The sequence below is a fragment of the Leptolyngbya sp. Cla-17 genome, from assembly GCF_016807185.1.
GTDB lineage: Bacteria > Cyanobacteriota > Cyanobacteriia > Leptolyngbyales > Leptolyngbyaceae > ULC077BIN1.
Genome location: NZ_JAEVYN010000002.1, coordinates 1,945,732 through 2,003,402, shown reverse-complemented (window position 1 = coordinate 2,003,402; position 57,671 = coordinate 1,945,732). Strand labels below are relative to the sequence as shown.

The following is a 57,671-nucleotide window of genomic DNA, read 5'->3' as shown; positions in this document are numbered from 1 at the left end:
GGCGGCTGCCGCGATCGCCGCATCTGGAATCTCCGCCACCATTTCAGTCTGTCCTGTTCGCAGAACTTTAGGGACTCCTTCCGCATCATCTAAGTGTGTAGGATATTTTTGATGGAGTTCCCAGGCTAATGCCACCTTCTCTGGGTTCCAGTGAGCGACTGCGACCCGCTCAATCACTTGATTTTGCAGTAGGTCGATCGCGCACCAATCCGCAAAATATGGCACAACTAAATTGGCAACTCGTGCCAAGGTTTGCTCGTAGTCTAATGACGATGCCAGCGTTGTACTGATTTCTACTAAAAAGGCTGATCGCCGCTGATCGGCTTCAGCTTCTAAACGGGCAGTCTGTTCTTGAATCTGTTGTTGTACGAGCTGCGTGCGCTCTTCCGCGAGGCGTAGGCGAATTGATTCTGCTTGTTTGCGCTCTGTAATGTCATGCATGACAATGACTGCGCCCTGTTTGTTGCCTTGGGCATCGGTGAGTAGTTGCCCGCTAGCCAGCAGCGATCGCGCCCCACCCCGCTTCGGCGCAATCACCATCTCAACATTGTTCACGATCTCTCCCTGCAAGGCTCGGAAAAGAGGGATTTCCTCTCTCGTCATTTGGGTGCCATCCGACCGATATAAATCATAATGTTTTGCCCACTGTTCCGGCGGCAGCGGTTGCTCTGGCAAGCCATGAAAGTTGCGTGCTGCTCGATTAAACAACGTCAAAACGCCCTCAACATTGCACGCAACAATGCCTGCTTGCACATTATCTAACAGCACCTTCAGCACTTCCTGTTCCTGTTGCAGGGCCGCTTCGGCTTGCTGGCGGTCTATCACTTCCAACGACAGTAGTTGGTTTGTCTTAGATAGCGCTGCGGTTCGCTGGATAACCTGATATTCTAAATTTCGCTGGGCTTGTTGCCGCGCGACTTCCCCATGCTGGCGCTCTAGTTCGGTCGCCACTCGGAGGGCAAAAATCGTCAATAGGGATTCTGCAAGCTGCACATTTTCTAGCGGCTTGCCATGCATGATGCTTAAGACTCCCATCGGGCAACCTGCCGAATCAAAAAACGGAATTGCGGCATAGCTCTCTATGCCGAGGGGTTTCAGCAAGGGAGCATGAGGAAATAAGGTTGAGACGCTATGGGGATAGCAACATAATTTTCGCTCCTGGATCACCGCTGCACAGGGGGTATGGCGCACCAAATATTCAAAGTTGTCGATGATTTGCCCTTTGGCACAGGTGGCGATCGCGCGAATGCTTTCTGGGTCATCTTCTTTAATTAAACCAATGTAGGCGTAATCGACTCCCAGCACTTTCGTGAAGCCTTGCACCAAAGCATCAAAAAATGCTTCACCCGTCACCGCTGCAACGCTTTTGGTTATCTCCACCAACGCCGCGTCAATCTGAGAAATTTTGTGAGTCGCTAAGCGTAGCTCTAGTTCATCCATGACGATTGCAGCGAGATCGGCTAAGGTCGTCTGCTGCTCGGTGGTCAAGGTTGGGCGCGGTTTTGTATCCAACAAGCAAAGAGTGCCCAGGTTAAAACCATCCGAGGTCAGGAGTGGCGCACCCGCATAAAAGCGTAGACCAGGTTCGTTTTGCACAAATGGATTGCAGATTAGGCGTTCATCCTGTCGCGTATCGGGAATGACTAAAACCTCATCGGACAGGAGCGCAAAGCTGCAAATGGTGGCGTTTCGTTGCACTTCCCGCAGGTCAAAGCCGTAGCCAGACTTGAACCAGCCTCTGGATGCATCGATCAAAGAAACCAAGGCGATCGGCACATCAAATAAACGCGCTGCCAACGCAGTAATGCGATCGAATGCAGCTTCAGGTGGCGTATCCAGAATGTGGAATCGCTTGAGTGCTTCTAACCGGGCTGCTTCGTTGGTGGGGAGAGGAACGATAGGCACCCCTGCGGGAATCGCTTCTAATTTTTCTGGGGAAGTTTCATCTATCGAATTTGATGCATCCATCACAGTTGGTTTTGGCAGTGCTTCAGTCATGCAATTGGTAAGATAGGATGCCTTCTATAGAAGTTCCTTAGAAGAAAAGATCATTTAATTATGCAGCATTTAGCTGAACCCGTAAACACGGCTCAACCAGCACTCCGCCCATTAGATCTTCTATCTAATATCCGATGTTGCTATCTATCGCTAGAGGGATAGAGTCTTTTCAGTCAATGACCTTCATCCCTTCTTCAAATAGGGAACGGGCATGATCAGTCCAAGTGCCTTGTCCCCAATAGCGGAAACAACTGGGGCAATCGTTCCTGTCTACTTTTCCGGCGTAGATGTTCCTGTCTACTTTTCCGGCGTAGATTGGGAACTATTACCCCTACCGTAATTGTAAAAGAGAAAACCCCTTGGGACAGTTAGCCTCTAGCCCATTTTCGCCTACCTGAAAGGTTGGTGCTGGAGGGATCTGCGCTGTCGGCTGATTGGATTCACAGAGAATAGTGGCAGTTGTGCCTTCGTTCGTTTTAGTGATATTTGTCACCCAAACAACTCCTGCATAGCTCTTCAAGTTTGGCTTCTTTGGCAGTGCGATCGACCAAACCGCCTTTTTAAATTCAGGTCTGTTTGCACGCGGGTTGTGCAGTAGAAAAATACGATAGCGGTAATTCTCAGTTTCAGGCTTAATACCGAACCCTAAGGCATTTAAGCTTGTTGTGAAGCGATCGGTTTCCAGAAAAAAAGCCTGCTCTGACCGATTCATGGAACCGATATATTGCTTTGCTTCTGATTGTTTCGCCTGAATGGACTGTTGAATAAATCGCTCAGCCAAGCTGGTAACTTTAGCATTAGGCGGCAGCGTCGCCTTTGGTGAGAGCTTCTGAACAACTCGACCAATTTCAATCGCCTTCATCTCTCCCTGAGCCGTTTTATTAAGGATATAAACCTGACCTGTTGGAGTAATGACGATCATGCCCGTCTGATCACCCAACTCCACCTGCCAAGTACCTACGAATTGTTCACCCATCTGCATAGCAGGAGGCAAATCCGTCCATCCCGGAGACGTATATTGGAAAGCCAACAAAACGAGACCAGCGTAAGCCGTAAACCAAGCCAATTTGGGAAGTTTCATAGTCAGTACTCCTTTTCTAATGACTTATCCAATGGTTTCCATGCCTTTTTCAAACAGGGAACGGGCGTGATCAGTCCAGGTTCCTTGTCCCCAATAGCGGAAACAACTGGTTTGCAGCAAGAGATTATAGAGCAGGGCTTGGCGGTATTCAGCAGTGCGGGTAACGGATGTTTGATCAGGATGATTCGGTTGATTAGTAAACAGTGGATCAAACTTTTCGTGAAAACGGGCACTGAGTTGATTCATTGGGGTGAGGACGTTTTCATAGCCCTGCACCCAACTCATGTGGCTAGTCCAAGAGGAGCCTTCCATATGAAAGTTGGAGTTTGCTTGTTTGGCATCGGCGATCGCGGCTTCTACTGTGGCGGGTGTGGCGCTCTCTGGTGAAACGCGCTGCCAAATCTGATGCTGACCAACTGGCTGACAGGCAGGATAATCTTCAGGATTGACTCCAGTTGCTTCAATCAGTTCCAGATACTCAGTCCCAGTCATACCCACAACGCTTGGATCGTGCCCCATTTCGTACCACACCTTTTTAAAGGCAGGGGGAAACTCATTCATCATTACGCCACCATTTTCGCCATCGCTGATCTGAGTGACCAAGGGCGGCACAGAAATACCGCTAATGCTGCGCTGGCTAGACTGAGATTTTGCTTCGTAGTAGGGCTGCATTTGGGCAACCAGTTTGGTATCCGATCCTTGGGTTTTGATTAGCACCGTCAAGCTGGTGGTTTCGCCTTGGGAGTTGCGAGCCATCAAGCGATGGGGCAGATGCTTATCGCCCAACGGCTCCCCTGTGAGAGTTTCAACGGAATGTTCTTGCACAATCATCCAGCGATAGCCACACTCTTTGAGCGCTTTGATAAATTCGTAGAGGGTATCGGGGTGATTTGGCAGGTGCATTTCTGGGGGCGAAAAGCCTTTGACACGGGCGATCGCATCCCAGCCAAAAATCGCGGCAAAGTGATGCTGCCACGCCTGAATGTGCAATTTAATATCGGGAATTGGTGTGGACGGTACAACCGCATGTCCCCACATTGTGCCGAGCCATTCAACATAGGGCTGATAGGTCAGATCGCAAGTAATGCGTTTCAGGTGGTCGAGAATATCGCCGCGCCCCATTTGCCGCAAACCCCAGAGCAAGTTGCCAGAGTAGTCGAGCATGACGCGGGGGTTGTGGCCTTGTGCCACGAGTTCGGGAATGAAGTCAGCCATGCGGGAGTAACACCAGGCAAATACTTCAGCATTGTGGTTGTCGCCATCGTTGGGATGCTCAAACATTTGCTGCAAGTTGTTGATCAGTGCGCCATTCCATCCGGCGGGAATGGTGGGCTGGTGCATGTGCAGGGCGATCGCAAAGGCCGATTTCACGGCCCCAATTTTCAGGTTTGTGGCTGGCAAAAATACGGGAGTTTGCTGATTGGTGACGCTTTCAAGCGCATCTTCCCAACCGGAAATATTTGGCAACCCATCTATCAACTCATCCAGAACAGGCAGGTGGATTGGGGCAGCAGTGGGAGTCATAAAATTACACTTTAATAAGGAAATTTAACAGTAGAGGGCAGGTCAAGCGACGGGATAAATGGCGATCGCTCTAGCCTAAATGAACTATTCAAGCGTATCACTGCCAGATTAAGGCAAGTATTTTGGGCGCTGGCGTAGCCTTCCTACACAGCGATCGCTCAAAACAAAAACAAACTCTTGATTTTAGGCAGACAGGAGGGGGGCAATGCCTTTAAATTGAATCAGTGAGCTAACTTGATGCCTGGTTTGATAAACCTCCGGCTGAGGGCTAGATTCGCTGCCTAATGTTGTGAGGAGGATTTTTCCATGACGGCGACTTTACCCACCATCGAACCGTCGCCTTTCCCAGATTTGGCAATCGCGCCCGGTCTACGCTGCCACAGAACCCCTTACATCCCCAAAAACAAGCGACGGATTCTCTGCATTTTTCCAAAATATGCGCGATCGTTTGGCACGTTTCACCATGCTTACCCGCTGATGAAAGGCGTGAAAGCGTTTATGCCGCCTCAGGGATTGCTGTTGGTATCTGCCTATCTACCCGAAACGTGGGAGGTACGCTTTGTAGACGAGAATATTCAGCCTGCCAAGAAAAAAGATTATCGGTGGGCAGATGTGGTGATCACCAGCGGAATGCACATTCAAAAGCCGCAAATTAACCAGATCAATCAACTGGCGCATCAATACGGCAAGCTAACGGCGGTAGGCGGTCCATCGGTGTCGGGCTGCCCAGAATATTACCCCGATTTTGATATTTTGCATCTAGGTGAACTGGGCGATGCCACTGACCAGATGATCGAATATTTTGACACCTTTGCAGAACGTCCGATTGAGCAAGTTCGGTTTCAAACCGTTGAGCGTCTGCCGCTGGATGAATTTCCGCTGCCAGCTTATCATCTGACCAATTTGAATCAGTACTTTATTGCCAATGTGCAGTTTTCTAGCGGTTGCCCCTATCACTGCGAATTTTGCGATATTCCTGAACTATATGGCAACAATCCCCGCCTGAAAACGCCACAGCAATTGCTTGCAGAACTGGATGCCATGCTGGAATCGGGCAATCCTGGCGCGGTGTATTTTGTGGATGATAACTTTGTCGGCAATCGGCGCGCAGTGACACAACTGTTGCCCCATCTAATTGATTGGCAAAAGGTGAATGGTTATCCGGTGCAGTTTGCTTGCGAAGCCACGCTAAACATTGCCCAAAGTCCAAAACTGCTGGAGATGATGCGAGAAGCCTATTTTGGCACTGTGTTTTGCGGTATCGAAACGCCAGAGCCGGAAGCGCTGAAATCCATGGCAAAAGACCAAAACCTTAGCATTCCAATTTTGGAAGCGATCGCCACGATGAACTCCTACGGAATTGAAGTGGTATCGGGCATCATTTTAGGATTGGATACAGATACAGCGGATACCTGCGATCGCATTTTAGAGTTCATTCGTCTGTCTAACATTCCGATTCTCACCATCAACCTGCTGTATGCGCTGCCCAAAACTCCTCTCTGGCGAAGACTTGAAGAGGCAGGACGGCTCAACTTTGAGGAAGGGCGCGAGTCTAATGTGGAATTTCTGATGCCTTACGAAGAGGTGCTGGAAATGTGGCGACGTTGCATTACCACCGCCTACGAGCCAGAATTTCTCTATCAACGGTTTGCCTACCAATCTGAGCACACCTACCCGAACCGGATCAAGCCACCCCGCAGCCCTGCACGGGTGAACAAAGAAAATGTGCGACGGGGCTTAGTGATGATGGCAAATCTGTTCTTTAGGGTTGGGGTGCTGAGCAGCTACCGCGATACCTTCTGGAAAATGGCAAAGCCTGCCTTGGAAAAAGGCAAAGTGGAACGGGTGATTAGCATTGCGCTGCAAGCCCACCATTTGATTGAGTTTACAAAGGAATGCTCAAAAGGGATTGAATCAGCCTCGTTCTATTCTCAGCGGGCAAGGAAGCAGTAGGAGCAGTAAGTGAGAAAACAGGAGGCTTAATCGAAAGTAGAATAGGATGAGAGAAAGATAAAGCAAGTTGAACAGAGGGTGATGTTCTATACTCGCTCCAGTAAGCTTGACTTGCTCTGGAGGTACGGAATAGTTGCTTCACATTTGCTACGGATTCAGGTTGTTCCTGGTGCTTGAATGAGGTGGCTTTCGTTGGTAGGGGCGGAAGACTCACCTTACTGGCATATTTCCGGTGGCTGAAGAGCGTAAAGGTGGGTTCTTCGGTCACTGGCTTAACTTGAGCAGCAAGCTGAATATCTATCCCGGAAATCAGAATGGATAAAAGTTTGAGTTTCAGTTTTTAGATTGCGATCACTCATATCTATAACGGCTCTCTCTGGATGCTAACTCCTTTGCCAGAGTCGCCTTAAAGTTTGGCATAGCATACGTCGATTTAACACTGGTACTCTGATAAAGATGGCACGATGTAAGGGCAAACGTGAAATGACCTTTGATCGACTAGGCAGATAACACTAATGCCTTCAGAATCATTGGCATTAGCTTGCTACAAGCCTCTGCAAGCTTTGCAGTGTCCGGCAAGCCCTTCAAAATAGTCCCAAACATATTCTGTGCCTTCTGAACTAAGCCTGCTTTCTTCTCCAGGTCAGGTGTTTGCTGTGCCTCTACTAAGGCTTTAAGTTGCTCCAGAAGAACGGTTTTTTCTCCAGCAGATAACTCTCCCGTCTTAGCTGCCTCTTCAATTGCTTGGTGGAGTTGAGTCAGCAGTTCCTTGATTCCTGGCTTGTTAGGCTCAATTGAATTGGGTAATTGGCTGATTGTATTCGTGACAGTACCACTGATTTCACTACCAGCTACACCTGTCATGTTTTGCCCTGTCACGCCGCTGTTATTGCCATCAACGATACCACCAATGCTACTGCCCGTTAATCCACTGATATTAATTCCCTCCGGCATATAGTCTCCTTTAATAATATTGACTGTTCGCTGTTTGAGTGTTGTCTCAATCATATTCGTCAGACTACGAATCCAGCCTCCTTGAGTGGCTGCCAACATTACTAACTCAGTAGTGGGCAGAACTTTAAGCTGGTTGTAATCTTCAAAATATTCGGCACTAAGCTCTGATTTGTCAGCTGTTGGTACTGTTTTGAATTTAAGGTTCAGTCCATTTTGTCCACGCTTTTCCATTGCTGCAAATTCCAGTTGAGCTTCTGGGTAGTTTGTTGCTAGATTTTTGATTGCAATCGAAATAGCACGAGGATCAACATTCTGACTATGATACAAATCGAGAGTATCAACGTACGGCTTGATGAAATCAGCAAACTCTCCTTCTGCAAAGGTTTCACGTAGATTGTCTGGCTTCCGCAATGGATTAGGATTCTCTTTCGTTGGCACCCGCATGTAAATATATTCACACTGAACTTTATCTAGCTTTGTCGTAATCGTAATTCCCCAGTCTTCTATATAAGCTCCGGTAAGGATTGCTCCTGTCAAATTTGCTCCCTCTAATTGTGCTTGTTTTATCTTTGCCCTAGATAAATCTGCATCTTGTAGGCTGGCATAGTTGAGATTTACTCCAATAAAACTTGCATCTTGCAGATTTGCCCCTTGTAAGTTTACTCCTTCTAAATTCAAAGTATCAAAAGTTTGATTTTGTCCCTTACCTGTAATAGAAAGTTCTTGAACTCTTATTTGTTGAAGGTAACTATCTCCAACACGAGCTTGGTTTATCAAACTCGCACCAATCCAAGCTGTTTGAAACAGATTTGCACCTATAAAATTTGTAGCTTTAAGAGTTGCCATTCTAAATGTAGCGTTCGCAAGGTTTGATTTTTGAAAACTAGTCCCTCCCATTGATGTTAGGTTCAAAGTCAATTCTCGAACCATAGTAAGATTTTTATCACCACTGAATGCTTTCCAACCGACACAGTTACCTACCAAAGTTATACTTATGGCTAAGATTGCAGCTATAGTCCTAGCCGTTGTACTATCCACAGACAAAATGATAGTACCTGGTCCAATGGCAAAGCCTGCAAAACCCAGGGCAATGCTTGGTGCTACAATAGTTGCAATAGCTCCAGTCAAAATTCTGTAAGCAGAACCAACAACTGCCACAGAGCCCATTGTAATTAAAGAGATTGCCCCAGCCGCTCCTGCTGCCATGATCATTCCAGTGATGCCTGCAATAATCTCAAATATAGATTGAGGATTAGTACTCTTTATAAGAGCGTAAGTTGTTGATCCCAATATCAACGGGGATGATGCGATGAGCCCAAGAATCAAAATTCTTAGCGCTGAAAGATAGCCTTCTTTAAAGGTGAAATTAAAAAAGATAATTAAAAGAAGAAGTACAGATATTCCTGGTACTAAAGTGTATTGCTCTAAGGCTTTCGGATCGAAAAGTATTCCTAGTAGTAAACCAGCGATACCAGATAAATACCCTGCTATGGCTGACAAAAAAAGTAAGACAAGTGAAAGTAAAACTTCATAATGGTATTGCAAACCGCATTTAGTGTAATTGAAATTTGTTCCGATTAAGATGGCTTTACTGAAGTTAGTTCCTCGAATATCTGTGTAGCTTAAGTCTGCTTCTGAAAAATCGGCTCCAGACAAGTTTTTCCCTTTAAGAGACTCTGTTCGCAAATCAACTTTGCGGAAGTTGCGTTCACCGACAGCGTAGCGGTTTAATACTTCTTGAGCTTTCATTAGTGCGGGAAGGATTTTCTGAAACAACTATTGTTTAGAATTCCCAAAATAGAAACTTAGAAACATCAGCTATTCACTAGACTTAGTTGAAAACAGAATAGTATGAGAAAAAGATAACGTAAGTTGAACGGAGTCAGTGATGTTGAGCTATAACAAAGTTCAAGGCAAGTCCTTCTGTACAAGATTTAGCCGTACAATTTCTTGCTCGAAGTAGCCTTCCTTAAAAAGCGAAGGTTGACACGATTTACATTGCCGCCGCTACCACCCACGGCATGGGTTATCTGCTAACCTGTAATTGAAAACATATCGCCAATGCTCGTATCCAAGGGAAGTTGGCGGAGATTAGTCTCGATTTCGGCTATGTGTTACCTACCCTTTGTATACTCAACGATCTAATGGGCTATAAATGGGCTATATAGGTTATGTGGACAGATGAGATTGTCGAAGAGATCCATCGAATCCGTGAAAAGTATGCGGAGTTCTTCAACTACGATTTGGACGCAATCTTTGCGAGCCTACGTAAGAATGAAGGAGCAGAAAAGTCGTGAACTTGTCCCGAAAGCTCGGTCTAACAACACGTTGGAGTGGAGGGGCGAGAAATCTTGGTGAAGATGCAAAAGATACTAGCCGCTGCTCAACTTAGCCGTTATGCTTCAACCGATCGCGTCTTACCCTAGTTTCTCGATCATTTTGGAAACGGAAAATTTGGCAAATGCCGACCTGAATGGGTTGGTGGATTCGTTGGCATCGCTGGTAAATCAAACAGTGTCGCCGACGGAGGCAAACGAGGTGCTGGTGATTGATAGTGGGGATGCGCCACCGGAATTATTGCAGCAGTTGTGCGATCGCTACTCATGGATCACTGTGCATCCGGCTCCGCCCTCAACAGGCTATTACAAAGCCAAAATGCTGGGCGCACAACTGGCAACGGGGGAAGTGGTGGTCTATGCCGATTCTGACTGCGTATATGAACCGCACTGGCTGGAAACCATCTTGACGACGTTCGCCCAAAATCAGCACATCCAAACTGTGGCGGGAGAAACAACCACTCGCGGCACAGGTCCTTATGGGACTGCAATGGCGCTGGTGTATATCTTTCCGCAATACTCTGGCAAAACAGAGCTAACCCAGACGCACCAGTATTTTCTAAATAACGTGGCGTTTCGCCGCCCATTTTTATTAGCGCATCCGATTCCGGTGGAGTTGCCGCTTTATCGCGGTAACTGCGTGGTGCATGGCGAAAATTTGCGGCGCGAGGGACAGGTTATTTGGCTGAATCCAACTGCCCGTGCCACCCATGCACCACCTGATGGATTGGCTCATTTCTTCTGGCGGTTTCTACTAATTGGGCATGATTACTACTGGCAGCAGCAGTTAGTTGGGCAGAGAAAGAAAAGCGATCGCGATGCCACCGCCACCGGATTTGGAGAGAAACTGAGGATTTTCCGCGATCGCCTGAGCCGCCTATTTCACAATAATCCGCTACATGCACTCTACTTGCCGTTCGCGATTCCCATTGTGCTGGTTGCAGCGCTGCTAATCTATATCGGCTACTGGACTACCCGCATCAGACCCGATTATCTGCTCAAAACCTACGACCAGATCCTTGAGCAAAGCTAATCCTAAAACATTAAGGAGGCTAGGGGATGGATGTGATTTTGCTGCATTAGCGATTACCATAGCTGGTTATCTGTCCATTACCAGTTTTTGGGTATGAATCGCGATCGCTTAATGGTCAAACCCGGCTCCAAAATTTCCCTTAAAAAGGATTTCGATCCGGCTGACACCGAGGATTATAAAGATGAGGAAGCCGCCCTAACAAAGTTGCAGAAGGGGAGAGAGCGTTTAGCAAAGTATCAAGATATTCTCTACGCCCACAACTGTTATTCTCTGTTAGTGATCTTTCAGGCAATGGATGCCGCCGGCAAAGACGGCACGATTAAGCATGTCATGTCGGGGGTTAACCCTCAGGGCTGCCAAGTTTACAGTTTTAAGGCACCTTCCACCGAAGAACTCGATCACGATTATCTGTGGCGCTGCTCGAAAGCCCTTCCCGAACGGGGAAGAATTGGCATCTTTAACCGTTCTTACTATGAAGAAGTGCTGGTCGCACGAGTGCACCCTGAAATTCTGGCCAATCAAAATTTGCCGCCCGATCTTAAAAAGAAAGACATTTGGAAGCGGCGATTTGAAGAAATCAATGCCTTTGAGAAATATCTTGTGAGCAATGGCACGGTGGTGGTGAAGTTTTTTCTAAATGTTTCTAAAGATGAGCAAAAGCGGCGATTTTTGGACCGCATCAACCAGCCTGAAAAAAACTGGAAGTTTGCCGCAGGTGATGTGAAAGAGCGAGGCTTTTGGAATGACTATATGAATGCTTATGAAGATGTTTTTAACCATACCAGCACTAACTCTGCACCCTGGTACATTATTCCTGCGGACAATAAATGGTTTACACGCCTTGCAGTATCTGACATTATTTGCAATACATTAAAGGATTTAAAGTTGGCATACCCGACTGTGAGCGAGACTCATCAGCAAGAACTCTTAAAGGCTAAGGAACTGCTTGAAAATGAGGATAAACCAGCATGACGATTAGCATCGTTTCCACCACTCCCTTTTCCGACCAGAAACCTGGCACATCGGGGCTGCGGAAGGGGGTGACCGTTTTTCAAACGGCTCATTATCTAGAAAACTTCATTCAATCAATTTTTGATGCATTTGACACATATGCTGGCAAAACCCTTGCTTTAGGCGGAGATGGACGTTTTTATAACCGTCACGCCATTCAAGTGATTCTCAAAATGGCAGCGGCGAATGGGTTTGCCAGCATCAAGGTGGGGCACCGTGGCATTCTATCGACTCCGGCAACCTCCTGCGTTATTCGCAAATATCATACCGATGGCGGCATTATTTTATCTGCTAGTCACAACCCTGGTGGTCCGGACGGTGATTTTGGCGTGAAGTTTAACACGGCAAACGGTGGCCCCGCTCCAGAAAAAGTTACTGAGGCGATGTTTGCGCGCAGCAAGGAAGTTGATACTTACAAAATTCTGGATGCGCCCGATGTGGATATTGACACGTTGGGTGAATCGAAGCTGGGCGACATGACCGTGGAAGTGATTGATTCTGTAGCGGACTATCAAGCGCTGATGGAGTCGCTGTTTGATTTCGATCGCATCCATTATCTGCTGACCGCTGGCAACTTTCGCCTTTGCATCGATTCTATGCACGCCGTCACGGGTCCCTATGCTCACGCCATTTTTGAGCAGCGTCTCGGTGCCAGCGCGGGCACGGTGATTGGTGGCACGCCGTTAGAAGATTTTGGTGGCGGACACCCCGATCCCAACTTGGTATATGCTCACGATTTAGTCGAAATTTTGTTCAAAGAGGATGGTCCTGATTTTGGGGCAGCCTCCGATGGCGATGGCGATCGCAACATGATTTTGGGCCGCAACTTTTTCGTTACTCCCAGCGACAGTCTTGCCATTCTGACCGCGAATGCGGCGCTGGTTCCGGGCTACAAAGACGGCATTGCGGGCGTTGCCCGCTCCATGCCTACCAGCCAAGCCTGCGATCGCGTTGCCGCCAAACTCGGCATTGATTGCTACGAAACGCCTACAGGCTGGAAGTTTTTCGGCAATTTGATGGATGCAGATAAAGTGACCCTCTGCGGCGAAGAAAGCTTTGGTACAGGCTCTAACCACATTCGCGAAAAAGACGGCTTGTGGGCAGTGTTGTTCTGGCTCAACATTGTTGCTGTTCGCAAGCAGTCGGTGGAAGAGATTGTGCGTGACCACTGGCAAACCTATGGACGCAACTACTATTCCCGTCATGACTATGAAGGCGTAGACAGCGATCGCGCCCATGCCATGGTTGATCGCCTTCGCACCCTCGTTCCGACGCTGAAGGGTACGAAGTATGGCTCCTATGAAGTGGACTATGGCGATGACTTTGCCTATACCGATCCTGTTGATGGCAGCGTCAGCCAGAACCAAGGCATTCGGCTCGGCTTCACGGATGGCTCCCGCATCGTTCTGCGGCTCTCCGGCACAGGCACCCAAGGAGCAACTCTACGCGCCTATTTTGAGAGCTATGAAGCGAATCCTGAGCAGCAAAATCAAGATACTCAAAAAGCTTTGGGCGAACTAATCGCGATCGCGGAAGACATTGCCCAAATCCGTAGCACGACCCAAATGGAGCAGCCCACCGTCATTACTTAACTGATTTCCAAAAAAGATTTCATCGTCTAAAATTTGCCTTGACATCGGGTCAGTTGGTTGGCTGGAAGCTACCTTCAATAGAGTTTTGAGTTTTCCCATCGTCCCTACCCCTCGCCATGGATAAGGAAATATTTTTATGACCATCAAAGTTGGGATTAATGGATTTGGTCGCATCGGACGACTCGTAACTCGGATTGCCACCGACCATCCCGAAGTGGAAATCGTGGGTATCAATGACCTCGTTCCCGCCGATAATCTCGCTTATCTGTTCAAATATGACTCTACCCACGGCACCTTCAAAGGCACTGTTGAAGCCAAAGAAGATGGCATCATCATCAATGGACGCATGATTCCCTGTATGGCAGAGCGCGATCCGAGCGTGTTGCCTTGGGGCAAACTGGGTGCGGATTATGTGGTCGAGTCTACGGGACGCTTTACCGATTTTGCAGGAGCCGAAAACCATCTCAAAGCGGGAGCAAAGCGCGTGGTTATTTCTGCGCCGACCAAAGACCCTGATCGCGTAAAAACCTTAGTGTTAGGGGTGAATGATGACGAGTACGATCCCGCAACCGATGTGGTGGTTTCCAACGCAAGCTGCACCACCAACTGTCTTGCCCCGATCGCCAAAGTGTTACATCAAAACTTTGGTATCACCGAAGGCTTAATGACCACGGTTCACGCCATGACTGCCACCCAGCCGACCGTCGATGGTCCCAGTCAAAAAGACTGGCGCGGCGGACGCGGTGCTTCTCAAAATATCATTCCATCTTCCACAGGTGCCGCCAAAGCCGTTGCCCTGGTCTTACCCGATCTCAAAGGCAAACTCACCGGAATGGCGTTTCGAGTTGGCACCCCGGATGTTTCCGTCGTTGACCTTACTTTCAAAACCGCCAAAGCTACCAGCTACAAAGAAATTTGTGAAGCGATGAAAGCCGCTGCCGATGGCGAACTGAAAGGAATTTTAGGCTACACCGATGAGGAAGTCGTTTCTATGGACTTTCGCACCGATCCCCGCTCCAGCATTTTTGATGCTAAAGCCAGCATGGAACTCAATTCCAACTTTTTCAAAGTAGTTGCCTGGTATGACAATGAGTGGGGTTATTCCTGTCGGGTCGTTGACCTGCTGGTAGACATGGCGGAAAAAGAAGGGCTTGTGTAGGATGCCCACCCTGATTTGAACCCGTCACCCGGTAATTCGTTATGCTCGATTATCATGAAGTTAGAGAGTCTCACGCCTGCATAGGTGCCGAGAGTTGAGTTGAAACCAGCGGTGCCGCTGGTTTATAAAATTGATTCGATGGTCAAGTCATTAGCAAGAAAATTCTAAAGTAACGCGATGTGCCGATAATTTGCCCTCATTCCAACTTTTCTTCCTAAGGAGGACTTTCAAATAGTTTCAGTTCCTTCTACTCTTGGGGAGCTTAGGGCTTCCGTCAGCGTCAGTCGAATGTTGAAAGCGTGGCTTTCAACTGACGCAGGATCGTTGGGATATGCCACTTTTGTTCACTATTCTTTGAAGGAGTACTCACATGGCGAAGACCTTACTAGAACAACTGCGAGATATTACAGTTGTCGTCGCTGACACAGGCGATATTCAAGCGATCGAGAAATTCAAGCCGCGCGATGCGACGACCAATCCCTCATTGATTACGGCGGCGGCGCAAATGCCTGAGTATCAGAGCATTGTGGATGAAACATTGCTGAAAGCCAGAAAGGATGCTGGTTCGGATGTCAGCGCTGCTGATGTGGTTTTGCTGGCGTTCGATCGCCTCGCGGTAGAATTTGGCAAAAAGATTCTGGAAATCGTGCCCAAGCGCGTTTCCACAGAGGTGGATGCGCGTCTGTCCTATGATACGGAAGCAACCATCGCTAAAGGTCGCTACCTGATTGCAGAATACGAAGCGGCAGGCGTTGCCCGCGATCGCATTTTGATCAAAATTGCTTCCACTTGGGAAGGGATTAAAGCCGCAGAAGTGTTGGAAAAAGAAGGGATTCACTGTAACCTGACGCTGCTGTTTGGTTTACATCAGGCGATCGCCTGTGCTGAAGCTGGAGCCACACTCATTTCGCCCTTTGTGGGTCGCATTCTCGATTGGCACGTCAAGGAAACGGGCAAAGAGTACTCCCCCACGGAAGATCCTGGTGTGCAATCCGTTACTCAAATCTATAACTACTACAAGAAGTTTGGCTATGACACCGAAGTCATGGGCGCTAGCTTCCGCAATATTGGTGAAATCATTGAACTAGCAGGCTGCGATCTGCTGACCATTTCTCCCAAACTTCTGGCAGAACTAGATTCTACCGAAGCAGAATTGACCCGTCGCTTAGACCCCGCCAAAGCTGCCACCCTGGATATCGAGAAAATCGCGATCGATAAAGTCACCTTCGACAAGATGCACGCCGAAGATCGCATGGCAACCGACAAACTAGATGAAGGCATCAAAGGTTTTACCAAAGCTCTAGAAGCGTTGGAACAACTGCTAGAATCCCGTCTATCTCAACTGGAAGCAGGCGACGGGGGGCACCAAGTCGCAGACGATATCTTCCATGCCTACGATTTAGACGGCGATGGCTTCATCACCCGCGAAGAATGGCTGGGCACTGATGCGGTGTTTGATGCGTTGGATGAAGACCACGACGGCAAAATCTCCCCCAAGGAAATGGGCGCAGGTCTAGGCACTGCGGTCTTGCAACTCGCACAGGCGTAAGGATTAAGTTTCCGGTGCCTAGGTTTCAGGATGGGTAGGGGCGGGTTTTAGCTAGCGATCGCGGTTGAATCGTATTGCTGGCGAAACCCACCCGTTTTCGGGGATTCCTTGAACGACTTATTTTTTTGCTGAACTACTCCACTGAAACAACTTCTTGGGGGTGCTTAAATTTTCACCTGAGAGAAACTGCGTCAGTTAGCGGTTTTTGCTTATTGACCTGCTTGATTTCCCTTTACGGCTTAAACAAATTTGGATCGAAGCTGACTACATCATTTGTGCTAGCGACGGGGTTGCTATCTTCAGGAACGCTGGAAGTCGTGAAATTGGTTTGTAGACCCGGCGCTTCGTAGATAGATGCAGATTCATTGGATGAAGCAGTTGTTTGAATGTCTGTAGGCATATCAGAAAGAGCGATCGGTGGCTCTTCGGTTGGTTGCGGCGATGATGGTAAGACTGATTGAGTTTGAGCTATGTCGCTGGAATTTTGCCCAGGCTCGTCCGGTTTTACGGCAACGTAAGCTTCTACGGCTTTGATCTGTGCGGTTGGGTCAATGGGTTCAAAGCTATCACCGACTTTCTTCAATAGCTCAAAGTGAAGATGGGCACCCGTTACCCCACCTGTGGCTCCTACCTTGCCGATGACTTGGCGGGCTTGCACGGCTTCGCCTTCCTGAACAGAAATTTCGGATAGGTGGGCATATAAGGTTTGATATTTGCCGTCGGCATATTCGACGATGATCATGTTGCCGTAACCATCGCCCCAATCGGCATAACGGACGTAGCCTGAGTGGGCAGACAAAACAGGCAGTCCTTCAGGTGCGCCTAGATCTTCACCGGAATGAAGGCGGCGATCGCCATAAATAGGATGAGTTCGCCAACCAAAAGGACTGGTCACTTCCACCACTTCTGGCAAGGGATAGTAAAACTTGGTGTCGTTGGGATCTGGTTTGTAGTTGGCAATTTTAGGAGCCAGTTGCCACATCCAATTTTGAGGTTTGCTACTGACGCTCCAGTGCGACCCAATGAGAATCATCAACAGAGCACCGATGCTCAAAAACAGATACTTGAACTTCATAGGTTCAGCTTTGTAAGCATTACATTCACGCCGATCGCGCACTTAAAAAAAGCCGTAACCAAACGCTCTGCAAGTATAGTACAAATGAACCAAAAACAAAACAAGTGGTTTAAGTAGAAGGAGTTGCCATCGGCAATGGGGTGACGGGAACTTCTTGAATTCGCGTTGGAGTTGTCATCGTTTGCCATTTTGCCTGAAGCTGCATCAGTTCTGGCACGGTGACAAATTTATAGCCTTGTTTTTGCAGACTAGAAATAATTTGAGGTAGGGCTTCTACAGTTTGACTGCGATCGCCGCCACCATCATGCATCAACACAATGCCGCCCGGTTTCGCATTCGCCAGCACATTATCGATAATCAGCGGTGTAGAGAGGTAGTAATCGCTGGAATCGGCTGACCACATATTAATTGAATAGCCTTTTTTCTGAGAATAGGGCACCAGTGAGCCAGTGAGATTACCCCCCGGTGGACGCATTAATGCCGTTCGCACTCCGGTTGTTTCGTAAATCAAGCGGGCTGCATTGCCCATTTCTTCGGCAGCGGTTAATTCATCCATATCATCCATCAGATGCCGCCAAGTGTGATTGCCGATCGCGTGGCCAGCTTCGACAACTTTTTTGGCAAGTTCTGGATGCTTTTGTACCGCTTGACCGACCATGTAAAACGTAGCTTTGATATCGTTCTGCTTGAGAATACTCAAAACTTGTTCGGTGGTATTTTCCCAGGGACCATCATCAAACGTCAGCGCAATCACTTTTTCTGCGCCTGCTGGCGGCGTGGCTTCATGAATAATCTGCCCGCTGAATTGACGCGGCACTGCAAAGTCGAGAGTTTGGGGCTTTTGGGGCGCGAGTGCGATCGCGGGTTGGGCAGATGGCAGATCTGTGGTTGTTGGAGTTGTAGCGATCGTGGGTTGGTCAGCCTGACGTCCGGTGGCATCCAGATACATCAGCCAGTAGCAAAAAATGAATCCTGCCAGCGCGAAGCGGTTCACCAAAAACGATCGTAAAAGCTGAAAGCGTTTCTGAGCAGGGCTTTTTGCAACTTGACCTGCTTTGCGGAGCCGATTGATGCCTGGGGTGGCAGTTGCGCTCAGTCGCACCGATTGCCGCCACAAAATATCCCGCTGTCCCGCCATGCGCCCCAAAATCCGCACTTCTCGAATTTCAGCGGAGTTTAAAGTCCACAGACGGTAGCAAATATGCCGGACTAACCGCTTGCGGGCTTTTGGCGATCGCGCTGAGCGGCTAGTGGGCTGAAGATTGACCATGATTTTGAGGCAACCTGCACGGGGCGCTTCTGCCTGGACGTGAATGCCTTGAGAGACCAAAATGCTGTTGAGCCAGTGGGCGATCGCCCGAAAGTTTCCGCGCTGAGCCAACTCTAAAACGGAGGGCTGATGGTGAGCCGACTGATAGTTACTTGGTGAATGCTGACTTGATGAATACGTGGATGAATATGCCATTTCGCCTCAACAACCCGATGTACAAACGCAAACTAGATGAACAACTGAAGCTAGCCTCAACTTAGGCAGAGCTAGGCATTGAGCGACTGTCATCCAGTACATTGAAGAGATTATTCACAGAATACCGCATTGCTTTCGCGACTCAAATAGTTGCATGGATTCACGCAGACTAGCGTAGCCGATGCTTTCTAAAACGGCGCATTTTTCTAGGAACGCCAATTAAATCGCAACGAATCTCAAAAGCGCGGTTTCTATTGATTCAAACCAGAAGATTAACCTTGATAACCAATTTAGACTTTTACTCTTTTGCTTTTACAAAGTCGCTGTCGTGTAGATAACGTTAGTAATTACACTGGGTCTCCTACGTACAAATACACGGGGAAACAATGAGATCGTCTTTGAAGTCAGTGGTTTTCCATCGCTTTAAAGGGCAGGCAGAATTGATAAAGAGTTCTTAGATCCGTGGAGTTTCTGTAGTGTACTTCAAAGAAAGTTGGTAGCTTAGGTTACAAGAAGGGCTGAATCTACTAACAACAAGATTACATCTGCCACAGTTCTTTCACCTCACACAACCATAAGGCTAACTATGAAACGTACTCTCTCCTTTACCTCTTCTGCAACTGCTTTCGCCGCTATTGGATCTGCGATCGCTGCTAGCATTGTTGCCACGGCTCCCGTTCATGCAGCAACCTTTAGTTGCCCTTCTGGCACTGCTGATAACGTGTCTGGATCTTCTGGGTGTCAATACAGCGATACAGCAAATCAGGACTCTGTTTCTTCGAACAAGCCGCTTACTGTTAACCAAGAAGGATTTTTTGGACTCACCAATTGGAATTTTGGCGGCAAGATTGGTGAAACTGCTGGTTATAACGGTACTGAATCTGGGCAAAAGGGACTCTGGAACATCGCTCAAACCCTGCAACCCACTTGGCAGAACGTGATGCTAGTCTTCAAAAGTGGAGAAGGCACCTCTTTAGTCGGCTATCAACTGGAGAAGGGAGTCACCTCTGGTACTTGGACTTCACCCTTTGAAAATCTTCTCTTTAGTAATATCAATAAGACCAAAGATGTCTCTCACATCAGCGTTTACTTCACAGAAGGCGTTTCCGCCGGAAACTCTGCGGCGGCTCCTGAACCTAGCACAATGGCAGGTTTGGCGATCGCTGGAGCAGGCTTATCGGCTTATCGCCGTCGCCGTGCTGCGGTGAAAGCTTAAACTCAAGCACCTACTTTCCCCGGCTCCATAATTCATCCGGTTCAAAATAGTGAAAGCGATCGCGGTTTGAGAGTTCTCAAACCGCGATCGCTTTTTTATGGCGATGTGATGATATTGGTGGGCAATTTGATGAATTTGAGCCGTCCACAGTCAAAAGAATGAACTACTCAGGTGAGTCTGTTGCAGGTGGGTCGAGTGAAATGCCCAGTGCTTTACAATCTCGGTTTGAGTTTAAATCGCACCCTTTTGGCAACGTAGTTTTGCAAAGTTTAGCTGCGACAAACTGCGCGACAAACTGCTTTTCAGTCCAAAACCAGTTGATAGCACCACTGAGGTTGGCACCACTGAGGTTGGCACCACTGAGGTTGGCACCACTGAGGTTGGCACCACTGAGATTGGCATCGTTGAGAGTGGCACCACTGAGGTTGGCACCACTGAGGTTGGCACCACTGAGGTTGGCACCACTGAGGTTGGCACCACTGAGGTTAGCCTTACTGAGAAGTACACAATAGAGGTAGGCACGGCTGAGGTTGGCACCGCTGAGGTCAGCACCAACGAGTTTAGCCTTGCTGAAGTCAGCACCACTGAGATTGGTGTCTTTGAGGTGAATATTCCTGAGGTCGGCATTGCCAAGGTCGGCATCGCTGAGATTGAGTTTTAACTTACTAATGACTTCTGCTTCAATCAGGAACCGGATGACATCTCCCTTACGATAGCCATCTTGTCCAAGTCTTCTTAAGATAGATAATGTTCTGGCTCGAATCACATCTTTTGCCGCATTTATTAACTCGACATTTTCAATTGCTACATCCTGTAATTTGTTGGATTTGTCTACAAGATCTTGTTGGTCATCAATAAAATCTTGTATAGCTACAGACAACAGTGTTAGGACACAGCATCTTTCAGGACCGACTCCATTGCTTGCCGTAAAGAACTAAAGCTAGACAAGCTGTTGCGAATACGACTTTTCAGCCAGGCCCAACACTTTTCAATCCGATTGAAATCTGGAGAATAAGCGGGTAAATATAACAACCGACACCCTACCGACTCCACCAATTGAGCAACCCGTCCCCCATGATGAAACGTGGCATTGTCGAGAATCAAAACCTTCCCAGGCTTAAGCGTTGGCAGCAAACACGTTTCTAGCCAGATTTCAAACACGACTCGATTACAAGAGCCGTTCACGGTAAAAGCAGCACTCAGTTGGTGCTCACAGTAAGCCGCAATCATATTGATTCGTTGAACCCGTCGCCCTGACTTGAGTGCTTCAAATCGCACACCGGGTTCACACCAACCATATCCATAATCCTCTCGCTCATCCATTCCCGATTCATCGATGTACACCCGGTCGGATAAAGACACTTTGGCTAGCTGCTCTAGGAACTCTGCTCGTTTGTGCTCATCGCGTTCAAGGTAGCCATAGGTCTTTTTTTTCGACTCAAGCCCAGTTTGTGTAACGCCCTGGAAATTGTGCGAACACTGAGTTGGTCTTGCCACAACTCGACCATTTGCGCTTGGGTTGTGCCCCCATGCTGCTTGGCAAATTTGGCAAACTTGTCCCAATCGGTGATTTTGCTGGTGGTTCGATGGGGACGAGTTGTTTTGGCTTGGTAGTCTCCAGTTTCCTTCTGTCGCTTCAGCCATAGATTGATCGTGTTGCGACTGAGTTGAAACACTTGGGCGGCTTCACTCTGCTTCATGCCGTCTAATTGGATGGCATTGATCACCTTTTGTCGCAAGTCGTAACTGTATGCTTTTGCCATAGATGCACTCACCCTCGTAGGATTGGGGATACCTCTCAGTCTATGTCCTATTGGTCCTGGCAATAGCTATAAATGCTGAAGCTTGGGTGCTACTGCAATCACATTTTTATCAATTAACAGCTCAGATAGCCGATCCAAGTAATTTTGTAAGGCTTCCTCGCGTTGGTTTGATTCGGCAATCTCCTTTTCTACCTTTACCCGTTGATTGGCAATCTCCTTTTCTGCCTTTGCTTGCTGCTCAGCACGGGCTTGCTGAAGCTGTTGCAGCACATATCCCAAGATTGCGAGTGAGAATGGAACACCCAACAAACTCAGCCAGTCCCATAGAGTCTTTGCATCTTGAAACGTGGTCGTTGTAGTTGTTTCAGTGATATTGCCCTGCTTATCCCTTTTTTCGCTTTTGGTGATGGTTTCATCCGCCCCGATTCCAGCCTTCACATTCCCTGACTGAACGCCATAAACGAGGGCGATCGCTGCTCCACCAATTGCTAGAGCAGCTATCCCTCCTACCAAAACTTTCCTTGTCAGTCACGTAGATTTTTTCATCCCCACCACTTTACTAGGGCGCACAGGGGTTGTTTGAACTCGTTATGTTTTCGCGGTTTTTTTAGATTTCTCTTTTTGCTTATTGCGTTTGGCTTCCGCTTTTGCAACTTTATCGGCTTCGATCGCTTCTAATTTGGCCTGTTCTTTTTCCACCGCCACTTTATCCAGGTAGTAGTGATAATCGCCGCGGAATAGGCGGAGTTGTCCTTCGTGAATGTCCACGATTTTGTTGGCGACTTGAGAGATGAAGTAGCGATCGTGGGAGATGAGAATAGCGGTGCCGTCGTAGTTTTGCAGGGCGGTTTCCAGCATTTCCTTAGCGGGAATATCCAAGTGATTCGTCGGCTCATCCAAAATCAACAGGTTGACGGGTTGCAGCAGCATCTTTGCTAGGGCTAAGCGGGCTTTTTCGCCACCGCTGAGAGCTTCCACCTTCTTAAACACAGTTGAGCCTGTGAACAGAAAGCTACCGAGCAGCGTCCGAACTTCTTCATTTGTCCAATCGGGAACTTCATCGTGAATCGTTTCAATCACGGTTCTGTGCAAATCTAGCGCTTCTGCTTGGTTTTGCTCGAAGTAGCCCGGAATGACGCTGTGCTGACCGAATTCGATCGTGCCGTCGGTAGGTTTTTCCATGCCCATGAGCAGATGCAGCAGAGTCGATTTGCCTGCGCCGTTGGGTCCGAGAATGGCAATGCGATCGCCCCGTTCAATCAGCAAATCGGCTCCCAAAAATAGGATCTTTTCGCCGTAGCTATGGGTCATATCTTTGATGATTACCACCTCTCGACCGCTACGGGGTGCTGGCGGAAAGCGGAATTTCAGCGTCCGAACTCCCGCATCGGGGGCTTCGATCCGTTCGATTTTATCCAGTTGTTTTTCGCGGCTTTTTGCCTGGGTGCTGCGAGTGGCGCTGGCACGGAAGCGATCGACAAATGCCTGCTGTTTTTCCAGTTCTTTTTGCTGCCCTTCATAAGCAGCAAGCTGCGATAATTTAGCCTCTTCTTTTTGTAGCAGGTAGGCAGAATAGTTACCCAGGTAAGTAGTGGACACACCGCGCTCGGTTTCTACAATTTGGGTGCAGAGGCGATCCAGAAATTCGCGGTCATGAGAAACAATCACCATCGGCGTATTAATGCCGCGTAGATAAATTTCCAGCCACTCAATAGTTTCTAAATCCAAATGGTTTGTCGGTTCATCCAACAGCAGCAAATCGGGCTGTTGCAGCAAAATTTTGCCCAAACCCATCCGCATTTGCCAACCGCCGCTAAAGGCGCTCACCAAGCGATCGCCATCTTCCGCCTCAAAACCGACTTCTGGCAGCAGCTTTTCAATCCGTGCCTCCAAACCATAGCCATCTAGCCCTTCAAACTGACGCTGAAACCGATCCATTTCGTGGATCAACTTGTCTAGCTGCTCTGGGTTAGCGGTTTCCATTTGACGATGCACTTCAGTTAGCGCCTCATGCACATCATTCGCTTCTTTGAATGCTCGCCAGAGTTCTTCCCGAACGGTGCGCGTTGGGTCTACGTCAAATTCTTGGCTGAGGTAGGCAATTCGCAAACTATTGGGACGAATTACCTCGCCGCTGGTGGGTTCAATCTCGCCAGCAATGATTTTTAACTGGGTGGATTTGCCTGCCCCGTTCACACCCACTAGCCCAATGCGATCGCCCCCTTTCACTTCCCAATTAACGTCTTTCAGGACTTCACCCGTGGGGTAAATCTTACAAATATGTTCCAGGCGCAGCATTAAGAGTCTCCGGGGTGAGGATGAAGGATTAAGGCACTGGGATGACTTTAACAAATATTAAGAATCAATGGCGAATTCTGGCTTCAATTCCACAGCTCCCAAGGTTTTCAATGTGGATAGTTGGGCAACGGTCAGTCCGGTCACGCCAGCAATATTCATGGCTTCATAAGGTCGGGGACTGCGGAGGATGCCCGCACAGTCACCGGTTTCAGCATTCCAAAGTCGAATGGTTTCATCCTCACTGCTGCTAGCCAGGATTTTACCGTCGGGGGCGAAGGCAACAGACCAAACGCGGCGATCGTGCCCTTGCCACACTTGGAAACAGTCACCCGTTGCCAAATTCCACAGACGCACGGTGCCATCCACCCCTGAACTCGCTAGCACATCTGCTTTTTCAGGCTGAGCGCTTTGGGTGGTGGGTGAAGAAGTTGGGCAAATCGCGATGGATTCAATTGGCGCGGTGTGTCCGGTTAAAGTCTTGAGGCAGGCTCCGGTTTGCCAATCCCAAGTTTTGATGGTGCGATCGGCGCTGCCGCTAATCAGCATTCCATCGGTTGTAAAAGCAACGGAACGAATGCGGGAGGTGTGTCCGGTTAGCTGACGCAGACAGGTGCCCGTGTGGATATCCCAAAGTTTGACCGTGCAGTCATCATCACCGCTGGCAAGCACGCGATCGCAGGGGCTAAAGGCAACCGAAAACCCATAGCTACTGTGGCAATCGAGTATCGCGATGCAGTGTCCTGTGGCGCTATCCCACAAACGGATACAGTGATCGGAGCTAGTGGTCGCCAAATGGGTGCCGTTGGCATTGAAGGTAGCCGACGAAACCCAGTGAGTGTGACCGATTAGCGTTTGTAAACAGGTTCCCGTTGCCACATCCCACAGTTTTACAGTATGGTCAAAACTGGTGCTGGCAAGGAGTTTACCATTTGGGCTAAAACTGACTGACCACACCCATTGGCGATGTCCGCGCAAAATATTTACGCACCGACGGGTTTGCAGATTCCACAATTTGATCGTGTGATCGGCACTGCTGCTGGCAAGCAGGGGATCAGTAGGACTAAAGGCAACATCTAACATAAAGCTGGCATAGCCTTGGATAGTTTTAAGGCATTGCCCAGTACGGCTATCCCAAAACCGCACGGTTTGGTCGGCTCCACCGCTGGCGATCAGTCCATCCAATCCTTCTGAGTCAGAATGATCTCGATCGAAATGCTGGGGATTAGGCGCAAATGCAACAGAGCGAACATGGGCAGTGTGTCCATAAAAGGTTCGCAGGCATTGTCCCGTTGCCACATCCCACAGCTTGAGCGTGTGGTCTTCGCTGGCGCTGATCACGGTTTTGCCGCTGGGGCTAAAGCTGACCGATCGCACGTTGTTGGTATGTCCGTTGAAGGTGTTGAGGCACTCGCCTGTTTCGGCATCCCAAAGCTTGAGCGCGCAATCGTCACTGCCGCTGACTAAGAGGGAACCATTCAGGCTGAAGGCAACGGATCGGACGTTGCTCGTATGACCTTTTAAGGTGTTGAGGCATTCTCCCGTGTTGACATTCCACAATTTAATTGTGCAGTCGTCGCTGCCGCTCGCAATGATGGACTGGGTAGGGCTAAAGGCGATCGTACATATCCAATGGGCATGCCCTTGTAAGGTTTTCAAACAGTCGCCTGTCGTCACACTCCACAAACGAATCGATTCAGAATCTACGCCGCTGCTTGCCAACACCGCCCCATCTGGACTAAAGGCAACTGATAAGATCCAATCCGTCTGCCCTTCTAGGGTTTTCAAGCAGTATCCGGTCGCGAGTTCCCATAGTTTGAGGGTGCCATCGGCACTGCTGCTGGCTAATAACTTGCCGTTTGGGCTGAACGCAACGGAGCAAATCCAATTAGTGTGACCGCGAAAAGTGACTATTTTCTTGCCATCGTCCATCCGCCAAAGGTGAATTTCTCCTGCAGAATCGCTGACTGCTAACAGGGTGCCATCGGGGCTGAAAGCGACTGACCAAACGTTTCCCAAGGATTCGTTAAACACTGAGCGAACAAAGTGAACATTGGCAAAGTTGATGTGATGCAGTTCTACCTCTTGTAAATAAGCTTGGCGAATCGTCAAGTTGGAAAAATCAAAGTCGTTTAACTCCAGCTTGAGATGATTCAGCAAGTTGATTATCGTGCCAGTCGCATATCCAGCCGCGAGTTGTGGCTGCGATCGCAGGTCTGCCAATAGTGCCTGAGTACATTCTGTAATTTCTTTGGGCGATCGTAGTGCCACCAATCGACTCGTGATCGGGTTCAAAATTAGCCGCGTTTGGCTCTCTCGTAGGTAATCTTTTGCTTCTGCTTTGAGGAGCGCGTGGGAGTGGAGCAGGGGAAGCGGGCGCGGGGAACCGGGAGAAGGGGGACAGGGAGAAAGGGGAAAGTCTTGAGTAATAGAGAGGTTGGAATTGAATAAAACATGGGAATTAAGTTCTTGACACACTTGCTCAATCAGCCGCCCGGTGATGTATTCCATCACGACGGGTTGCAGGGTAAATCCGTCGGCGGTAGCTTCGATAAAAAAGCGATGTTTGAGCGATCGCAAGGTGCTGGGTAATTTCTGCTTGGCAAGGGGCGACAGTAAGTCGTCTCGTAGCTCAGTAAAAGAGGTGATTTCTCGGTTGATTGCCAACCAGTACATCACTTCTTGTTCCAAACTAGATAAACAGTTAAATTGGCGATCAATGAGGTCGCGAATATCGTCAAAGACAAACGTGCCAAGAATGGTCAAAAAATCAGACACATTGCTGTTAAATAATTCTTGAATCGCTGCCGCTACTATTTTGAGCGCGAGAGGATTTCCGCCATAGTGCTGCACCAGGTGCTGCCAGTCTGCCTCAGTGGCTTGAAATTCACCTTTGCGCGCAAATAGGGTCTTGCCATCGATCTCATTCAAACCTCCTAGCGGAAACGATCGCACGGGTAAGGTAATGCCCTCATTCCAGGCGATCGCCTCTGGCTTTTCACGACTCGTGAGCAAGATACAGCTTTCATGAGTTAGGTCACTCAGGCGTTTTAACAGGGTTGTATAACCTTCATCGCTTAAGCGTTGCGGATCTTGGCAGGGCAACACCGATTCTGCGTTATCTAAAATCAACAAGCATCGATGCTGACGCAAGTAATCCATCAACCGCAAAATCCGACCATTCAAATCGGCGGGAAGCGTGGCTTGGGTTTCTTGCCCGTGGGATAAAAACTGAATCCAATCGGCAACCAATGCTTCTGCGGCAGGGGCGTTTTGGAGCGATCGCCAGACTACATACTCAAACTGATGCTGAACTGTTTGCGCTAACTTAACCGCCAACGCCGTTTTGCCCATACCGCCCATGCCCATCAACGATACTAATCGGCAGCGCTCATCCACAATCCAACGCTCCAACGTTGCTAGCTCTTGGGTGCGTCCTGTAAAGCGAGTACTGTCGGGTGCCTCACCCCAATCTTGGTGAGGATTGGGCGCAGCGGAATGAAACAACCCTGTCGCTGGACAATGATGCTCTGCCCATCGCCGCAAGACCGCCTGCAAGTTTCGTTTGGTGATCTTGATTCCCGTCAAATCAGAGAGCGAACCCCATAGTTGGGCACCCACATTTTTGATGTGATCTGGGGTGTAACCAAACTGTTCAGCCATGCGTTCGTAAGTCCAGTCATCCCAAGCATGACGAAATACAAGCTCTTGCGTATCGTTGAGGGTTGTTTGTCCAAGCACATCATCCAGAATCGTCAACGCTTCTTCGATTGTCATAGTAGATAACCCTGTGTAGCGCAACATGGTCGGGGGCGGTCGTTTGTTGCTATACGCTTCACGATGGAACTCTAAGGTTCCTGAATAGAAAAATCTGCTCTTCCCTTGCCTTTTCCCCCTGCCCGTTTCACCAAGAAGGATGAGATGGTAAACGCAAAAAATCAAGACAGACGACTAGCAGCGGTTTAGCAATCTTTCTAATTCCACTGTAAGTCAGGGCACACAGCCATCGGTTCACCTGTTTATGTGAGGTTGATGTGAGAAGTTGATGACTTGCACAGTAACGCTTAGAGAATTTGATGTAGCTCCCTCAAGAGCATGACCTTTTCTTACCTCAAAGTCCGTGACTTTTTCCCACTGCGGTTTCTCGGATGGCTCGGTAGAGTTTAGACATTACTCAGACCCAAGCGTTACTAGATTCATTTCAAAGCCCAGACAAATTGATGCTTCATGGGCGATCCGAGCCGCCAACTCAAGCGATCGCAGAAACTGTAATGTTTATCAGCCCCCATAACATTATGTCTAATTCAACAAGCCCCCAATTTCTGCTGCAAGCTGTTCTTGAAAGTTTTGTAGACGGCATTTTAGTCCTCACCGATCGACAGGAATTGCACTACGCTAACGCCACGGCCCAACAACTCTGCTTTCAACTCACCCAAAAAGTAGGTGCCCTGCCTGAAATTATTTGGCAAGCCTGTGAGGCTCTGATCGATAGCCGCGATCTCTATCCCAATCAGCCCATCGTGCTCGAATCAGAGGTAGAGTCAGCAACCGTTAATCTCCGAATCCGCGTGCAATGGCTGCAACTGGACACCATCGATCGCCCCTACCTCCTAGTCAGACTGCAAGATCAACACCAGGCGACCCAAAGATTGGCGATCGCCGAAGCGCAAACCTGGAAACTCTCCCCACGAGAAACCGAAGTTTGGCTTCATCGCAGAGCAAGCAATAGCCGCAAACAGATTGCGATCGCACTTTATATCACGGAGGACACCGTTAAAAAACATCTGAAAAACATTCAAATCAAACGCCAATTTTACATAGATATGCAAGACTGCCGGGTCACATCCTCCAGTGGCCCATTCAAAGTCCCCTGCTTTGTTTAAATTAAGTTAAGTGCCGGATACATGCGGAATAATTTTGGGCGTTGCTGATTAGAGAGATGAATTATCAAATCTGCATTCAGCCATGCCTAATTTTGCATAAATTCCGAACTCCCAACTTTGAACTCCCAACTTTGAACTCCCAACTTTTCCCTTCAAAAACTCTGTAATCATCTGTTACCCGTTCAGTGATAAGCTTGTGAAGGCAATTTTTAAGATTGTTTGCCAACAAAACATTCGAGTCGCTGAGTCACAGAGTAGGGCGTAAGCATGGTCACCACCACAGAGAAGAGAAGCATCGGCTACATTACGCAGATCATCGGTCCTGTACTAGATATCAAGTTCCCAAATGGGAAGATGCCAGAAATTTACAATGCTGTAAAAGTCACGGGCACCAATCCAGCAGGCACAGAAGTTAACGTCACCTGCGAAGTACAGCAGCTATTAGGTGATAACCAAGTTCGAGCTGTATCCATGAGTTCGACCGACGGGTTGGTTCGTGGCATGGAAGTAATGGATAGTGGCGCACCCATTAGTGTTCCAGTGGGAGCGATTACGCTTGGTCGGATTTTCAACGTTTTAGGCGAACCTGTAGATGAGCAGGGTCCTGTTGATGCCAAGGAGTTTTCTCCAATTCACCGTGATGCTCCTAAGCTAACGGAATTGGAAACGAAGCCCTCGGTTTTTGAAACCGGAATTAAGGTGATTGACCTGCTAACACCCTACCGTCGTGGCGGCAAAATTGGGTTGTTTGGTGGTGCAGGCGTTGGTAAGACCGTCATCATGATGGAGCTGATTAACAACATTGCAACCAACCATGGCGGGGTATCGGTGTTCGGCGGTGTAGGCGAACGCACCCGCGAAGGCAATGACCTTTATAACGAAATGATGGAGTCTGGCGTTATCAACAAAGATAATCTCAGCGAATCCAAAATTGCGTTGGTCTATGGTCAGATGAACGAACCACCCGGTGCCAGAATGCGCGTCGGTCTTTCGGCTTTGACTATGGCGGAATACTTCCGAGACGTAAACAAGCAGGACGTGCTCTTGTTTATCGACAATATCTTCCGATTTGTGCAAGCGGGTTCTGAAGTATCAGCGCTTCTCGGTCGGATGCCTTCTGCGGTGGGATACCAGCCAACCTTGGGGACCGATGTGGGCGATCTGCAAGAGCGGATCACTTCTACAACTGAAGGTTCTATTACTTCTATTCAAGCAGTTTATGTGCCTGCGGATGATTTGACTGATCCCGCCCCTGCAACCACCTTTGCCCACCTGGACGGCACTACAGTGCTATCTCGCGGTTTGGCATCTAAAGGGATTTATCCTGCGGTCGATCCATTGGATTCAGCGTCTACGATGCTGCAACCCAACATTGTGGGAGAGGATCACTACTCAACTGCACGCGCTGTGCAGTCTACGCTGCAACGCTACAAGGAATTGCAAGACATTATTGCAATTTTGGGTCTGGATGAGTTGTCTGAAGACGATCGCCTGATCGTGTTTCGTGCCCGTAAGATTGAGCGATTCTTGTCTCAACCTTTCTTTGTGGCGCAAGTGTTCACTGGCTCTCCGGGTAAGTATGTATCGTTGCCTGACACCATCAAAGGCTTCAAACAGATCTTGTCTGGCTCTTTAGATGACTATCCTGAGCAAGCCTTCTACATGGTCGGCAGTATTGATGAAGCGATCGCTAAAGGCGAGAAGCTGAAGGCTGAAGGCAAGTAAGCAAGCGATGACCGCTCAGTTTTGAGTTTTGGGCAAGCTGTATTTGCTCAAAACTCAAAACTTAAAACCTAAAACTCAACACTCAAAATTAAGTTATGCCTCTAACTGTTCGTGTGATTGCTCCTGATAAAACGGTTTGGGATTCTCAAGCTGAAGAAGTGATTTTGCCCAGCACCACCGGGCAGCTTGGTATTCTAGGCGGACACGCTCCCATGCTGACCGCATTAGATACTGGCGTAATGCGAGTCCGATCTGATAAAAACACCTGGGTTCCGATCGCTCTAATGGGTGGCTTTGCAGAAGTTGATGCGGATGAAGTCACCATCTTAGTCAATGGTGCCGAGCGTGGCGATTCCATTAATAAAGAAGAAGCTCGTGTCTCATTCACAGCCGCTCAAGAGCAATTTAATAAAGCCCAGCAAAGTGGTTCTCGGCAAGAGTTTATTAAAGCAACCAGAGTATTGAAACGATCCCGAGCGCGGTTTCAAGCTGCGGGTGGAATGGTTTAAGTTGTCAATCAGACATTAGAGACGCAAAATTTCAGTCTCCATAATAATTTTATATTAGTGCTTCGATAGAAACTGTTGGAGCATTCCAATTGTGAGCGCAGGTTGTTCTAGAGACAGCAATACGCCAGCGCTAGGCACCTTCACAAATTCTTGGATATAAGTCGGATTTAGCCTAGCAACCCGCTGCCCCAAGTCGGCGGTGATGAATTGAGCATTCTCTCCCCACAGAATCATGGTGGGGATTTTTAGTTGCGGAACATAATTTGCCAGGTCAAAATATAGATCGCCCCGGAGAAATGCGAGAGCGGCATATTGGGCATTGGGCTGCTTTGCCGATTCTAAATAGGCTGCCACCATTTCGGGAGAGACGCGGCTGGGCTTAGCAAACAAAAAACGTTCTAAAAAACTCCGCACAGCCACTTCATTCATCGCACCTATGCTGTAAATCATTTGATCTAGCAGGGGCATCCCAATCGCCTGCAAAGGCAATCGTCGCCCAGCATCTTGTCCTAAATCGGCGAAGCCCGATGGGCAAACCAAACACAACGCCTTGAACAAGTCAGGGCGCTCTCCAGCAAGACGCAGAGCGATCGCGCCCGTTAAGGATGATGCGATTACAATGGCAGGGCGATGAACGGTCGTTGCGCGATCGCTCCCGCAGGTTTTCTCCAAAAACTCCGTCAGCGTCACCAGATAATCTTCTACCCGATACTCTCGCACCAGGTGAGCAGACCGCCCCCAGCCAATCAAATCAGGAGCTATTACTCTGTAACTATCCAAAAACGCTGGATAAACTTTTGACCATTCATAGGCAGAAGCGCCACCGCCAAAGTTATGCAAAAAAACTAGCGGTTGAGCATCAGGCGGTGGCAACACCCAGGGTGTGCCTACCGGAACGTAGTACACCATTTCGCCCAGAGATGTTTCAACAATCTGCTGCCCCATACCGGGTGGATGAAACTGAAGCATAATTAATGTGCCAATTTAAGCAAACTGAACTAAATTCAACATACGCAGAATTTCGCCGTAAAATCGATTGGAAATTTAAAAGCTTCACCTCGTCAGGGAAACTGTAGATGAAAACCCCTCAGCGTCCATACATTTCAATTCTCCCCCTGGCGATTTTGCTTGCCCTTGCAGCATTCCCCAAGCTTCAGGGTAGCGGTTTTCTGTCGCCTGTGTTTGCTCAGTCTTCGACCTCGACACCCTTGCTGCCGTCAGACTCACTACCCACAGGAACAACTGTTCGAGTAGAAGGCTCAAACAGCATGACAGCGATTACCCAAGCGGTTAAGCAAGGATTTGAGCAACAATATTCAGGAGCCAAAGTAAACCTGGCAACCGTTCCAACCAATAATGCTCTGCAAGCTCTGAGAGAGGGTCGGATTGACATTGCTGCCAGCGCTCGCCCGTTGACCAAAGAGGAAGCGGCAGAGGGATTTGTAGCGGTTCCCGCAGCTCGCCATAAGATTGCCCTTTTTGTGAAAGAAGAAAATCCTTTTGAAGGCACATTAACGATTGAACAATTTGCCCAAATTTTTCGAGGAGAGATCACAAATTGGGCAGATGTAGATGGCACTGAGGCGACGGTGCGGTTGATAGATCGTCCTGAAACGAGCGATACCCGTCAGGCATTTCTGAACTATGACGTCTTTCAAGGAGCACCCTTTGAAACCGGAGAATCGGCAGTAAAGATTGCAAAAGATAAAACCGCAGATGTAATTGCAAAACTAGGAACTGATGGCATAGGCTATGCGATCGCCGATCAAGTCATCAATCAACCGGGTATTCGTATTCTTTCCCTGTACGATACGTTTCCCGATAACTCTAAATACCCCTTTTCCCAGCCGCTATCATATATCTATAAAGAGCCGTCCAGCCCCGCAGTGAAAGCCTTTTTAGGTTACGCAACGACTCCAGAAACTGTCATTGAAATCGAGAAAGCCAGAGTTCAAGCCGCCAAACTAGCCGAAACAGGAACAGTTGCCGCCGTTCCTAACAATTCACAAGTTACCTCGCCCGATTCTACCAATCGCGGGGATAACAGCGACAGTAATTGGTTGGGTTGGCTGTGGTTGCTGTTGCCACTACTGGGATTACCGCTGCTTGCATGGTGGCTCAAAGGACGGGCGGGAGCTGCTCCCGTTGCGACATCGGCCGTTGCAGCGGTTGGACATCAGAACAACCGCATTGTGCTGACCCCACGAAATTGTCGTGACGCTTATGCCTATTGGGAAATCTCTGAAGCATCCAAAAAAGCACGACAAGAGCAGGGAGGCAGGCAACTTCTGTTGAGGCTTTACGATGTAACGGGCATAGATGTTGAACGTCAGCCACCTCACAGCATACGCCAGTTTGAGTGCCGCGAAGGGATGCAAGACACTCACCTACCGATCTCCCTGGACGATCGCGATTATTTGGTGGAATTGGGGTATATCACAGAGGACAACCGCTGGCTACCCTTGGCTCATTCTGTGCCGGTGAGAGTGCCCAAATGCAATCCCGTAGGACAAGACCTAGAGACTGGAGCGATCGCCGCCATCCCTGCGGGGGCAGCCGCAGTCGCCTATACCGCCGACGATCGCGAAAGAGTGAATGCTCCCGTGCGGCAACCAGAATATACTAGTGCCGACTGCCGCATTATTCTCACTCCGTGCAATTGCCGCGATGTTTACGCCTATTGGGAACTGTCTCAAGCAATGCAAATGGAGCTACAGCGCAATAAACGAGAAAAGCTATCCATTCGCCTATGTGATGTGACTGGTACCAACCCAGATCGCCAGCCACCCCACACGATTCGCCAATTTGAATTTGATGCCCGTGCCCAAGATGTACATTTGCCGATCGTAGTCGATGATCGAGACTACCTGGTGGAGTTAGGCTATCCTATCGCTGGCAACCGCTGGGTTAGGTTAGGGCGCTCCGAATCGGTACGCGTGCCTAAGTGCAGTCCTGTCGCAGATAGTTCATCAAGAGCTAATAGTGCAGCAACGGCTGAATCTACTATAGGAGGCAGTGCACAGGTAAGTGATCGCGCTCCAATGCAGTCCACTCAAAATCTTAGCGATATTATTTTGGAATCGCGTGGTGCCTCAAACGCCTATGTTGCGTGGAACCTGGCGGAACGTGAGAAAAATGCTGCTATTAGTCAGGGCGGAGGTAGATTAGCACTACGTCTCTATGATGTGACCAACATTAACTTGGATTATCAACCGCCTCACAGCGTTTATGAATACGAGTGCAGTGAAGCTGATCATGATCGCTATTTATCTATTCCAGCCAGTGATCGCGATTATTTAATTGAGCTAGGCTATGTTATCGATGAAGGTCGTTGGCTAAAATTAGCACGTTCCAAGTCTATTCGCATTCCAACAACCTGAGTTTTGCCTAGTAGTTCATCAAACTTCTTTTGACGGGTTCACTATGAGGGAATGAGTCGATGAAATATCGCACATCGACTCATTCCCTCGTCAGCGATGGCTTAATTAACTACTGGTGCGGAGCGTTTAGGAAACGACCAGCAAACTTCATTACGTCACCTAAATCAGTGTCTCCGTCGCGAGCGCTGTCCAGGAAGGCACTTAAGAGTAGATTTCCACCCCGACTACCTGGAGCAGGCGCACCCATGTTAAAAAAATTCATCACAATGGGCAACACCGAAGGCAACACGGTTTGAACCATGCCAGTGTTCATGCCAGTTTTTTGGGAAATACTATTAATTAGCTGTTGTTGCATTTCGGCAGGAATTATAGATTGCAGTGCTGATAGGCTGAAATTGCCGCTAGATGCTTGCCCCATCATGCCACCGTTTGCACCTGCAAATTGACTAATCATCCCAGCCAGTTGAGATGCTCCACCTACAGCGGCAGCTTGTTGCTGCAACACTGGACGCAAAGCACTTCCAGCCGCAGATAGCAAAGATTGAGTGGCTGCGGCATCCAATCCGTTTTTGCTAGCCAATTGCTGTACTGCACTACTCATGGAGCTTAGCCCATCAATGCTTGCCTGTTGATTCGGATTGTTAACAGCGCTGAGTACGTCGAAGAAAAGTCCCATGGTGTTATTCCTTATTAGTGTCGAAATTAGTGTCGAATTGTTTCAGCTTAGTTAGAACCGAGTGTGAAGTGTCGGTAGCTATTGTGTCGGATTGTTGGAAAGCTGACAAGCGATTGTCGTTATCCAGAGATCATGAATACCGTCTAAAGAGGAATTCCCCATTAACCTAAATCTTTCCTCAACGAAAATAATTTGGAGCAATCGAAGATCAGGGCAGTGATAGGGGAACTTAGCGGCAATTTCCAATATTGCTGTAAACACCTCCTGTGGTGTAACAGTTTAAGGATTGTATTGGCTTGCTGGTACCAGAGAAGGATTGTATTAGCTTGCTGGTACCAGAGGTCGTTGCGGTAGGGGGCCCCCATTGTAGCGATTACGTTTCCCATTTTCTCTGAACTTGCGACCCCATTCGGCACACTCTGCCTCTTTTTCAGCGTTGCTACCCGTTTGAATCATTCTGCAAGCACTAGGAATACCAACAACTTTCGATTCAGGAAAGGTGTAAGCATTGAGTTCTTGAGGTTGACCTACTAATGCGAACGTTGGGTGCAAAATCACTGCTAAGGTCGATGTAATACCAATTTAAATGGTTTCAATGACAGATAGTGCATTGAGGATAAAGGGGTAGCCCGTGAGAGAAGCAATCACTTGAGGGGTTAACTGGGATAAGAGTTGATCTACTCTGGATTGCAGTTGGTCAAGCGTTTTGAACGAAACCCACTTGAGATCCGCCTTGAGATATTCCCATAGCCTCTCAATTGGATTTAACTCCGGACAGTAAGGCGGTTGGAACACCAGGATAATGTTCTGTGGCACAATCAACGCTTTGCCTTTGTGGAACCGTCCGTTATCCACTTGCAGGATATTGAGACTATCGGGGTAAGCCTTGGAGAACTCATCCAAGAAGCATTGGTAGCACTCGGTATCGACATGGGAGAACTGCCAGAAAAAGGATTCTCCGGTGGCAGGTTCCACAGCGCCATAGAGCCAGAATGCTTTGAACACCCGTTGCCATGAGCCAATGGGTTTCACTCCAAAGGCTGTAATCAAACGCCCGATAATGGTATGCAGCCCAAAGCGGCTCTCATCCCCAGCAAAATAGCGAATAGGTCGTTTATCCTGGCGCACTTGCCGAGCGTATTGGCTCAACAAATCGAGGTCGTCTGCAAGGTTTGCTTAAATGCCTCTCGTTGTGCTCGGTTCTGCTTGAGGTTGTTGGGGACGAGCCACTTTTAGCTTGGCTTTGAGCCGATAACGGGTCATCTGGTAGACCGCATGATACTGGGCTTCTATTCCTAAACTCTCCAAGAGCCACTGCTGCACCTCCCCATAGCTGTCAAACCCATTGTCCGGTTCCTGCAATCGCTTTGCTAAGGCAACTTCTGCCCACATTGGAATCATCCGGTTGCCTCCTCCTGGCGTTGGCTTGACCACCAGCAATGCCTCTAATCCTTGTGCTCGATACAGCGCTAACCACTTTTGCACCGTGCCTCGATGCCTGCCAATTGCAACCGCGATCTGGCTGATGCTCGGTGCTTGCGCTCGTTTGAGCCAGTACAACACTTGCAATCGTTCTTTAACTATCGGCTGTTCAACCGTTCGCAAGCGGGTGCCTAACTCCTCGAGACTTTCTTTAATTACGATTGCGCTGACACCAGCCATGATTAGACTCTCACCTCTACATTCCTCAGTTTATCTGATCTGTAACTACTCCAATTTAATTTGGTATGACTATGGCGGTAAATCTCATCCCAAAGTGTAAGAGTTTCATAAGATTCAAATGAGACAAGGTTTAGGCGAGAGACGTGGTGATCTTAGACTACCCACTCACTGCCTTGCTCTGGTGGATGTAAAGTTCCGCAATCCTTACTATCTATTTGAGAAATTCAAACTAGTAGCGAAAATTGCCTAATAGGGCGCGGCAAATTCATTCCTAAGCACACTACTTGGCTTTGACCTATTTGTAGCTTTGAAGATTCGGTGGCGATCGCTAAACTATCTACGTTAGCCAACTAGAGCAGAATACATATCAGTTATCTGTTTATTACTAAGTCTAGGCAGTGACAAGAGCGGAAGAATAGTGCTGTAGGACTTGTTTTAAGTATTGCCCAGTGTAGGAACTTGGGTTATCTGCTACGGTTTCTGGAGTGCCCACCGCGATTAGCTCGCCACCGAGATCGCCGCCTTCAGGTCCCAGATCAATTAGCCAGTCAGCACACCGAATCACATCCAAATTGTGTTCAATCACCAAAATCGAGTTGCCCTTGTCCACCAAGCGCTGCATCACATCGAGTAATTTGTGAACATCATAAAAAGATAAGCCTGTGGTGGGTTCGTCGATCAGGTAAAGGGTTTTGCCCGTGGCTCGTCGCGATAATTCTGTTGCCAGCTTCACCCGTTGCGCCTCTCCACCAGACAAAGTCGGAGCCGTTTGCCCTAATCGCATGTATCCCAATCCTACATCTGCCAGAGTTTGCAGGCGATTAAAGGCTTGAGGGATATTTTTGCAAAATTCAGCCGCCTCTTCCACCGTCATATTCAGCACATCTGCAATGGATTTATCCTTGAACTTCACTTGCAAGGTTTCGCGGTTATATCGCGCCCCTTTGCACACTTCGCACTGCACATATACATCCGGCAAAAAGTTCATTTCAATCACGTTTACGCCCTGTCCAGCACAGGCTTCACAGCGACCGCCCTTGACGTTAAACGAAAATTGCCCTGGTTTATAACCCCGCGCTTTTGCTTCAATTGTTTCGGCAAACACATCTCGAATAACGTCAAATACACCGGTGTAAGTGGCAGGGTTGGAGCGGGGAGTGCGTCCAATGGGCGATTGATCAATGACAATCACTTTGTCCAGAGCGCCTAATCCATCAATCCCATCCATGTCTTTGGGGAGTGGAACTTTGCTGCCAAAATGGTGCTGGAGAGTGGGGTAGAGCAATTCATTGATCAGAGTTGATTTGCCAGAACCAGATACGCCAGTGACGCTAACCAGTTCGCCTAACGGAATTTCGACGTCAATATTTTTAAGGTTGTTTCGGTGGGCATTGCGAATTTTGAGCGATCGCCCATTGCCCGTGCGGCGTTCTATGGGCGTATTAATCACCTTGCGCCCTGACAAATATGCTCCGGTTAGCGATTCTGGGGCATCCAATAAATTCTCAAAGCTACCTTCGGCAATAATTCTGCCGCCATGTACACCTGCCCCAGGTCCAATATCTACCAGATGATCGGCAGCACGAATGGTTTCTTCGTCGTGTTCAACCACAATGAGAGTATTGCCAAGGTCACGCAGACGAACCAATGTTTTTAAAAGGCGCGCATTATCTCGCTGGTGCAGCCCAATACTGGGTTCATCTAGTACATACAGCACACCTGTCAGCCCGGAACCTATTTGAGTAGCAAGCCGAATTCGCTGAGCCTCCCCGCCAGATAAGGTCATAGCTGCGCGATCGAGGGTGAGATAATCCAGCCCCACATCCAGCAAAAACTGAAGTCGGGCTTTGATTTCTCGCAGCACCAAATCTGCAATTTGCGCCTGACGTGGAGTCAAGTGCATTTGATTAACGCGGTTAAGACATTCGCGGATGGAAACGCCCGTGAGATCGGTGATGCGATATTGCCCAATGCGAACCGCTATTGATTCGGGGCGCAAACGCTGACCATGACACACTTCACAGGGCTGATCGACGAGGTACTGCTCCAGTTTTTGCTTATAGGTATCAGAGTTTGCTTCTTGATACTGTCGCTCCAGCATCGGTAAAGCGCCCTCATAGCGGCGACTATAGCCTTTGCCTTCCCGATAGCGAGAGTCTACATCAATCCAGATGGGGTCTTTGGAGCCATGGAGAAGCACATGCTTTTGCTCGTCGGTGAGTTGCTTCCACGGCGTTTGAATATCAAAGCCAAATGCTGCTGCGACACTGCATAGCAAGGAAAGATAGTAGGTGTTGTCTTTATCTGACCAGGGGGCGATCGCGGCGTAGACAGGCAGTTCTGGATTGGGAATCACCAGTTCTGCCGAAAATTTGCGGTGCATTCCCAGTCCATGACAGGCAGGACAAGCACCATAGGGCGAGTTGAAGGAAAACAAGCGTGGCGAGAGCTCTTCCATCACTGCACCATGTTCGGGGCAGGCGAAATTTTCAGAGAAAACGAGAGGACTAGGGGCTGGGGGTGAGGAGCTAGAATCGCCGTAACTGCCACCTTTTTCAGCCACTTTGAGCGATTGCCCTACCGGAAACGCAACGACATTGTCGGTTCCCTGCTCCCTATTGATTCCCGGGGCTGTGTCTTTTGTTACTTCTTCTGACAGCACATCAATAATGGCGATGCCTTCAGAATGCTTCAGGCAAGTGTTAAGGGAATCCACCAAGCGTTCTTGAATTCCCTCTTTTCTGACTAGGCGATCCACCACAATTTCGATGGTGTGCGCCTGATTTTTATCTAGCTCGATCAAGTCTTCTAGCTCACGCACTTCACCGTCAATTCGGACTCTGACAAAGCCCTCGGAACTAAGACTAGAAAGCAACTTTCGATGAGTGCCCTTTTTGCCACGAACTACGGGAGCAAGAATCTGAAAGCGAGTGCGATCGGGTAGATCCATCACGCGATCGCACATTTGGTCAATCGTTTGAGGCGCAATCGAGCGATCGCAATGGGGACAGTGAGGCTCTCCGGCACGCCCATACAATAAGCGTGTGTAGTCGTAAATTTCAGTAACGGTGCCCACGGTAGAACGTGGGTTGTGAGAAGTGGATTTTTGATCGATCGAAATGGCAGGACTCAGCCCTTCAATCGCATCAACATCTGGCTTATCTACCTGACCCAAAAACTGACGGGCATAGGCACTGAGCGATTCTACGTAGCGGCGCTGACCCTCAGCAAAGATGGTATCAAACGCAAGCGATGACTTGCCTGACCCAGAAACACCTGTAAACACAATCAGGCGATCGCGGGGCAGCTCCAAATCGATATTTTTCAGATTATGTTGCCGCGCGCCTCGAATCCGAATCGTATTTAGCGGAGAGGGAAAAACAGAACTGTGACCGTTCTGAGAATTAACGGCTGAATCGTCTGAATTATTCCGGCGTTTAGGCATAGCAACCGAAGGACACATTCCTTAATGATTAATAGATTCTATCGTTTCCGCTCGACATTGCACCCTGTTTGGCAATAACGGATATGCTCTAAATATCAGGGGCGAGACTCGAGTTGAGTCATAAATTGAAGCGTCAACCATCCAGGCGTTTTTTGAACACCTTCTTTTAAAGTTGTTTAGACGCTAAAAAGTGAGATGAATCTTAGCTCTTAATTAATCTTAAGCAATAAAAATAATCTGATGAACATTTTTACTACTTTAGACTAGCAGAAGGTTCATTGTTGCATAGGGTTGATACTTTAGGTAGAGCGTAGGGCTTACTGGAAAAAGGCATAATCGTCACAAATATTCGTTGAAACCATGTCCGACTTGAGGGAAACAGTTGACTTGTCAGAACTGTCTGACGAGGCACTTATAGAGATTTGCAGAGCTGCTGAGGTAATTGCTTGTGAGTGTCCTGGCTACCTAGCACGTTTGTTACGGCAAGTACGAACGTTTCGCGCTTATACCACCAGTTGTATTGAACAGTTTCCAATCGATACCGAGACTCATCTGTGGCTGGCAGACCGAGCCACACAGGTTGAGAGTATTCTTTTGCAAACTATGATTGAATTAATGCAAAAGGAAAATCTGATTGATGACGCTCACCAAGTTTCATTGGACAGACTATCTGAACGGGCGCGTGCAACTATGCTGAAGCAGGTTGGAATATTGTGATTCCCCAACAATGACTGCAAAAGTTGTCTTCTAAAAAATGATGGCAACTCTCAGCCACTTTTGCCTATTCTGAAGATATTGAAGACAGGGATTCTAATTTGAATCAGTCCATTCGTGAAAGGTTTGATTAGGAGCAAAAGCAATGGGTTTAGGAGATATTGTCCAAAAAGCGATGTATTTAGGAGTGGGATTAGCATCCTTAGCCGGAGAAAAAGCCACTGAAAAATTAGTTGAACTGCGATCGCAAGCGCAAAAGCTTGCCGACGAAATGGTGGCACGCGGTGAAATGAGCACTGAAGAAGCCCGTCGCTTTGTGGATGAGATGGTTAATAAAGCTCAAAATCCTACGGTAGAAAGTTCAACTCCTAAACCTTCAGCTGAGCCTCGCAAAATTGAGATTTTGGATGAGGACGAATCAGCCGCCCCAGACTCTAGCAATGTGGATGAAATGCGTCGTCGAGTAGAAGAGCTGCAAGAAGAGCTAAAAAATCTACGAAACAGCTGAGTTGTAGGCTTTGTCGAATTTTTACAGGTTAGATTTTAGGCTATGATAGCTGCATTCATGCATGCAGCTATTCAAACTTCACCACTGAATCCTGTCTTGCAAATATATTCGAGGATGCGCCCCATTCCTCCAATGTTCTTTAACACAATTGAAATAGGTCACTATGGAAAGCTGGTCACGTGAGTTCTCTGAAATGATGCAGATGTTGGCAGAAGGAATCGAACAGTTGGTGACAGATGTAACCCAGCAAATGGATAAGGCGATCGATTCTTTTATCGACACATCAGAAGAGATTGCTGAGCAGTTACACAACACGTTTGAGCGTGAGATTGAGCCTCACCTCGACGATTTTTTTGACCCTATTCTAGAAGCGTATCTTGGGTTTGAGGTTGCAGTTGGAGAAACCACGCAGCCGTTTACCCATACTGTGGAACCCATGCTGAATGACCATACTGCTTGCATTGGGTGCCGCAACTATCATGGTCAGGCGTATAACGGGGTGATGCTTGTTTGTGGAATGCACCCATCGGGTTGGGAAGACGAGAAATGCCCTGATTGGGAATCAACTTGGAAGGAATAACGGCTTGCACCACTCTAAAGCCTGCCGTTCTTTCTCTTTAATGAAGCTATCTTTGCCGTCCATGTAGCTTTCCCGATCATCGGGATATTGATTAGCCAAACTGCGCTTTAGCTGGCTGTACTGGTGTGCCTCGTCAGGATGGGCAATCAGGTAATCCCGAAAGGCTAAATGGCGATCGCTTTCCGGTGAACCCTGTTCAAAAACGTGGACATGATGGGTTCTAACGCCTGCTGCATCGTGCTTGCGGAAATATCGACGACCTGCAATGCCAAACTCACCCATTGCTTCATAGCCCAAGGTTGCCATTGCGGCATTTCGAGTATCGACTTGAGTAAGATTTTTCGCCTCAACTAAAATGTCAATAATTGGTTTGGCGTAAATATTTGGAATTGCTGTGCTGCCAATATGGTGAATTGCCACGATTCCCGTAGGGATCGTTTCACGAATCGCCACACCCAAAACAGCAGTAATTTCTTTCGCTTCTTCTATGAAGGCATCTCGCCACACTGGATCATAAGGAACAACTTCTACTTTCATAGATTGGTTTAGCCTTTTCAAACAATATTCTGATAAGCCTTCTATCACCACTGTAAAATAAAATTTTTGTGTCCTTGTGACTCATGCTATTTCTATGACGCACTACTTTCGCCCAAATGTAGAAGCTATGGCGGGTTATGTTCCTGGGGAGCAACCTAAGCCTGGGACGAACATTATCAAACTTAACACGAACGAAAACCCCTATCCGCCGTCCCCAACCGCAATGAGGGTACTGCAAACCTTGGATGGTGAGTGTCTCCGGCGGTATCCCAATCCCTTTGCTAATGACTTTCGGCAGGCAATTAGCGAAGTGCTGGAGGTTCCACAAGACTGGATTATTGTCGGCAATGGCAGCGACGATATCTTAAATATTTTGGTGCGTGCTTGCACCGAACTTGGGCGTAGCGTTGTCTATCCTACGCCAACCTATGTCTTGTATCGTACTTTGGCAGAAATTCAACCTGCAAATGTAGTCGAAATTTCTTATCGAGATGATTTTCAGTTGCCCATTGAGGAACTGGTTGCGGCAAAGGGCGCCGTCACTTTCATTGCGTCGCCCAACAGTCCTTCCGGTCATGTTGTACCGACAGAAGATTTGCAGCTTTTGGCATCAGAGCTTTCTGGTGTATTGGTGGTAGATGAGGCGTATGTAGATTTTGCAGATGAAACAGCGCTGTCACTCGTACAAGAATTTGACAACGTAATCATTGCCAGAACCCTATCTAAAGGATATTCTTTAGCAGGTTTACGATTAGGCTTTGGAATTGCCAATCCAAGTTTGTTAAGTGGTTTATTTAAAGTCAAAGATAGCTATAACGTGGATGCGATCGCGTGTTTAGTGGGCGCTGCCGCTATGCGCGATCAAGCCTACAAAAATGAGTGCGTTGCTAAAGTAAAAGTGTCTCGTGCGAAGTTGCTGTTGGATCTCAAGCAGCTTGGTTTCCAGGTGCGCGACTCTCAAACTAATTTTTTGCTGGCCGCCCCGCCCAAAGGCAATGCTGGAGAAATTTATCTAGCACTGAAGGAACGCGGTATTTTGGTACGTTATTTCAACCAACCTGGACTCAATGACAAACTCCGGATTACTGTAGGCACTGAATCACAAAACCAAGGCCTAATTGAGGCGCTCATTCACTTAGTTCAATAGAGCAGCGAACAGAGATCCAGGGGACGACACTGGCTTGATAGAATGAATGCTGCGTGAAAACGATCCTTTTAGAGAGTACCCATCATGGCGCAAACGGTTGCCGCACTCGATATTTCCAGTTTGGAAGCAGAACTTGCCAGTCAAAGCCCCCAAAAAATCTTAGAGCGATCGCTGAGTCTGTTCGACAATATTGCAATTTCCTTCAGCGGTGCGGAAGATGTGGTGCTGATTGATATGGCGCACAGATTAAACAAAGCCGTCAAAGTTTTTAGCCTAGATACCGGTCGGCTCCATCCTGAAACCTATCAGTTCATTGATCGCGTTAGAAAGCACTACGGCATTGCGATCGATATTATGTTTCCCGACCCAGCCCAAGTGGAGGAGATGGTCACTGCCAAGGGTCTTTTCAGTTTCTATGAAGATGGGCACAATGAGTGCTGCGGTATTCGCAAAGTCGCTCCTCTGCGCCGCAAACTTTCTACTCTAGATGCCTGGATCACGGGACAGCGGCAAGATCAAAACCCTGCAACCCGTGGCAAGGTGCCTGTTGTGCAAGTGGATAGTGCGTTTTCGTCAGGCGATCGGGCGCTAGTGAAGTTCAACCCGCTCTCCAACTGGACTTCTGCCGATGTCTGGATGTACATCCGCTCCTATGAAGTTCCTTACAATTCCCTGCACGATCGCGGTTTTGTCAGTATTGGCTGTGAACCTTGCACAAAAGCTATTTTGCCAAACCAGCACGAGCGGGAAGGACGCTGGTGGTGGGAAGATGCAACGAAGAAAGAGTGTGGCTTACACGCTATAAACCAACCTCAGTAGGATGCATTCAAAGTGCGGGGTACGGAGTGCAAAGTTCCAACAGTGTTTTCCACAAGACTCAACATATCTTCTGCGGAAAGATTAGGTGAACAAAACTCCGAACCCTGAACTCTGAACTCAGTTCTCCTCTACACAGCTTCCATTAAAGGGTGTGGAGTATACTCATCGAGTTCATTAAAGCGCAACAGTTTTATCCATGAGTTTAACCACACCCACCGATTTGCTAGAACGCCTTAACTGGCGATATGCCACCAAAAAGTTTGATTCCACTAAAACGATCCCAGCAGATGTTTGGACCGCTTTAGAAGAGTCCTTAGTTTTAACTCCTTCTTCCTATGGGCTGCAACCCTGGAAATTTTTGATTATCACCAGTGCAGTACTCAAAGCCCAACTTCAACCGTTGTCTTGGAACCAAGCGCAAGTGGGTGATTGTTCCCATTTTGTGGTGTTCACCATTAAAAAAAATCTTACTACTGAGCATGTGGATCGCTTTGTAGATCGCACGGCTGAGGTAAGAAATACTGAGGTAGAGTCCTTAGCAGGCTATCGAAAAGTGATGGTCGGTGATGTAGTGTATGGTGCCCGCAGCTTAAGCGTAAATGAATGGGCAACCCGGCAAACCTACATCGCGTTGGGTAATTTTATGACCTGTGCGGCGTTGCTGGGTGTAGATACTTGCCCGATGGAAGGAATTGAACCCGCAAAGTATGACTCGGTATTAGGACTTCCCGAAAAAGGCTATGCAACGGTTGTTGCTTGTGCAGCAGGCTATCGAGCCGAAGACGATAAATATGCCACCCTAGCAAAGGTGCGATTTGATAAGTCTGAGGTGATTGAAACGTTGTAATGGTGTTAGCGATGCGCTTTTCTGGAGCTTAGGTTGCCCTAAATACCATTCGCTATCTATCGTTGTAATCTGCATCGCTGCTTGAGCCAAGGCCTGTAGATTGTTATCTGTAATATCTTGCTCTAACTGCTCATCCCAACACTGAAGTGATGACCCATAACCCTAGGTTCAGATGCGGGCTTATTGATTAGGCTTGAAAACCGCGTTGATTGCAGCAAAAGCGGGTTACGTTACTAGCGCAAATCTGATGATTGACGGGGGTTCAGTGCCTAGCTGCACTTGAATGACAAATCCTAATGCTTGTTGTCGATCGTAGTTCGCTAGCTCATATCGATAAGCTAGCTCCATGTTCTTTCGCTTTTAACGGTTGGTTGTCCTGCCCTAATACTCTTTTGTGTAGCTCCAGCTAGAATAAAACCATTATTCAAATCGACCCTGCAATCCGGTTAGCCTTGCTGCCTTGATTTGCAAAGTTGCTGAATCGTGATTCAATCCGTCTAACATGTCGATCGCTACTGGCTAGGGTTGAGACAACGGGCGATTATCAACATTTATAGCTATTTTTCCCTTCAGATAGAACTCTACTCAACTGATAGAACAAAGAGCAAGAGATAGAACGATGACTCAACGAGTAAAAGAAATTCTCAGTTGGTACGGTAGCGACAATCCAGGAACGCTGACCAATCTAGCGCGATTGATGAATCATGGCAGGCTGGCAGGAACCGGAAAGTTCGTCATTTTGTCCGTTGATCAAGGTTTTGAGCATGGTCCGGCTCGCAGCTTCGCACCGAATCCACCTGCTTAGGATCCTCGTTATCACTTTGAATTGGCGATCGAAGCGGGCTGCAATGCCTATGCTGCACCATTGGGATTTTTAGAGGCAGGCGTACGGGAGTTTGCCGGTCAAATTCCACTGATTCTCAAAGTAAACGACCACGATGTCTTGTTAGATGAGGCAGACCCAATGCAAGCACTCACGAGCAGTGTGCAGGATACGCTGCGGCTAGGCTGCGTCGGGATCGGCTTCACAATTTATCCAGGTTCCACTCATCGTCTAGAAATGTATGGGCAGATCCGAGCTTATGCTGAAGAAGCCAAGCGTCATGGACTGATTGTGGTGATTTGGTCCTATGCACGAGGCTCGGGGTTAAGCAAAGCGGGAGAAACGGCGATCGATGTGACTGGATATGCTGCTCAAATTGCTGCCCAATTGGGTGCCCATATCATCAAGGTCAAACTGCCAACAGACCATATTGAGCAAGAAGCCGCCCGTAAGGTTTATGAGAAAGCGCAAATCCCCATCTCGACCTTGACTGAACGAGTGAGCCACGTTGTACAATGCACCTTCAATGGACGACGGATTGTGATCTTTTCGGGTGGGGCGATCGACAGTGATGAAGCTCTACTGACTGAAATTCGCGCGATCCAAGATGGCGGTGGATTTGGTTCAATCGTTGGACGCAATTCCTTTCAGCGCTCCAAGCCAGATGCTCTACGACTACTCAATACAATGATGGATATTTACAGCGGTTAGGCGGCACTCAATCACACCATGCACAGCCCAAATTGCGCACTCGGTAGCATATTAATCAGGCATGGATTAATTCACTGTAGAGATTGATTTCGCTTTCTAGATTACAGACTTATCAAGGTCAATGTAGCCCTCATTAGTTACTCTAAGTAATAAGGGATAACAAGCAAGTTTCTTTGATTTGCTCAAAGAAGGCTCTGAACTCACCCGCGCCACTACCCCGGATTGCAAATTACCACTTGATTCTCTGCCCAAACCCCAGCCACATCGATTGCATCCATGAATTTGACTATGCAATCTGGTCAAACGACTGCAACGCACACTCCCCAAAGAAGCGATCAACTTTATTCTGTGAGTTCTATGGAAATCGATGTTCGCATCAATTGCAGAGCTTATCGCTATTTTCGCCAGCAGATTTTTCGCCTTCTCGCATGGTTCCTAATAGTGTTGAAACAATGACGCAACGTTTAGTTTGGCTATCAGTTTTACTTGAGAAGGTAATGCGTCCTAGTTGACCGCTAACGCGCCCTAAGTGAGTAAAACGTAGGCGATAGATATTATTAGTCCCATCAAAGTAGAGGGTTGTTCCCTGGTCGATGCGTACATTGGAATCGAGGCTATGCCAGAGAGAGGTGCTGGGAAGAGTGCTATCTGGATGAATAGCCCATTGCACAAGACCGTTAACTTCGCGAAAGCTGACTTGCCAGTCAACGTGTTGGAGCTTGGCCTTATGTTGAGCCGTTCGCATCGCTTGAAAGGCTTCATTTCTGGCAGTGTTAAGACGTTGCTTGTTGAGTAGTGATGACCATGCAGGAGTTGCGATCGCGAACAAAATGCCAATGACGCCTAGCGCTACCGATACTTCGAGCAGTGTGAATCCATGCGACTCACGTTTTTTGATGGGTTGAATTAGAAGAATACTGGGCTTTCCACTACTTGCTTTCATTGTCAAACACCCTGTCTTGATTGCTTTTAGAGTGCCCAAAGGAGAATTTGTTTGAAACAAAATTTTCCTAAGCTTTTCAAGGCAGGGGTTATAAACAAGCAATCATGCTCAAAGTTTGCATGATCCAGAAGGACATGCTGGATATAGAGATTGATAGACATGATCGCGCTTACCAAAAAGAGCATATCGGTTGTCACGAACCTGCTCATATACGCGATCGCCGCTCCATTTCAACCCTGGCAAAGCACGGTAAGTTGCAACAAAGACATTTCCCGCAGGCAGCAAGCACCCAATTTCTTCGGCGGCATTACTGCCTTGCCAGCGCTGCTGAGGATTTTCAGAATTGATGAGAATCATCCCCATTTCACAGTCTTGAGAGGTAATGCCCAAGCCTCTAAGGGATGCCTCATCCTGCATAGGAAGGTATTGAAACTGATGTCCCCGATCTAAGCCTTCTAACGCTTGCACCAAACCAGTGCAGAGGTTGCAGTTGCCATCGTAAATAACGTAATAGCCCATGACTTTACTAGGTAAATTGCTCTACTTCTTAAAATAAACGCTTATTCAAAGGGATGGTTTCAAGCGGTTCTGAAGTTGCCAGCCAATAAGCAGAAAATTTCGGTGAAAACTTGCCAAATCAGTACAACTGAACTTCTTCTATTCTTATTCAATAAATGTTCACTTTTAGAAAAAGCGGGGCGCGATCGCGCAATATCAGAAGAAATCCTTACCCACCCGGTTCAACAGTTGCTCGATTAGCAAACTTATTCTGCGATCGCGCTCAGTAGCTAGCCCAAGAGTTAACCGTTATTGCTTCATCCCTTTAACCGCAATACCGTACACTTAGGTGAAGATTGAAGGCTGAAAAGGAAGCGGGTCATGCGACTGTCACAGATGCTATTTGTCACCCTGCGGGAAGATCCGGCAGAAGCGGAAATTCCTAGCCACAAGCTGTTGCTGCGGGCAGGATACATCCGCCGGATTGCTAGTGGTGTGTATGCATACTTGCCATTAATGTGGCGGGTGTTGCAAAAAGTGTCGCAGATTGTGCGCGAGGAGATGAATGCTGCCGGAGCACAAGAGTGTTTGTTGCCTCAGATGCAACCTGCGGAACTGTGGCAAGAATCGGGGCGGTGGGATACCTACACGAAGGCAGAAGGAATCATGTTTTCGCTGGTCGATCGCCAGGGGCGAGAGATGGGTTTAGGACCCACCCATGAGGAAGTGATTACGGCGATCGCCCGCGACATGATTCGCTCTTATCGTCAGTTGCCCGTGAACCTGTATCAAATTCAGACCAAGTTCCGGGATGAAATTCGTCCCCGTTTTGGCTTGATGCGCGGACGAGAATTCATCATGAAAGATGCTTACTCGTTTGATGCCGACGAGGCAGGGATGAAGGCAAACTACGAAAAAATGAATCAGGCCTACCACAATATTCTGCGGCGGAGCGGGCTGGCGTTTCGAGCAGTGGATGCGGATTCTGGCGCGATTGGTGGGTCTGGCTCCCAGGAATTTATGGTGCTGGCAGATGCGGGTGAAGATGAAATTCTTTATACCGAGGACGGCAAGTATGCCGCCAATGTAGAAAAAGCGATCGCTTTACCTGCTGAGGCAGAAATATCACCGTTTGTAACCGCCGAAAAACGAGAAACTCCAGGCACTGGAACGATCTCTAAGCTGTATGAATTGCTGAACTGTTCACCGACCGCAATCGTTAAAAATGTGCTTTATCAAGCGGTGTATGACAGCGGTCGGACAGTGTTGGTGCTGATCAGCATCCGGGGTGACCAAGATGTCAACGAAGTGAAACTGCAAAATGAATTGGTGAAGCTGGCAAGCAACTATGGTGGCAGTACAGTGATTGGGCTAACGGTGCCCGATAGCGCGGCCCAAGAGCAGTGGGCTGCCAAGCCCTTGCCCTTGGGATACATGGCACCGAATTTATCTGATAGCTACATTAAGCCGCCAAAACCTGCCCCGGTTGAGTTAAAAGCAGCGGAAATGGTGGTTCCTAAGTTTCTGAGGATGGTGGATAAAACCGCTGTAGACCTGAAGAATTTTGTGACTGGCGCTGATGAAGTGGGGTATCACCAGGTTGGGGCAAATTGGGGCGCAGAATTTATGCTGCCGGACTTGGTTGTGGATGTGCGAAAGGCGACAGCGGGCGATCGCGCGATTCATGACCCAACCCAGCTACTGCAAACTGCACGGGGGATTGAAATTGGGCACATTTTTCAACTGGGCACCAAATACTCTCAAGCGCTGGGTGCAACTTACACCAATGAACAAGGTGAAGAAAAGCCACTGGTGATGGGTTGCTATGGCGTGGGGGTTTCACGGTTGGCGCAGTCTGCCGTTGAGCAATCCCATGACAAGGATGGCATTGTGTGGTCACCGGCGATCGCGCCGTATCATGCGATCGTCGTCATTCCTAACATGACTGATGCTGAGCAAGTGCAAGCGGCTGAAACGCTCTACGCCGAACTCAATCAAGCTGGAATTGAGACGCTATTAGATGATCGTAATGAGCGCGCTGGAGTGAAGTTTAAAGATGCAGATTTAATTGGTATTCCCTATCGGGTTGTGACGGGGAAATCGCTCAAAAATGGCAAAGTAGAGGTGGTGAAGCGTGCTACCCATGAGAATCAAGAACTGGCGATCGCGGATGTCGTGTCTACTCTAAAACAATGGCTCGTCGAAGCAACTCATTAATGAATAATTGAGGAATTTGATGGTCGCCTTTACAGCTTTCTCGCTTGCCTCCGACAACCGACATCTGACACCTGCTAGAACCTAAAAGCCACAATCTGCTATGCAAATCTTTATCCTGATTCTCTCTAGCCTCATCAGTGTCCTATCTCCCGTTAACTTTGGGATTGATAAAGTTGCTGAAAGCACCATTCGCGCCCAATTCAAATCGGTAGAGCAGCTAAAAGTTCGAGTGGACAATACTCCAGTCCACAACGCAATTAGTGGGAAAGTAGACAAAATCCGTATTGCTGGGAGGGGACTGTTTCCTTTAGAAGGAGTCCGCATTGACACCCTAGAGTTTGAAACGGACCCAATCAACGTCAATGTAAAAGCCCTGCGAAAAGAAAAAAGGACAGAGCTACAGGCACCTTTGGGTGTAGGTATGCGGCTAGTCATTCGAGAAGAAGATCTGCTCACAGCGCTGCAAGCTCCGGTCGTCCAACAGCAAATTCAAAAGTTACTGCGTGGTTTAAACAATAGCAACGCCAAACAAACGAAAGCGGAGCCGTCAAGGACACCAGAAACAGGACTTCCTCAGCAAATTCAGGAACTGCGAACCAAGTTAGACGAATACAGAATCTTGAACCCCAAAGTAGAATTTTTGCCCGGTGGAAGAATTAAGCTTGAGGTTGAGGTCGAAGAGGTAAAAACGGCAGAAAAACTCAAGGTTGAGGCAGAATCGGGAATCACTTTTGCGGAAGGGCAGCGGTTGACATTAATCAAACCTGCGCTCAAGCTGAATGGGGTGGAGCTTCCAGAACAAATCATTCAAGCTTTTGCTACAGATTTTCTTAGCCGCTTTAAGCCGGAGCAGTTGGGCAACTTACCTGGAAATTTGGGTCAAGTGAAATGGTCGCAACTGACGGCGAGAGTAATCAAACTTCAGGTTAAAGATAAAAAACTGGAGCTTGTAGCATTCTTGCGGCTTCCTCAAGGTTTAAAGATTTGAAGCTGAAATTTATTGCCCGTTTCTTGCCTGAAATTGTTCCAGGCAACTGTAGATCTATTAAACTTGCGATGACTCCATGCGATGGTGCGATCGCTGTAATTTACAATCCCAACGTTTGAGGAAGCCTCTGATGCAAGACCAACAGCCCCGCCGTCCCATTCCACCCGGTATTGTTGCAGCGTTTTCGGCGATCGTTTTAATCACAGGTGGCACCACTGCTTGGTGGGCATGGTCATCGCACACACCACCCTCGATCAATCCCGCTACAATCCAATCATCTCAGCCTGGAGAAGGAAAGCCCTCCGCACCCACGTCATCTTCTAACCCAAACGCTCAAAACCCTTCGGTCAATCCGGCTCCCGCAACCGCCGAAAAAACCGCTCAGGTTTACTGGTTAAAACCATCGGATACAGCGATTCAACTTGCCCCCCGCCCTATCAAGGTAAGCTCTAGCGGAGATGCAAACGCTCTACTCGAAACTGCGATTCAGCAACTTCTAGCAGGTTCCACGACTGCGAACGAAACGACTACAATTCCAACCGGGACTCAACTTCGCAGCCTCTCTATTAAAACCGACGGGATTCACATCGACCTGTCTAAAGAGTTTACCCGCGGTGGAGGAAGCACCTCAATGACAGGTCGTTTAGCCCAAATTTTATATACGGCTACCAGCCTAAATCCGGCTACTGCTGTTTGGTTTTCGATTGAAGGAAAACCTTTGGAAACGTTGGGAGGAGAAGGATTGGTACTAGAACAACCCTTAACTCGACAACAGTTTGAACAAGACTTCCCGATGTAGCACCGGAGATTACTAATCAGTCAAACTTAAGCTTAATACCCTAATAATCACCTTAGTGAGGCGAACGATGAGCGATAACAATTCTCAGCTAATCACCGATGAGGTGGCTTCAGAAAATGAGGCAACTCGTGTCCGTTTTTGGGGCAATGTAACAATGCTTGAAGAAGGAAATCGTTACCGGATCAACCGGATTGAATTGGCACCAGGACATCACATTACTACTCAGATGCACTACCACCGCAGCGAACATTGGGTTGTTGTGTCTGGAACCGCTAAGGTTATCTGTGATGGAAAGGAAACCGTCTTGATTCAGAAACAGTCAACTTACGTACCAATGTCTACACCCCATCGAGTCGAAAATCCTGGAGTAATTCCTCTGGTGATGATTGAGATCCAAAATGGCGAGTATCTCGGCGAAGATGACATCACTCGGTTCGAGGATGCGCATTAAAAGGTTGGATTAGACAAAAACACTGTTTGCCTAGACTCTCCATTTTGAGCTGCACCAAGCAGACCGATTTTTTGTAACTTGACCTAAAACCGTAGCCCTGCGCCTGCTTGAATCGATACCGCCGTGCCGTTGCTAGATTTGTATCCATCGAATGCAACGATCGCATTGGTATAGAGCATCAAGCTAGTGTTTGGCAAAGAATAATCAACTCCTGGCTGAATCACGAAGCTGTTCTTATTGCCAATGGGAGTATTATCTCCTCTGACAATTGAAGCGCCTGCCGCAATGTAGGCATCTCCCTGCCAGTTAATTGGAATATCGTAAGAAACTGTAGGAACTACAGCAACACCATTTCCACCCACTAAAACTTGGGTTCGCAATGAGATAGGCGCTCTTAAAAACTTGTAGCGAACTGCGAAAGATCCCGAGGTGTTGTAGTCCTCACTTGGACCGCCACCGCCATTGGTTACGCCAAATGCTGCGCCAGCGCCAATGTAGCTGCCGTAGGCTGCTTGCGCTTGAACGGGGGATTGAGTGCTAACGAAAAAGCCAGCGGCAAGAATGACACCGCCGATCGCAGCAAATTGATTTTTCCAGCGGGTTACTACTTGCATATTTAATCGATGACTTTTGAATGGGTGCATGTTTCATTCCTTGGGCTTCTGCAATGCAAACCTGTTTACATTTAAGCTCAACTCCCAAAAACTGAACCACTTTTTTTTATTTTTCGATGACCTGCCCCTGGGTACCCAGTTTTTGCCCTCTGAAGACTAATACTACAATGTCAGCGCGGGAGGCTGGGCGGTTAGGATTTAACTGTTTAGTATCCGGATCACCAGCAAATAGCCCTGCTTGAATTGATGCCGCCATTCTCGACCTGGCCCAGCTAGGTATTTGGTCTTGATCTGCGTAAGTCTGCAAAATAGCTTCAGGATCACTGGGTATAGGTAGGTTCAATCCCCTTGCCATTGCTATTGCCGCCTCTAATCGGGAAACTTGTTGAGTGGGGCGAAATGTTTTATCAGGATAGCCACTCATAAAGTCCATTTTGACAGCTTGCTCGACCGCTGTTAATCGCCGATCGCCTGGAGGTAAGTCTGTAAAAGCGATCGCAGATAGCTTATCGGGTTTGGTATAGGCTTTTTGAACCTGAGTCGCAAAGTCTACCCGACTGACTGGCTGCTCAGGTTTAAATGTGCCGTCAGGAAAGCCTCCTATAATTCCTTGCGCCGAGAGAGCGGTGATAAAAGGATAGGCCCAATAGGCTTTGGGAACATCCGTGAATGACAATGGCGTTCCAGGTTTTGCAGGAGTAAGATTGACTGATGGAGCAATGGACGGCGTTGGAGAAGGGCTTGAAGCACTGGGCACAGCGGGCGTAGTAACGATTCCACTGCTGGGTGAAGGCTGTTGAGCAGAGTCTTCTAAAGGAGGATCTTTTTTGACCTCAATTTCTGCTTCTGTGGGTTGAATCAACGGGGTAGTAATGATCTGAGGCGCTTTAGTTTCACCCGCCTTTTTTAGGAAGTTCCCTACAGAAAACACTTCCTGATTTTGGTTCAGTATCCAGAAAAAAATAGCACCGAACGACAGCGCCGCAATAAGGAGCGCGATCGGCTCGTCATCTCGAAGATTAGGTGGACGCTGTCCCGAAGGTGAAGAATTTGACATAACCTGCCCTGCTCAAAAGTAAGTCGCGATTCAATCTGCCCCAATCCTAGAGATCTGATTCGCTTTTGTAAAGCAATAGGTTGTTATGGATTGTACGATCGCAACTCATTTTTTGTTATCCCGAACATTCTCCTCAAGGAAAAGGTCTTTTGGACAATTTGGTTTCCTCTTTCATGGAGAAAGGGCTAGGGTTTCCAGCAACGGTAGTCTTGGCAGCTACCTCAGGACAATCACGCACTGCATTACTAAATAGATTAAGAAGTTGAAACTTGAAGCAAGATGGGCAAACATACCAATTCCAACTGCTCCTCTTGCTTTTTGCTCTCTACTGTCTAAAATTCATCCTCATATCCACCCTTACCTGCTGTCTCGGCTTCATTATCTCGCTTAGATCCTAGAAGCTCCATCCGTTCAACCCGCACAACAGGTTTAGATCGATCCGCCCCAGTGTTTCGGTCTTTCCAAACATCAAACTTAAGTGAGCCACTAATTCCAATTAAACTGCCTTTACGGACGTAATTTGCCGCTACTTCAGCCGTCTTTCCCCACAGTTCCAAATTAAACCAATCGGGCTGGTCATTATTTTTGGTTTGACGATTGACGGCTAATGTCAAATTACAAACAACACTACCCGATTCAAAATATTTAACGTCAGGATCTCCCCCAACTCGACCCACCAATGTCACAATATTTAAACTCATGATTCATCCTGCCGGAAATGAAACGCATTATCGAGATCACTTATCTTAATCGAAAATTTTGCCTAAGCTCATAGAGTTTATTCAAGCAAAAAACAATACATATGATCTTATCTTACCAAATTGCTTTCATCGAAAAAACAGTTGCAGCAAGCACTTCATGGCAGTTATGAGTTAGAAATCAGAATCATTTTTGTAAAAAGTGAAATTTGATGTAAAGTGAGAGGCTCAGGGCGTAAATGTTGTCATTTGTATTTAATACACAGTATATTTTACGAGTCTGAATTGATTTGCTTGGTTTACTTGATTAGGTTAAGTTCGCATTGAGTTGAATTCTGAGTATTAGGTTGAATTCACCGACATAGCCTTTAACTAAAGGGATGCACCTTCTATCTAGACGAGTGACCAAAAGCATAATAGAATTCGCTTTGGATTGGTTCATCAATTCGGTATTTTTATAGTAATCGCGTTTAATTTGTTCCTTCTTTGAGGCATAGAGACTAGTGGGTCTTTTCAGTCGCTTTTCCCTATCGCGGGATATGGGTATTGACCTTGGCACTGCCAATACATTAGTTTACGTGTCGGGCAAAGGAATTGTTTTGCAAGAGCCGTCCGTAGTGGCAATGGATCAGGATGAAAAAATCCCCTTGGCGGTTGGAGAAGATGCAAAAAGAATGTTGGGACGGACTCCTGGCAATGTTGTTGCCCTTCGTCCTCTGAGGGATGGCGTGATCGCAGACTTTGACACGGCCGAGCTAATGCTGAAGCATTTTATTGCGAGGGTCAACGAAGGAAAAACGTTAGTTGCTCCCCGTATTGTGATTGGAATCCCAAGTGGAGTCACAGGGGTTGAACGCAGAGCGGTGATGGATGCGGCTTCCCAAGCTGGAGCCCGAGATGTTTACCTGATTGACGAACCTGTTGCTGCTGCGATCGGGGCGGGGTTACCAGTTGCTGAACCCACCGGAAATATGATCATAGATATTGGCGGTGGCACCACAGAAGTTGCCGTTTTGAGTTTGCAGGGAACTGTTTTGAGCGAATCTGTGCGGGTTGCTGGCGATGAATTGAGCGAGGCGATCGCTCACTATATGAAGAAGATTCATAACCTTGTGATCGGTGAGCGTACGTCTGAGGAAATCAAGATCACAATTGGTTCTGCTTATCCCATTGATGACGATGTTCAAATGGACGTGCGAGGATTGCATCTTTTATCCGGATTGCCTCGGACGGTCACTGTCAAAAGCGCCGAAATTCGTGAAAGTATGGCAGAGCCACTTTCGGTGATTGTGGATGCAGTCAAGCGCACTTTAGAGCGCACTCCACCCGAACTAGCAGCGGATATTATTGATCGCGGGATTATGCTGGCAGGTGGCGGGGCTTTATTGAAGGGGCTTGATACGTTGATTAGCCATGAAACAGGTATTGTTGTTCATGTAGCGGCTGACCCACTCAGTTGTGTAGTGCTTGGGACTGGTAGAGTATTAGAGAACTTCAAGCAGCTTGAGCGGGTATTTAGCGGTCGCTCTCGCAATTTCTAAGTTTCTCTAGCTCAGAATTAACCCAATTAATTTCCCTACTTTGGAAAAGGATTGCTTTTACGGATTCGTCTAGAGATTTAGCTTTTTCGCAAGCCTATCTACACATGTTTACGCTGCGCCGCTGGTGGGATCGTCACCGTTTACAGATTATTCTAACCAGTCTTTCTCTTGGTTCTGCCGTTTTTTTGCGTCAGACTGAGGGCGCAGTTTTGTATGAAGCTTATAGATTGCTGACTTTTCCCTTTCAGCCAAATCTAGAGCGCAAGGCTGCATTAGACAATGCTCAGGTTCAAGAACTAGAACAGCGTTTGACAGAGCTAGAAAGTCAAAATCAACAGTTGCGATCGCTGGTTGGCTACATTTCTGAAACCAAAAAATCACAAATTACAGCGCCAGTCGTAGGTCGTAGTGCGGATCACTGGTGGCAACATCTCATATTAGGAAGAGGAACACAAGGAGGAGTTCAACCCGGCTCTATTGTGATGGCTCCCGGTGGAGTCGTTGGACGGGTAGTTTCTGCGACTTCAAATACCAGCCGTGTCCTGCTGTTGAGTGATCCTTCTAGCCGAGTAGGAGCCACCGTTAGCCGCAGTCGTAATATGGGATATGTGCGGGGGCAAACATCCAATCGAGCCATTATGGAGTTCTTTGATAAGGTTCCTGATGTACGTCAAGGAGACGTCATTACTACCTCAGCCTTAAGCAAGCTATTTCCAGCAGGCTTACCAATTGGGCGGGTGCAATCGGTGAACTTAAACAAGAGTCCGGCTCCTGAAGCAATAATTGAACTGTCTACTCCAATTAGTTTCTTAGAGTGGGCAGTAGTGTATCCCTACAAGCCATTTGTTCAGTTTTCGCCCACTCCGACTGGACAATCAGGCGAAAGACCGGGCGT

The 57,671-nt window shown here is 47.9% G+C and carries 46 protein-coding genes and 1 pseudogene (2 of these 47 only partly in view); 25 read left to right on the top strand and 22 right to left on the bottom strand.

From position 1 onward, the window contains the following. From JOY44_RS20155 to JOY44_RS20145, 3 genes are all read right to left on the bottom strand, one after another. Positions 1-1,998 carry the 5' portion of a GAF domain-containing protein gene (locus JOY44_RS20155; protein ID WP_197985600.1) on the bottom strand. The gene continues 1,992 nt to the left of window position 1, outside the view, so the window shows 1,998 of its 3,990 coding nt (coding positions 1-1,998); it begins with the start codon at positions 1,996-1,998; its stop codon lies beyond the left edge, outside the window. Between the two features lie 331 nt (positions 1,999-2,329). Then, positions 2,330-3,079 carry a type IV pilin-like G/H family protein gene (locus JOY44_RS20150; protein ID WP_171575336.1) on the bottom strand — a complete coding sequence of 250 codons (750 nt, stop codon included), beginning with the start codon at positions 3,077-3,079 and terminating at the stop codon, positions 2,330-2,332. Between the two features lie 24 nt (positions 3,080-3,103). Then, on the bottom strand, positions 3,104-4,603 hold the full coding sequence (locus JOY44_RS20145) for a glycosyl hydrolase family 57 (protein ID WP_171575335.1): 1,500 nt from the start codon (positions 4,601-4,603) through the stop codon (positions 3,104-3,106). A 306-nt stretch (positions 4,604-4,909) separates the two neighbouring features. Here JOY44_RS20145 and JOY44_RS20140 point away from each other — a divergent pair, with 306 nt between their 5' ends. Continuing rightward, positions 4,910-6,556, top strand: coding sequence for a B12-binding domain-containing radical SAM protein (locus JOY44_RS20140; protein ID WP_171575334.1), 1,647 nt, complete (start codon positions 4,910-4,912; stop codon positions 6,554-6,556). Between the two features lie 498 nt (positions 6,557-7,054). On the opposite strand, the gene JOY44_RS20135 is transcribed toward JOY44_RS20140, so the two are convergent. Further along, positions 7,055-9,259, bottom strand: a complete 2,205-nt coding sequence (locus tag JOY44_RS20135; RefSeq protein ID WP_171575333.1) for a pentapeptide repeat-containing protein — start codon at positions 9,257-9,259, stop codon at positions 7,055-7,057. A gap of 648 nt (positions 9,260-9,907) precedes the next feature. Between JOY44_RS20135 and JOY44_RS20130 the strand changes: the two genes are divergently transcribed. From JOY44_RS20130 to JOY44_RS20110, 5 genes are all read left to right on the top strand, one after another. After that, positions 9,908-10,879, top strand: coding sequence for a glycosyltransferase family 2 protein (locus JOY44_RS20130; protein WP_171575332.1), 972 nt, complete (start codon positions 9,908-9,910; stop codon positions 10,877-10,879). A 93-nt stretch (positions 10,880-10,972) separates the two neighbouring features. Then, entirely contained in the window at positions 10,973-11,851 is an 879-nt protein-coding gene (locus JOY44_RS20125; protein WP_171575331.1) for a polyphosphate kinase 2 family protein, read from the top strand. Continuing rightward, positions 11,848-13,482 carry an alpha-D-glucose phosphate-specific phosphoglucomutase gene (locus JOY44_RS20120; RefSeq protein ID WP_171575330.1) on the top strand — a complete coding sequence of 545 codons (1,635 nt, stop codon included), beginning with the start codon at positions 11,848-11,850 and terminating at the stop codon, positions 13,480-13,482. The genes JOY44_RS20125 and JOY44_RS20120 overlap by 4 nt, the downstream gene beginning before the upstream one ends. Positions 13,483-13,618: 136 nt before the next feature. Continuing rightward, a complete protein-coding gene (gap, locus tag JOY44_RS20115; protein WP_171575329.1) occupies positions 13,619-14,641 on the top strand; it encodes a type I glyceraldehyde-3-phosphate dehydrogenase in 1,023 nt (340 codons plus the stop codon). A 370-nt stretch (positions 14,642-15,011) separates the two neighbouring features. After that, positions 15,012-16,190, top strand: coding sequence for a transaldolase (locus JOY44_RS20110; protein ID WP_171575328.1), 1,179 nt, complete (start codon positions 15,012-15,014; stop codon positions 16,188-16,190). A gap of 232 nt (positions 16,191-16,422) precedes the next feature. On the opposite strand, the gene JOY44_RS20105 is transcribed toward JOY44_RS20110, so the two are convergent. Next, positions 16,423-17,265 carry a M23 family metallopeptidase gene (locus JOY44_RS20105; RefSeq protein WP_171575327.1) on the bottom strand — a complete coding sequence of 281 codons (843 nt, stop codon included), beginning with the start codon at positions 17,263-17,265 and terminating at the stop codon, positions 16,423-16,425. Positions 17,266-17,374: 109 nt separating this feature from the next. Continuing rightward, entirely contained in the window at positions 17,375-18,730 is a 1,356-nt protein-coding gene (locus JOY44_RS20100; RefSeq protein ID WP_171575326.1) for a polysaccharide deacetylase family protein, read from the bottom strand. Positions 18,731-19,316: 586 nt separating this feature from the next. Between JOY44_RS20100 and JOY44_RS20095 the strand changes: the two genes are divergently transcribed. Further along, on the top strand, positions 19,317-19,946 hold the full coding sequence (locus tag JOY44_RS20095; RefSeq protein ID WP_171575325.1) for a PEP-CTERM sorting domain-containing protein: 630 nt from the start codon (positions 19,317-19,319) through the stop codon (positions 19,944-19,946). 163 nt (positions 19,947-20,109) lie between these two features. Here the strand turns inward: JOY44_RS20095 and JOY44_RS20090 are convergent, their stop codons facing one another. The 5 genes from JOY44_RS20090 to JOY44_RS20070 form a co-directional block, all read right to left on the bottom strand. Next, on the bottom strand, positions 20,110-20,826 hold the full coding sequence (locus JOY44_RS20090) for a pentapeptide repeat-containing protein (protein WP_197985599.1): 717 nt from the start codon (positions 20,824-20,826) through the stop codon (positions 20,110-20,112). Positions 20,827-20,831: 5 nt separating this feature from the next. Then, positions 20,832-21,709 (bottom strand): IS630 family transposase gene (locus JOY44_RS20085; protein WP_242541715.1). Its coding sequence is split into 2 segments (ribosomal slippage): positions 20,832-21,377 and positions 21,380-21,709, totalling 876 coding nucleotides; the frame shifts between segments, so codons are not numbered across the junction. Between the two features lie 66 nt (positions 21,710-21,775). Beyond that, a complete protein-coding gene (locus tag JOY44_RS20080; protein ID WP_171575324.1) occupies positions 21,776-22,222 on the bottom strand; it encodes a hypothetical protein in 447 nt (148 codons plus the stop codon). Positions 22,223-22,297: 75 nt separating this feature from the next. After that, on the bottom strand, positions 22,298-24,007 hold the full coding sequence (locus tag JOY44_RS20075) for an ABC-F family ATP-binding cassette domain-containing protein (RefSeq protein ID WP_171575323.1): 1,710 nt from the start codon (positions 24,005-24,007) through the stop codon (positions 22,298-22,300). Between the two features lie 57 nt (positions 24,008-24,064). Beyond that, on the bottom strand, positions 24,065-27,781 hold the full coding sequence (locus JOY44_RS20070; protein ID WP_171575322.1) for an NB-ARC domain-containing protein: 3,717 nt from the start codon (positions 27,779-27,781) through the stop codon (positions 24,065-24,067). Positions 27,782-28,299: 518 nt separating this feature from the next. Here JOY44_RS20070 and JOY44_RS20065 point away from each other — a divergent pair. The 3 genes from JOY44_RS20065 to atpC all read left to right on the top strand — a co-directional run bounded on the left by JOY44_RS20065 (position 28,300) and on the right by atpC (position 31,121). Next, the gene (locus JOY44_RS20065; RefSeq protein WP_203032069.1) at positions 28,300-28,887 is read left to right on the top strand and encodes a helix-turn-helix transcriptional regulator; all 588 of its coding nucleotides are present in this window, start codon (positions 28,300-28,302) and stop codon (positions 28,885-28,887) included. Positions 28,888-29,154: 267 nt separating this feature from the next. After that, positions 29,155-30,612 (top strand): F0F1 ATP synthase subunit beta, encoded by a 1,458-nt coding sequence (atpD, locus tag JOY44_RS20060; RefSeq protein WP_171575320.1) that lies wholly within the window; start codon positions 29,155-29,157, stop codon positions 30,610-30,612. A gap of 95 nt (positions 30,613-30,707) precedes the next feature. Beyond that, positions 30,708-31,121: an ATP synthase F1 subunit epsilon gene (atpC, locus tag JOY44_RS20055; RefSeq protein ID WP_171575319.1), complete on the top strand. Its 414-nt coding sequence runs from the start codon at positions 30,708-30,710 to the stop codon at positions 31,119-31,121. A 54-nt stretch (positions 31,122-31,175) separates the two neighbouring features. Here atpC and JOY44_RS20050 read toward each other — a convergent pair whose 3' ends face one another. Next, positions 31,176-32,090, bottom strand: coding sequence for an alpha/beta fold hydrolase (locus JOY44_RS20050; RefSeq protein WP_171575318.1), 915 nt, complete (start codon positions 32,088-32,090; stop codon positions 31,176-31,178). Between the two features lie 107 nt (positions 32,091-32,197). On the opposite strand from JOY44_RS20050, the gene JOY44_RS20045 reads away from it, so the two are divergent. After that, positions 32,198-34,501 (top strand): DUF4912 domain-containing protein, encoded by a 2,304-nt coding sequence (locus tag JOY44_RS20045; protein ID WP_171575317.1) that lies wholly within the window; start codon positions 32,198-32,200, stop codon positions 34,499-34,501. A 109-nt stretch (positions 34,502-34,610) separates the two neighbouring features. On the opposite strand, the gene JOY44_RS20040 is transcribed toward JOY44_RS20045, so the two are convergent. The 4 genes from JOY44_RS20040 to uvrA form a co-directional block, all read right to left on the bottom strand. After that, positions 34,611-35,177 (bottom strand): DUF937 domain-containing protein, encoded by a 567-nt coding sequence (locus JOY44_RS20040; protein ID WP_171575316.1) that lies wholly within the window; start codon positions 35,175-35,177, stop codon positions 34,611-34,613. A 582-nt stretch (positions 35,178-35,759) separates the two neighbouring features. Further along, a complete protein-coding gene (locus JOY44_RS20035; RefSeq protein WP_171571904.1) occupies positions 35,760-36,326 on the bottom strand; it encodes an IS630 family transposase in 567 nt (188 codons plus the stop codon). Positions 36,327-36,353: 27 nt separating this feature from the next. Further along, positions 36,354-36,839 (bottom strand): helix-turn-helix domain-containing protein, encoded by a 486-nt coding sequence (locus JOY44_RS20030; protein WP_171571905.1) that lies wholly within the window; start codon positions 36,837-36,839, stop codon positions 36,354-36,356. Between the two features lie 391 nt (positions 36,840-37,230). Continuing rightward, the gene (uvrA, locus tag JOY44_RS20025) at positions 37,231-40,284 is read right to left on the bottom strand and encodes an excinuclease ABC subunit UvrA (protein ID WP_171576135.1); all 3,054 of its coding nucleotides are present in this window, start codon (positions 40,282-40,284) and stop codon (positions 37,231-37,233) included. A 387-nt stretch (positions 40,285-40,671) separates the two neighbouring features. On the opposite strand from uvrA, the gene JOY44_RS20020 reads away from it, so the two are divergent. The 3 genes from JOY44_RS20020 to JOY44_RS20010 all read left to right on the top strand — a co-directional run bounded on the left by JOY44_RS20020 (position 40,672) and on the right by JOY44_RS20010 (position 42,086). After that, positions 40,672-41,001, top strand: a complete 330-nt coding sequence (locus JOY44_RS20020; RefSeq protein WP_171575315.1) for a hypothetical protein — start codon at positions 40,672-40,674, stop codon at positions 40,999-41,001. A gap of 142 nt (positions 41,002-41,143) precedes the next feature. Next, complete coding sequence (locus JOY44_RS20015; RefSeq protein ID WP_171575314.1) at positions 41,144-41,506, top strand: phasin family protein; 363 nt, start codon at positions 41,144-41,146, stop codon at positions 41,504-41,506. Between the two features lie 163 nt (positions 41,507-41,669). Further along, positions 41,670-42,086, top strand: a complete 417-nt coding sequence (locus JOY44_RS20010; protein WP_171575313.1) for a hypothetical protein — start codon at positions 41,670-41,672, stop codon at positions 42,084-42,086. On the opposite strand, the gene JOY44_RS20005 is transcribed toward JOY44_RS20010, so the two are convergent. Further along, the gene (locus JOY44_RS20005) at positions 42,069-42,623 is read right to left on the bottom strand and encodes a GrpB family protein (RefSeq protein ID WP_171575312.1); all 555 of its coding nucleotides are present in this window, start codon (positions 42,621-42,623) and stop codon (positions 42,069-42,071) included. The genes JOY44_RS20010 and JOY44_RS20005 overlap by 18 nt on opposite strands. Before the next feature lie 76 nt (positions 42,624-42,699). On the opposite strand from JOY44_RS20005, the gene hisC reads away from it, so the two are divergent. From hisC to JOY44_RS19980, 5 genes and pseudogenes are all read left to right on the top strand, one after another. After that, positions 42,700-43,770, top strand: a complete 1,071-nt coding sequence (gene hisC, locus JOY44_RS20000; protein WP_197985598.1) for a histidinol-phosphate transaminase — start codon at positions 42,700-42,702, stop codon at positions 43,768-43,770. An 84-nt stretch (positions 43,771-43,854) separates the two neighbouring features. Beyond that, entirely contained in the window at positions 43,855-44,589 is a 735-nt protein-coding gene (locus JOY44_RS19995) for a phosphoadenylyl-sulfate reductase (RefSeq protein ID WP_171575311.1), read from the top strand. A gap of 196 nt (positions 44,590-44,785) precedes the next feature. Beyond that, positions 44,786-45,436 (top strand): NAD(P)H-dependent oxidoreductase, encoded by a 651-nt coding sequence (locus JOY44_RS19990; protein WP_171575310.1) that lies wholly within the window; start codon positions 44,786-44,788, stop codon positions 45,434-45,436. A gap of 619 nt (positions 45,437-46,055) precedes the next feature. Next, on the top strand, positions 46,056-46,241 hold the full coding sequence (locus JOY44_RS19985) for a hypothetical protein (protein ID WP_197985597.1): 186 nt from the start codon (positions 46,056-46,058) through the stop codon (positions 46,239-46,241). Positions 46,242-46,253: 12 nt separating this feature from the next. Beyond that, positions 46,254-46,970, top strand: a pseudogene (locus tag JOY44_RS19980) (class I fructose-bisphosphate aldolase); the annotation flags it as partial. Between the two features lie 376 nt (positions 46,971-47,346). Here JOY44_RS19980 and JOY44_RS19975 read toward each other — a convergent pair. Together JOY44_RS19975 and JOY44_RS19970 are read right to left on the bottom strand one after the other, a co-directional pair. Further along, on the bottom strand, positions 47,347-47,913 hold the full coding sequence (locus JOY44_RS19975; RefSeq protein ID WP_171575309.1) for a Tfp pilus assembly protein FimT/FimU: 567 nt from the start codon (positions 47,911-47,913) through the stop codon (positions 47,347-47,349). A 108-nt stretch (positions 47,914-48,021) separates the two neighbouring features. Beyond that, positions 48,022-48,432 (bottom strand): thiol-disulfide oxidoreductase DCC family protein, encoded by a 411-nt coding sequence (locus JOY44_RS19970; RefSeq protein WP_171575308.1) that lies wholly within the window; start codon positions 48,430-48,432, stop codon positions 48,022-48,024. A 360-nt stretch (positions 48,433-48,792) separates the two neighbouring features. Here JOY44_RS19970 and proS point away from each other — a divergent pair, with 360 nt between their 5' ends. The 4 genes from proS (at position 48,793) to JOY44_RS19950 (ending at position 52,866) form a co-directional block, all read left to right on the top strand. Next, positions 48,793-50,628 (top strand): proline--tRNA ligase, encoded by a 1,836-nt coding sequence (gene proS / locus JOY44_RS19965; protein ID WP_171575307.1) that lies wholly within the window; start codon positions 48,793-48,795, stop codon positions 50,626-50,628. A gap of 100 nt (positions 50,629-50,728) precedes the next feature. Next, positions 50,729-51,616, top strand: a complete 888-nt coding sequence (locus JOY44_RS19960; protein WP_171575306.1) for a DUF2993 domain-containing protein — start codon at positions 50,729-50,731, stop codon at positions 51,614-51,616. A 130-nt stretch (positions 51,617-51,746) separates the two neighbouring features. Beyond that, complete coding sequence (locus JOY44_RS19955) at positions 51,747-52,415, top strand: GerMN domain-containing protein (protein ID WP_171575305.1); 669 nt, start codon at positions 51,747-51,749, stop codon at positions 52,413-52,415. A gap of 67 nt (positions 52,416-52,482) precedes the next feature. After that, entirely contained in the window at positions 52,483-52,866 is a 384-nt protein-coding gene (locus JOY44_RS19950) for a phosphomannose isomerase type II C-terminal cupin domain (RefSeq protein WP_171575304.1), read from the top strand. Positions 52,867-52,949: 83 nt separating this feature from the next. On the opposite strand, the gene JOY44_RS19945 is transcribed toward JOY44_RS19950, so the two are convergent. The 3 genes from JOY44_RS19945 to JOY44_RS19935 form a co-directional block, all read right to left on the bottom strand. Then, entirely contained in the window at positions 52,950-53,480 is a 531-nt protein-coding gene (locus JOY44_RS19945) for a hypothetical protein (RefSeq protein ID WP_171575303.1), read from the bottom strand. Between the two features lie 106 nt (positions 53,481-53,586). Next, a complete protein-coding gene (locus JOY44_RS19940) occupies positions 53,587-54,537 on the bottom strand; it encodes an S-layer homology domain-containing protein (protein ID WP_171575302.1) in 951 nt (316 codons plus the stop codon). A 332-nt stretch (positions 54,538-54,869) separates the two neighbouring features. After that, on the bottom strand, positions 54,870-55,238 hold the full coding sequence (locus JOY44_RS19935; protein WP_171575301.1) for a single-stranded DNA-binding protein: 369 nt from the start codon (positions 55,236-55,238) through the stop codon (positions 54,870-54,872). Positions 55,239-55,774: 536 nt separating this feature from the next. On the opposite strand from JOY44_RS19935, the gene JOY44_RS19930 reads away from it, so the two are divergent. After that, positions 55,775-56,776, top strand: coding sequence for a rod shape-determining protein (locus tag JOY44_RS19930; RefSeq protein WP_171575300.1), 1,002 nt, complete (start codon positions 55,775-55,777; stop codon positions 56,774-56,776). Between the two features lie 104 nt (positions 56,777-56,880). After that, a protein-coding gene (gene mreC / locus JOY44_RS19925; RefSeq protein ID WP_171575299.1) for a rod shape-determining protein MreC crosses the window boundary here: on the top strand, positions 56,881-57,671 show its 5' portion. 43 nt of this gene lie beyond the right edge of the window; the window shows 791 of its 834 coding nt (coding positions 1-791); it begins with the start codon at positions 56,881-56,883; the stop codon falls past the right edge of the window.

Excerpts from the sequence above, each read along its gene's own strand:
- JOY44_RS20150 (WP_171575336.1), bottom strand. The coding sequence starts at position 3,079 with ATGAAACTTCCCAAATTGGCTTGGTTTACGGCTTACGCTGGTCTCGTT.
- JOY44_RS20145 (WP_171575335.1), bottom strand. The coding sequence starts at position 4,603 with ATGACTCCCACTGCTGCCCCAATCCACCTGCCTGTTCTGGATGAGTTG.
- JOY44_RS20140 (WP_171575334.1), top strand. The coding sequence starts at position 4,910 with ATGACGGCGACTTTACCCACCATCGAACCGTCGCCTTTCCCAGATTTG.
- JOY44_RS20135 (WP_171575333.1), bottom strand. The coding sequence starts at position 9,259 with ATGAAAGCTCAAGAAGTATTAAACCGCTACGCTGTCGGTGAACGCAAC.
- JOY44_RS20130 (WP_171575332.1), top strand. The coding sequence starts at position 9,908 with ATGCTTCAACCGATCGCGTCTTACCCTAGTTTCTCGATCATTTTGGAA.
- JOY44_RS20125 (WP_171575331.1), top strand. The coding sequence starts at position 10,973 with ATGAATCGCGATCGCTTAATGGTCAAACCCGGCTCCAAAATTTCCCTT.
- JOY44_RS20120 (WP_171575330.1), top strand. The coding sequence starts at position 11,848 with ATGACGATTAGCATCGTTTCCACCACTCCCTTTTCCGACCAGAAACCT.
- gap (WP_171575329.1), top strand. The coding sequence starts at position 13,619 with ATGACCATCAAAGTTGGGATTAATGGATTTGGTCGCATCGGACGACTC.
- JOY44_RS20110 (WP_171575328.1), top strand. The coding sequence starts at position 15,012 with ATGGCGAAGACCTTACTAGAACAACTGCGAGATATTACAGTTGTCGTC.
- JOY44_RS20105 (WP_171575327.1), bottom strand. The coding sequence starts at position 17,265 with ATGAAGTTCAAGTATCTGTTTTTGAGCATCGGTGCTCTGTTGATGATT.
- JOY44_RS20100 (WP_171575326.1), bottom strand. The coding sequence starts at position 18,730 with ATGGCATATTCATCCACGTATTCATCAAGTCAGCATTCACCAAGTAAC.
- JOY44_RS20095 (WP_171575325.1), top strand. The coding sequence starts at position 19,317 with ATGAAACGTACTCTCTCCTTTACCTCTTCTGCAACTGCTTTCGCCGCT.
- JOY44_RS20075 (WP_171575323.1), bottom strand. The coding sequence starts at position 24,007 with ATGCTGCGCCTGGAACATATTTGTAAGATTTACCCCACGGGTGAAGTC.
- JOY44_RS20070 (WP_171575322.1), bottom strand. The coding sequence starts at position 27,781 with ATGACAATCGAAGAAGCGTTGACGATTCTGGATGATGTGCTTGGACAA.
- JOY44_RS20065 (WP_203032069.1), top strand. The coding sequence starts at position 28,300 with ATGTCTAATTCAACAAGCCCCCAATTTCTGCTGCAAGCTGTTCTTGAA.
- atpD (WP_171575320.1), top strand. The coding sequence starts at position 29,155 with ATGGTCACCACCACAGAGAAGAGAAGCATCGGCTACATTACGCAGATC.
- atpC (WP_171575319.1), top strand. The coding sequence starts at position 30,708 with ATGCCTCTAACTGTTCGTGTGATTGCTCCTGATAAAACGGTTTGGGAT.
- JOY44_RS20050 (WP_171575318.1), bottom strand. The coding sequence starts at position 32,090 with ATGCTTCAGTTTCATCCACCCGGTATGGGGCAGCAGATTGTTGAAACA.
- JOY44_RS20045 (WP_171575317.1), top strand. The coding sequence starts at position 32,198 with ATGAAAACCCCTCAGCGTCCATACATTTCAATTCTCCCCCTGGCGATT.
- JOY44_RS20040 (WP_171575316.1), bottom strand. The coding sequence starts at position 35,177 with ATGGGACTTTTCTTCGACGTACTCAGCGCTGTTAACAATCCGAATCAA.
- JOY44_RS20030 (WP_171571905.1), bottom strand. The coding sequence starts at position 36,839 with ATGGCTGGTGTCAGCGCAATCGTAATTAAAGAAAGTCTCGAGGAGTTA.
- uvrA (WP_171576135.1), bottom strand. The coding sequence starts at position 40,284 with ATGCCTAAACGCCGGAATAATTCAGACGATTCAGCCGTTAATTCTCAG.
- JOY44_RS20015 (WP_171575314.1), top strand. The coding sequence starts at position 41,144 with ATGGGTTTAGGAGATATTGTCCAAAAAGCGATGTATTTAGGAGTGGGA.
- JOY44_RS20010 (WP_171575313.1), top strand. The coding sequence starts at position 41,670 with ATGGAAAGCTGGTCACGTGAGTTCTCTGAAATGATGCAGATGTTGGCA.
- JOY44_RS20005 (WP_171575312.1), bottom strand. The coding sequence starts at position 42,623 with ATGAAAGTAGAAGTTGTTCCTTATGATCCAGTGTGGCGAGATGCCTTC.
- JOY44_RS19995 (WP_171575311.1), top strand. The coding sequence starts at position 43,855 with ATGGCGCAAACGGTTGCCGCACTCGATATTTCCAGTTTGGAAGCAGAA.
- JOY44_RS19990 (WP_171575310.1), top strand. The coding sequence starts at position 44,786 with ATGAGTTTAACCACACCCACCGATTTGCTAGAACGCCTTAACTGGCGA.
- JOY44_RS19985 (WP_197985597.1), top strand. The coding sequence starts at position 46,056 with ATGACTCAACGAGTAAAAGAAATTCTCAGTTGGTACGGTAGCGACAAT.
- JOY44_RS19975 (WP_171575309.1), bottom strand. The coding sequence starts at position 47,913 with ATGAAAGCAAGTAGTGGAAAGCCCAGTATTCTTCTAATTCAACCCATC.
- JOY44_RS19970 (WP_171575308.1), bottom strand. The coding sequence starts at position 48,432 with ATGGGCTATTACGTTATTTACGATGGCAACTGCAACCTCTGCACTGGT.
- proS (WP_171575307.1), top strand. The coding sequence starts at position 48,793 with ATGCGACTGTCACAGATGCTATTTGTCACCCTGCGGGAAGATCCGGCA.
- JOY44_RS19960 (WP_171575306.1), top strand. The coding sequence starts at position 50,729 with ATGCAAATCTTTATCCTGATTCTCTCTAGCCTCATCAGTGTCCTATCT.
- JOY44_RS19955 (WP_171575305.1), top strand. The coding sequence starts at position 51,747 with ATGCAAGACCAACAGCCCCGCCGTCCCATTCCACCCGGTATTGTTGCA.
- JOY44_RS19950 (WP_171575304.1), top strand. The coding sequence starts at position 52,483 with ATGAGCGATAACAATTCTCAGCTAATCACCGATGAGGTGGCTTCAGAA.
- JOY44_RS19945 (WP_171575303.1), bottom strand. The coding sequence starts at position 53,480 with ATGCAAGTAGTAACCCGCTGGAAAAATCAATTTGCTGCGATCGGCGGT.
- JOY44_RS19940 (WP_171575302.1), bottom strand. The coding sequence starts at position 54,537 with ATGTCAAATTCTTCACCTTCGGGACAGCGTCCACCTAATCTTCGAGAT.
- JOY44_RS19935 (WP_171575301.1), bottom strand. The coding sequence starts at position 55,238 with ATGAGTTTAAATATTGTGACATTGGTGGGTCGAGTTGGGGGAGATCCT.
- JOY44_RS19930 (WP_171575300.1), top strand. The coding sequence starts at position 55,775 with ATGGGTATTGACCTTGGCACTGCCAATACATTAGTTTACGTGTCGGGC.